General features: G+C 62.5%; 50 protein-coding genes and 1 pseudogene (1 of these 51 running past the window's edge). 20 read left to right on the top strand and 31 right to left on the bottom strand.

What is annotated here, in order from left to right; translation table 11 throughout:
- A protein-coding gene (locus FSO04_RS23335) for a peptide MFS transporter (RefSeq protein ID WP_154562940.1) crosses the window boundary here: on the bottom strand, nt 1–777 show its 5' portion. The gene continues 765 nt to the left of window position 1, outside the view; the window shows 777 of its 1,542 coding nt (coding positions 1–777); its start codon is at nt 775–777; its stop codon lies beyond the left edge, outside the window.
- A 947-nt stretch (nt 778–1,724) separates the two neighbouring features.
- Between FSO04_RS23335 and FSO04_RS23330 the strand changes: the two genes are divergently transcribed.
- The 7 genes from FSO04_RS23330 (at nt 1,725) to FSO04_RS23300 (ending at nt 9,756) form a co-directional block, all read left to right on the top strand.
- Nucleotides 1,725–2,297: a cupin domain-containing protein gene (locus tag FSO04_RS23330; RefSeq protein ID WP_154562906.1), complete on the top strand. Its 573-nt coding sequence runs from the start codon at nt 1,725–1,727 to the stop codon at nt 2,295–2,297.
- A gap of 181 nt (nt 2,298–2,478) precedes the next feature.
- On the top strand, nt 2,479–4,095 hold the full coding sequence (locus tag FSO04_RS23325; protein WP_154562904.1) for a peptide ABC transporter substrate-binding protein: 1,617 nt from the start codon (nt 2,479–2,481) through the stop codon (nt 4,093–4,095).
- Nucleotides 4,096–4,111: 16 nt separating this feature from the next.
- On the top strand, nt 4,112–5,050 hold the full coding sequence (locus FSO04_RS23320; protein ID WP_054040391.1) for an ABC transporter permease subunit: 939 nt from the start codon (nt 4,112–4,114) through the stop codon (nt 5,048–5,050).
- 3 nt (nt 5,051–5,053) lie between these two features.
- Nucleotides 5,054–5,968: an ABC transporter permease gene (locus tag FSO04_RS23315; protein ID WP_154562902.1), complete on the top strand. Its 915-nt coding sequence runs from the start codon at nt 5,054–5,056 to the stop codon at nt 5,966–5,968.
- Nucleotide 5,969: 1 nt separating this feature from the next.
- A complete protein-coding gene (locus FSO04_RS23310) occupies nt 5,970–6,965 on the top strand; it encodes an ABC transporter ATP-binding protein (protein ID WP_154562900.1) in 996 nt (331 codons plus the stop codon).
- The gene (locus FSO04_RS23305; protein ID WP_154562898.1) at nt 6,962–8,014 is read left to right on the top strand and encodes an ABC transporter ATP-binding protein; all 1,053 of its coding nucleotides are present in this window, start codon (nt 6,962–6,964) and stop codon (nt 8,012–8,014) included. The genes FSO04_RS23310 and FSO04_RS23305 overlap by 4 nt, the downstream gene beginning before the upstream one ends.
- A 152-nt stretch (nt 8,015–8,166) precedes the next feature.
- Nucleotides 8,167–9,756, top strand: a complete 1,590-nt coding sequence (locus FSO04_RS23300) for an OprD family outer membrane porin (RefSeq protein ID WP_154562896.1) — start codon at nt 8,167–8,169, stop codon at nt 9,754–9,756.
- Nucleotides 9,757–9,853: 97 nt separating this feature from the next.
- On the opposite strand, the gene FSO04_RS23295 is transcribed toward FSO04_RS23300, so the two are convergent.
- Nucleotides 9,854–10,732 (bottom strand): IclR family transcriptional regulator, encoded by an 879-nt coding sequence (locus tag FSO04_RS23295; RefSeq protein ID WP_154562894.1) that lies wholly within the window; start codon nt 10,730–10,732, stop codon nt 9,854–9,856.
- 303 nt (nt 10,733–11,035) lie between these two features.
- Here FSO04_RS23295 and FSO04_RS23290 point away from each other — a divergent pair, with 303 nt between their 5' ends.
- The 7 genes from FSO04_RS23290 to FSO04_RS23260 all read left to right on the top strand — a co-directional run bounded on the left by FSO04_RS23290 (nt 11,036) and on the right by FSO04_RS23260 (nt 17,960).
- Nucleotides 11,036–12,127, top strand: a complete 1,092-nt coding sequence (locus FSO04_RS23290) for an ABC transporter ATP-binding protein (protein WP_154562892.1) — start codon at nt 11,036–11,038, stop codon at nt 12,125–12,127.
- Nucleotides 12,120–13,034, top strand: a complete 915-nt coding sequence (locus tag FSO04_RS23285; RefSeq protein ID WP_154562890.1) for an ABC transporter permease — start codon at nt 12,120–12,122, stop codon at nt 13,032–13,034. Before FSO04_RS23290 ends, FSO04_RS23285 begins: the two co-directional genes overlap by 8 nt.
- Before the next feature lie 16 nt (nt 13,035–13,050).
- Nucleotides 13,051–13,845 carry an ABC transporter permease gene (locus FSO04_RS23280; protein WP_054040373.1) on the top strand — a complete coding sequence of 265 codons (795 nt, stop codon included), beginning with the start codon at nt 13,051–13,053 and terminating at the stop codon, nt 13,843–13,845.
- Nucleotides 13,845–14,288 (top strand): (2Fe-2S)-binding protein, encoded by a 444-nt coding sequence (locus FSO04_RS23275; protein WP_233464956.1) that lies wholly within the window; start codon nt 13,845–13,847, stop codon nt 14,286–14,288. Before FSO04_RS23280 ends, FSO04_RS23275 begins: the two co-directional genes overlap by 1 nt.
- Nucleotides 14,285–15,718, top strand: coding sequence for an FAD/NAD(P)-dependent oxidoreductase (locus FSO04_RS23270; RefSeq protein WP_154562888.1), 1,434 nt, complete (start codon nt 14,285–14,287; stop codon nt 15,716–15,718). The genes FSO04_RS23275 and FSO04_RS23270 overlap by 4 nt, the downstream gene beginning before the upstream one ends.
- Nucleotides 15,711–16,838, top strand: coding sequence for an NAD(P)/FAD-dependent oxidoreductase (locus FSO04_RS23265; RefSeq protein WP_154562885.1), 1,128 nt, complete (start codon nt 15,711–15,713; stop codon nt 16,836–16,838). The genes FSO04_RS23270 and FSO04_RS23265 overlap by 8 nt, the downstream gene beginning before the upstream one ends.
- A gap of 75 nt (nt 16,839–16,913) precedes the next feature.
- Nucleotides 16,914–17,960 (top strand): ABC transporter substrate-binding protein, encoded by a 1,047-nt coding sequence (locus tag FSO04_RS23260; protein ID WP_154562883.1) that lies wholly within the window; start codon nt 16,914–16,916, stop codon nt 17,958–17,960.
- Here FSO04_RS23260 and FSO04_RS23255 read toward each other — a convergent pair whose 3' ends face one another.
- From FSO04_RS23255 to FSO04_RS23235, 5 genes are all read right to left on the bottom strand, one after another.
- The gene (locus FSO04_RS23255) at nt 17,961–18,260 is read right to left on the bottom strand and encodes a hypothetical protein (protein WP_154562881.1); all 300 of its coding nucleotides are present in this window, start codon (nt 18,258–18,260) and stop codon (nt 17,961–17,963) included.
- A gap of 59 nt (nt 18,261–18,319) precedes the next feature.
- Nucleotides 18,320–19,255 carry a 2-dehydropantoate 2-reductase gene (panE, locus tag FSO04_RS23250; RefSeq protein ID WP_154562879.1) on the bottom strand — a complete coding sequence of 312 codons (936 nt, stop codon included), beginning with the start codon at nt 19,253–19,255 and terminating at the stop codon, nt 18,320–18,322.
- A gap of 329 nt (nt 19,256–19,584) precedes the next feature.
- On the bottom strand, nt 19,585–20,550 hold the full coding sequence (locus tag FSO04_RS23245; RefSeq protein WP_154562877.1) for a nucleoside hydrolase: 966 nt from the start codon (nt 20,548–20,550) through the stop codon (nt 19,585–19,587).
- Nucleotides 20,547–20,936, bottom strand: a complete 390-nt coding sequence (locus tag FSO04_RS23240; RefSeq protein WP_115776755.1) for a cytidine deaminase — start codon at nt 20,934–20,936, stop codon at nt 20,547–20,549. Before FSO04_RS23240 ends, FSO04_RS23245 begins: the two co-directional genes overlap by 4 nt.
- A 20-nt stretch (nt 20,937–20,956) precedes the next feature.
- A complete protein-coding gene (locus tag FSO04_RS23235; protein WP_154562875.1) occupies nt 20,957–22,234 on the bottom strand; it encodes a NupC/NupG family nucleoside CNT transporter in 1,278 nt (425 codons plus the stop codon).
- Nucleotides 22,235–22,489: 255 nt separating this feature from the next.
- Between FSO04_RS23235 and gltS the strand changes: the two genes are divergently transcribed.
- Nucleotides 22,490–23,716: a sodium/glutamate symporter gene (gene gltS / locus FSO04_RS23230; RefSeq protein WP_154562873.1), complete on the top strand. Its 1,227-nt coding sequence runs from the start codon at nt 22,490–22,492 to the stop codon at nt 23,714–23,716.
- A gap of 63 nt (nt 23,717–23,779) precedes the next feature.
- Here the strand turns inward: gltS and FSO04_RS23225 are convergent, their stop codons facing one another.
- The 14 genes from FSO04_RS23225 to FSO04_RS23160 form a co-directional block, all read right to left on the bottom strand.
- Nucleotides 23,780–24,964, bottom strand: a complete 1,185-nt coding sequence (locus tag FSO04_RS23225) for a thiolase family protein (protein ID WP_154562871.1) — start codon at nt 24,962–24,964, stop codon at nt 23,780–23,782.
- A gap of 48 nt (nt 24,965–25,012) precedes the next feature.
- Nucleotides 25,013–26,443 (bottom strand): efflux transporter outer membrane subunit, encoded by a 1,431-nt coding sequence (locus FSO04_RS23220; RefSeq protein WP_154562869.1) that lies wholly within the window; start codon nt 26,441–26,443, stop codon nt 25,013–25,015.
- A gap of 10 nt (nt 26,444–26,453) precedes the next feature.
- On the bottom strand, nt 26,454–28,025 hold the full coding sequence (locus tag FSO04_RS23215) for a DHA2 family efflux MFS transporter permease subunit (protein ID WP_154562867.1): 1,572 nt from the start codon (nt 28,023–28,025) through the stop codon (nt 26,454–26,456).
- 6 nt (nt 28,026–28,031) lie between these two features.
- Nucleotides 28,032–29,120, bottom strand: a complete 1,089-nt coding sequence (locus FSO04_RS23210) for an HlyD family secretion protein (RefSeq protein ID WP_171927860.1) — start codon at nt 29,118–29,120, stop codon at nt 28,032–28,034.
- An 88-nt stretch (nt 29,121–29,208) separates the two neighbouring features.
- Nucleotides 29,209–29,631 carry a MarR family winged helix-turn-helix transcriptional regulator gene (locus tag FSO04_RS23205; RefSeq protein WP_097395805.1) on the bottom strand — a complete coding sequence of 141 codons (423 nt, stop codon included), beginning with the start codon at nt 29,629–29,631 and terminating at the stop codon, nt 29,209–29,211.
- 80 nt (nt 29,632–29,711) lie between these two features.
- Nucleotides 29,712–30,134, bottom strand: coding sequence for a MarR family winged helix-turn-helix transcriptional regulator (locus tag FSO04_RS23200; RefSeq protein ID WP_154562865.1), 423 nt, complete (start codon nt 30,132–30,134; stop codon nt 29,712–29,714).
- 198 nt (nt 30,135–30,332) lie between these two features.
- A complete protein-coding gene (hutG, locus tag FSO04_RS23195) occupies nt 30,333–31,337 on the bottom strand; it encodes a formimidoylglutamase (RefSeq protein WP_154562863.1) in 1,005 nt (334 codons plus the stop codon).
- The gene (locus FSO04_RS23190) at nt 31,334–32,110 is read right to left on the bottom strand and encodes an amino acid ABC transporter ATP-binding protein (protein WP_154562861.1); all 777 of its coding nucleotides are present in this window, start codon (nt 32,108–32,110) and stop codon (nt 31,334–31,336) included. Before FSO04_RS23190 ends, hutG begins: the two co-directional genes overlap by 4 nt.
- A complete protein-coding gene (locus FSO04_RS23185; RefSeq protein ID WP_154562859.1) occupies nt 32,107–32,775 on the bottom strand; it encodes an amino acid ABC transporter permease in 669 nt (222 codons plus the stop codon). The genes FSO04_RS23190 and FSO04_RS23185 overlap by 4 nt, the downstream gene beginning before the upstream one ends.
- 17 nt (nt 32,776–32,792) lie before the next feature.
- A complete protein-coding gene (locus FSO04_RS23180) occupies nt 32,793–33,548 on the bottom strand; it encodes a transporter substrate-binding domain-containing protein (RefSeq protein WP_154562857.1) in 756 nt (251 codons plus the stop codon).
- Between the two features lie 100 nt (nt 33,549–33,648).
- Nucleotides 33,649–34,398 (bottom strand): IclR family transcriptional regulator, encoded by a 750-nt coding sequence (locus tag FSO04_RS23175; RefSeq protein ID WP_168435802.1) that lies wholly within the window; start codon nt 34,396–34,398, stop codon nt 33,649–33,651.
- 226 nt (nt 34,399–34,624) lie between these two features.
- Complete coding sequence (locus FSO04_RS23170; protein ID WP_154562853.1) at nt 34,625–35,515, bottom strand: transglutaminase family protein; 891 nt, start codon at nt 35,513–35,515, stop codon at nt 34,625–34,627.
- Nucleotides 35,512–38,196: a circularly permuted type 2 ATP-grasp protein gene (locus FSO04_RS23165; protein ID WP_154562851.1), complete on the bottom strand. Its 2,685-nt coding sequence runs from the start codon at nt 38,194–38,196 to the stop codon at nt 35,512–35,514. The genes FSO04_RS23170 and FSO04_RS23165 overlap by 4 nt, the downstream gene beginning before the upstream one ends.
- Before the next feature lie 46 nt (nt 38,197–38,242).
- A complete protein-coding gene (locus tag FSO04_RS23160) occupies nt 38,243–41,716 on the bottom strand; it encodes a transglutaminase family protein (RefSeq protein WP_168435801.1) in 3,474 nt (1,157 codons plus the stop codon).
- A gap of 312 nt (nt 41,717–42,028) precedes the next feature.
- On the opposite strand from FSO04_RS23160, the pseudogene FSO04_RS23155 reads away from it, so the two are divergent.
- Nucleotides 42,029–43,093: pseudogene (locus FSO04_RS23155) on the top strand (zinc-binding metallopeptidase family protein); the annotation flags it as partial.
- A gap of 385 nt (nt 43,094–43,478) precedes the next feature.
- Here FSO04_RS23155 and FSO04_RS23150 read toward each other — a convergent pair.
- The 3 genes from FSO04_RS23150 to phaP form a co-directional block, all read right to left on the bottom strand.
- Nucleotides 43,479–44,753 carry a DUF3443 domain-containing protein gene (locus tag FSO04_RS23150; RefSeq protein WP_154562847.1) on the bottom strand — a complete coding sequence of 425 codons (1,275 nt, stop codon included), beginning with the start codon at nt 44,751–44,753 and terminating at the stop codon, nt 43,479–43,481.
- 11 nt (nt 44,754–44,764) lie between these two features.
- A complete protein-coding gene (locus tag FSO04_RS23145; protein ID WP_154562932.1) occupies nt 44,765–45,214 on the bottom strand; it encodes a DUF2844 domain-containing protein in 450 nt (149 codons plus the stop codon).
- A gap of 616 nt (nt 45,215–45,830) precedes the next feature.
- Nucleotides 45,831–46,259, bottom strand: a complete 429-nt coding sequence (phaP, locus tag FSO04_RS23140) for a phasin family protein (RefSeq protein ID WP_154562845.1) — start codon at nt 46,257–46,259, stop codon at nt 45,831–45,833.
- Between the two features lie 355 nt (nt 46,260–46,614).
- Between phaP and FSO04_RS23135 the strand changes: the two genes are divergently transcribed.
- On the top strand, nt 46,615–47,061 hold the full coding sequence (locus tag FSO04_RS23135; RefSeq protein WP_154562843.1) for a hypothetical protein: 447 nt from the start codon (nt 46,615–46,617) through the stop codon (nt 47,059–47,061).
- 592 nt (nt 47,062–47,653) lie between these two features.
- Nucleotides 47,654–48,424: a DUF4410 domain-containing protein gene (locus FSO04_RS23130; protein ID WP_154562841.1), complete on the top strand. Its 771-nt coding sequence runs from the start codon at nt 47,654–47,656 to the stop codon at nt 48,422–48,424.
- A gap of 13 nt (nt 48,425–48,437) precedes the next feature.
- Here FSO04_RS23130 and FSO04_RS23125 read toward each other — a convergent pair whose 3' ends face one another.
- The 3 genes from FSO04_RS23125 to FSO04_RS23115 all read right to left on the bottom strand — a co-directional run bounded on the left by FSO04_RS23125 (nt 48,438) and on the right by FSO04_RS23115 (nt 51,351).
- On the bottom strand, nt 48,438–49,754 hold the full coding sequence (locus FSO04_RS23125) for a sensor histidine kinase (protein ID WP_325063534.1): 1,317 nt from the start codon (nt 49,752–49,754) through the stop codon (nt 48,438–48,440).
- 63 nt (nt 49,755–49,817) lie between these two features.
- Nucleotides 49,818–50,513: a response regulator transcription factor gene (locus FSO04_RS23120; RefSeq protein ID WP_154562837.1), complete on the bottom strand. Its 696-nt coding sequence runs from the start codon at nt 50,511–50,513 to the stop codon at nt 49,818–49,820.
- A gap of 10 nt (nt 50,514–50,523) precedes the next feature.
- Nucleotides 50,524–51,351: a MipA/OmpV family protein gene (locus tag FSO04_RS23115; protein ID WP_168435800.1), complete on the bottom strand. Its 828-nt coding sequence runs from the start codon at nt 51,349–51,351 to the stop codon at nt 50,524–50,526.
- A 222-nt stretch (nt 51,352–51,573) separates the two neighbouring features.
- On the opposite strand from FSO04_RS23115, the gene FSO04_RS23110 reads away from it, so the two are divergent.
- Nucleotides 51,574–51,915 (top strand): hypothetical protein, encoded by a 342-nt coding sequence (locus FSO04_RS23110; RefSeq protein WP_154562835.1) that lies wholly within the window; start codon nt 51,574–51,576, stop codon nt 51,913–51,915.
- A 63-nt stretch (nt 51,916–51,978) separates the two neighbouring features.
- Here the strand turns inward: FSO04_RS23110 and FSO04_RS23105 are convergent, their stop codons facing one another.
- Both FSO04_RS23105 and FSO04_RS23100 read right to left on the bottom strand, forming a co-directional pair.
- Nucleotides 51,979–52,956: a zinc-binding dehydrogenase gene (locus FSO04_RS23105; protein WP_168435799.1), complete on the bottom strand. Its 978-nt coding sequence runs from the start codon at nt 52,954–52,956 to the stop codon at nt 51,979–51,981.
- Nucleotides 52,957–53,108: 152 nt separating this feature from the next.
- Nucleotides 53,109–53,699 carry a TetR/AcrR family transcriptional regulator gene (locus FSO04_RS23100; RefSeq protein WP_154562833.1) on the bottom strand — a complete coding sequence of 197 codons (591 nt, stop codon included), beginning with the start codon at nt 53,697–53,699 and terminating at the stop codon, nt 53,109–53,111.
- 161 nt (nt 53,700–53,860) lie between these two features.
- On the opposite strand from FSO04_RS23100, the gene FSO04_RS23095 reads away from it, so the two are divergent.
- On the top strand, nt 53,861–56,341 hold the full coding sequence (locus FSO04_RS23095; RefSeq protein ID WP_154562831.1) for a phospholipase D-like domain-containing protein: 2,481 nt from the start codon (nt 53,861–53,863) through the stop codon (nt 56,339–56,341).
- Between the two features lie 265 nt (nt 56,342–56,606).
- On the opposite strand, the gene FSO04_RS23090 is transcribed toward FSO04_RS23095, so the two are convergent.
- Both FSO04_RS23090 and FSO04_RS47240 read right to left on the bottom strand, forming a co-directional pair.
- Nucleotides 56,607–57,317, bottom strand: a complete 711-nt coding sequence (locus FSO04_RS23090) for a hypothetical protein (RefSeq protein WP_154562829.1) — start codon at nt 57,315–57,317, stop codon at nt 56,607–56,609.
- A gap of 151 nt (nt 57,318–57,468) precedes the next feature.
- On the bottom strand, nt 57,469–57,671 hold a 203-nt coding region (locus FSO04_RS47240; RefSeq protein WP_206753080.1), incomplete at its 5' end, for a hypothetical protein.

The raw sequence follows: 57,671 nt of genomic DNA, 5'->3' as shown, positions 1-57,671 counted from the left end.
CACCAGCATGTAGCCGAAGATCGCCAGAATCGCGACGCCCGCCGTGTACACGCAAGCCACCGCAATCGCCTTGTGCTGCAGCACGAACATCGTGACCGTGCCGAGCACGATACCGCCCAATGCAACCGCGCCGACGCGTTTCCAGCGGATCGGTTCGGCGTCCGGCGTGGAGCCGATATGCGCGAGCGTGCGGAACATGATGAAGTAATTCAGCACCGACAGCAGCATGCCGGCGCAGCAGACCGCGAATGCCGTATGCCAGCCCCAATGATCCTTGATCCACGGCGTCGCGAGCATCGACACCGTCGAGCCGATATTGACCGCCATGTAATAGATCGTGAATGCGCTGTCGATGCGCGCGTCGTCGCCTTCGTAGATGCGACGCACGAGATTCGCGGCGTTCGCCTTGAACAGCCCGTTGCCCACCACGATCACGCCGAGCGACGCGTACATGTAGCTCAATTGCTCATTAGGTAACGCCAGCATCAGATAGCCGGCTGCCAGCACGCCGGCGCCGAAGATCATCGTGCGGCGCGCGCCGAGAATCTTGTCGCCGATCCAGCCGCCGATCGACGGCGAGGCATACACCAGTGCCGTAAACGCGCCCCACGTGAGGGTGGCGTGGCTGTCGGTGAAGTTCAGCTTGTCGATCATGAACAGGACCAGCAGCGCGGCCATCCCGTAGTAGCCAAAGCGCTCCCACATCTCGATCAGAAAGACCGTCGAGAACGAACGGGTCTGCGAGACCGGTGCGCTGGCGGGATTGGACGAATTCATCATGTACCTCTTGTTCTTACGGTTGCAGCGGCACGCGGACTGGCCACACGGCGCGAAAAACTGGATCTGGGAAAACGGTCGGCGGAGCCCGCGCGACCGCGGCACACGCATTTGCATAGCATGTGCGTAGCGAGCGGCACGCTCAGCTACGCGCTCATCTGCAAACCAGGTTGCAAAGCGAGGCGCCGGTACCAGCAGAAAAACCAGGGAATGGGATGGAGGCCCGCCACGCGGGACGTCCCGAAGGAACTGCCCTTGGGGGACGCTGCGCCACATCGGGCTCGGGTTCCGGCAAGCGGAACGGGCTCAATGATAAAGCATTGTGGGGAACGGCTATCCGGCGGGCGGCAGATGACGGCCGCGCCGGGCGGCGGGCACACAGCCCACGGCGGGAAAAATCGGCAGTGATAGTCATGTCCTCATGCCGGCGAGCGTTCTGATGGAACGTGCCGGACAATGCTCCGCCGCGCAGGATCGCTGCGCGCGGAATAAAAAACAGCGGTTGGCGTCGCGTCTGATACAAACACGTGCGCCCATCCGCCAAGCGGGCCTGATTCTGCAAACAGAAGCACGGTTCGTCACTCAGGGAATTCACTGATGCCACGCCAATTACCTGTTCTTACACGCCATATTCCTTCGTTCCCCAGTCGGGCGTGGCTGAAAATAGTCTTTGATGTCATGCCTTTAACGTCTCCTGATCCTCAATTTGCATCAATGCCGACACCCATTGCATACAGCAGTCTTTACCGCATCCGCTTTCAGTTTCTCGCCGATTGCCGGTCAAAACGGCTGGCGCGGATTTCGGTTCTGGCAACATAGAGCGTTGTCTCGAAATTGCGGCCCCTTGCACGACCGGGCGCTGAACGGCCCGCCACCCCGGCCTGGACCGCAATCAAACCATATTTACTTATATCAAACAAATTTTGACGGGCTAATTTCCTCCTGCTATGGTCACGACAATTCAAAAGAACAACCCGGCACTCGAACTTGGGAGCAAGATCCGCGCGCTGCGGCAACGGCTGAAGCGCACGCTGGATGAAACGGCAACAGCGGCGGGGATTTCCAAACCGTTTTTGTCGCAAGTCGAACGCGGTCTGGCGTCACCGTCCATCACTTCGCTGGCCGGGATTGCCCACGCACTCGGGGTGACGGTGCAGTATTTCGTCGACACGCCAAGCGAAGAACGCTCGATGTGCCGCGGCGATCAGTTGAAGTTTTTCGGTTTTGCAGACTCAGCCAATCTGTTTGCACGGTTGACTAATCTGACGGGCGGCCGTCAGCTCGAAGCGATCCTCGTGAGGATGCCGCCCGGGCAGAAACGCTCGGAAGTCACCACGCATGCCGGTGAAGAGTTTATGTATGTGATCAGCGGCGAAGTGTCGTTGACGCTGGAAGGTAAGACGTTCGTGCTGCACGCGGGAGACAGCGCGCATTACGAATCGACGGTGCCTCATAGCTGGGCGAATACCGCGCGTATCGAGACGGTGGTCGTCTGGGTGGGTACACCGAGACTGTTTTAAAAAGCAGGCACCTTTTCCGGTTGATCCGGCCAGGGTTTGCCTGCATTACGAAATGTAAGGAATCCTGCATGTCGCGCAACCAACACGGGCAACAAGGGCCGCCCTGCCCCGAGCACCGCAGATAACCGGGCGCCCTGGCGCCAGCGCGTTCTTCTCTCGACCTTTCCTGCGACCTCAACCGATGAAAACCCCGTTTGCTTACGCGACGGCGCTGACCGCGCTCGTCCTTACGTTTCAGCCCTCCGCCTTCGCCGTCAACGTACCCGCAGGTGTCACCCTCGCCGCAAGCCAGGAAATGACCCGCCAGGTACCGGCCGAAACCGAATCGCTCGACCCCGCGCATATCGAATCCTGGACCGGCGACACGATCGCGCTCGACATGTTCGAAGGTCTGACGCGCATCGACGCGGCCGGCGCGATCGTGCCGGGCGTCGCGCAATCGTGGACGCGCACCGGGCCGACTACGTGGGTTTTCAAGCTGCGCCACGATGCGCGCTGGAGCAATGGCCAGCCGGTCACGGCGGCTGACTTCATCTATGCATGGCAACGCGTGCTCGATCCGAAAACGGGTTCGAAATACACGGTGCTGGTCGAATTCGTGAAGAACGCCAAGGCGATCCTCGCCGGCAAGGCGCCGCTGACGAGCCTCGCCGCACGTGCCGTCGATCCGTACACGCTCGAAGTCACCACCGAAGTGCCGGCCGCCTTCTTCCCGCAACTGACCGCCATGCCGGCCATGGCCCCGGTCAATCGTGAGACCGTGACCAAATTCGGCGGCGACTGGACTCGTCCGGGCAACTTCGTCGGTAACGGCCCGTATGTGCTGACCGACTGGCAGCCGAGCAACCGGCTGGTGGCATCCAAAAGCAGCACGTACTGGAACGCCAGCAAGGTCGTGATCACGAAAGTGACCTATCTGCCGATCGAAAACGACGAAACGGCGATGCGCATGTATCAGGCCGGCCAGTTCGACTACACGTATTCGATTCCGTCGGGCATCTATGCGCAGGTCAGCAAACAGTTCGGCTCCGAACTGAAAACCGGCCTGCAGATCGCCACCTACTACTACAGCCTGAACAACGAAGACCCGGCATTCAAGGACAAGCGAGTGCGCCAGGCGCTGGCGATGGTGCTGGATCGCGACCTGCTGACCAAGCGTATAACGGCCGACGGCGAGGTGTCGATGTACGGCCTGATCGCCAAGGGCACGGAAGGCTCGAACGTCTTCACGCCTGACTGGGTAAGCTGGCCGATGGCCAAGCGCGTCGATTACGCGCGCAATCTGTTGAAGGCCGCAGGCTATTCGGACGCGAAGCCGCTGACGTTCACCCTCACCTACAACACCAACGACCTGCACAAGAAGGTCGCGCTGTTTGCCACCTCGGAATGGCGCACCAAGCTCGGCGTGACCGCCAAGCTCGAAAACGTCGAATACAAGGTCCTGCTCAAGCAACGCCACGACGGCAAGGTGCAGGCCTCGCGCGACGGCTGGTTCGTCGACTACAACGACGCCAACTCGTTTTTCGATCTGATACGCTGCAACAGCGTGCAGAACGATCAGCGCTACTGCAACCCGCAAGTCGACAAACTGGTCGATGAAGGCAACCTGCAACTCGACGACGCGAAGCGCACCGCCCTGCTCACGCAGGCGCACGATCTGGCCATGAACGACTACCCGCTGGTATCGCTCTTCCAGTACTCGGCGGACCGGCTGGTCAAGTCGTATGTCGGCGGCTACACGTCGACCAATTACGTCGACCAGCGCGCCACGCAAGACATGTATCTGATCAAGCACTAAGCGCGGGAGCACCGTCATGCTGGCTTACACGCTGCGCCGCACGCTCTGGGCGATCCCGACGATTCTCGCCGTGATCACCGCGTGCTATCTGCTGCTGCACCTCACCCCCGGCGGGCCGTTCGACACGGAGAAACACCTGTCGGCGGCCGTGCTCGCGAACCTCAACGCCAAGTATCACCTCGACGAACCGTTGTGGCTGCAGTACCTCCACTACCTGGGCTCGCTGCTGCACGGCGACCTCGGCCCGTCGTTCCGCTACGCCGACTGGAGCGTCAACGATCTGGTGTGGAAGGCGTTGCCGGTGAGTCTCGGCGTCGGCGGCGTATCGGTGCCGATCGCACTGGTGATCGGCGTCGCGCTCGGCACGCTGGCCGCGGTGCGGCGTGACCGCTTCGTCGATCACTTCGTGATGGTGCTCGGCAATATCGGCAACGTGGTGCCGCCGTTCGTGCTCGGGCCGGTGCTGGTGTGGATCTTCGCGATTCTGCTGAAGACTTCCGAAGGCCACGGCTGGCTGCCGGCCGGCGGCTGGGGCGAAGGCGAGTGGCGCTATCGCGTGCTGCCGATCGTGCTGCTCGTCATCATCAACGTTGCCGGGATCGCGCGCGTGATGCGCGGCAGCATGATCGAAGTGCTGTCGGGTAACTTCATCCGCACAGCGCGCGCCAAAGGTCTGCCGGGCCGCACGATCGTGTTGCGCCACGCGATGAAGCCCGCGCTGATGCCGGTCGTGTCGCTGCTCGGCTCGATCTGCATCTCGTCGATCACCGCGGCCGTGGTCACCGAATCGGTGTTCGCGCTGCCGGGTCTCGGCCAGCTGGTCGTCAACGGCGCGATCAATCGCGACTACACCCTCGTGCTCGGCCTCGTCGTGCTGACGACCGCCGTCGCCGTGCTGTTCAATCTGCTGGTCGACCTCGCGTATGCATGGCTCGATCCGCGCATCCGGTACTGATCCATGGCCCGCTCATTTCAAACGACTGCCGCGGCGCTCGATCCGCTCGCGGCCATTGCCAACGCGCCGCGTTCGCGCGGCCCGCTCGCCACCGCTGCCGCGCGCTTCGTGCGCAACCGCGCGGCGTTCGCCGGCTTTGTCGTCTTGCTGCTGATCGTGATTGCCTGCGTGGCCGGTCCGTGGTTCCTGCCGAATAATCCGATCGATAGCGACTGGAGCGCGATCAGCCTCGCGCCCACGCTGCAAAACATGCACTGGTTCGGCACTGACGAACTCGGCCGCGACCTGCTCGCGCGCACGCTGCAGGGCGGGCGCGTGTCGCTCGAAGTCGGCCTGCTCGGCACACTGGTGTCGGGACTGATCGGCGTGGCGTATGGCGCCACCGCCGGCTATCTGGGTGGCCGCGTCGACGCGGTGATGATGCGTATCGTCGACATGATGTACGCGATCCCCTACATGCTGATCGCCATCCTGATGATGACGCTGTTCGGCCGCGCGTTCTATCTGGTCGTCCTCACCATCAGCGCGTTTTCGTGGCTCGACATGGCGCGCGTGGTGCGCGGTCAGACGCTGTCGCTGCGCTCGCGCGAATTCATCGACGCCGCCCGTGCGATCGGCGTGAGTTCGCGTTCGATCATCGCTCGCCACATCGTGCCGAATCTGTTCGGCGTGGTGGTGGTGTACGCGAGCGTGACGGTACCGAATATCGTGCTGACCGAATCGGTACTGTCGTTCCTCGGCCTCGGGGTGCAGGAACCCATGACGAGCTGGGGCGTGCTGATCCAGGACGGCGCGCAGAAACTCGATTCGATGCCCTGGCTGCTGCTGTGCCCGGCCGTGATGTTGTGCATCACCCTGTATTCCGTGAATTTCGTCGGCGATGGTCTGCGCGACGCGTTCGACCCGAAGGACCGCTGACATGCCGCTACTCGAAGTCAAAGACCTGAGCGTGCGCTTCACGCGCCGCGAGGGCGCACCCGTCGACGCGGTGCAGCGCGTATCGTTTTCGCTCGAAGCGGGCCGCACGCTTGGCATCGTCGGCGAATCGGGTTCGGGCAAAAGCCAGACGGTGATGGCGCTGCTCGGCCTCCTGGCCGGCAACGGCAAGGTGTCGGGCGCCGCGACCTATCGCGGCGAAAACCTGCTGACGATGAACGAAGCCGCGTTGAACAGGATTCGCGGCGACCGCATCGGCATGATCTTCCAGGACCCGATGACCTCGCTCAATCCGTTCCTGACGATCGAACGGCAGATGACCGAGACGCTGCAACTGCATCGCAAGATGTCGCGCCGCGAAGCGCGCCGCCGCGCCATCGAAACGCTCGAAACGGTGCGTATTCCCGATGCCGCGCGGCGCATCAATATGTATCCGCACGAGTTCTCCGGCGGCATGCGGCAACGCGTGATGATCGCCATGGCCCTCCTCTCCGAGCCGGAAATCCTGATCGCCGACGAGCCGACCACCGCGCTCGACGTGACCGTGCAGGCGCAGATCATCGAACTGCTGCGCGAACTGAACCGCGAACGTGGCACCGCGATCATTCTGATCACGCATGACATGGGCGTCGTGGCCGGTTTGTGCGACGACGTGATGGTGATGTACGCCGGCCAAACCGTCGAGCAGGCGAACGCCGCCACGCTGTTCGCCGCACCAACCCATCCGTACACGATCGGTCTCCTGAACGCGCTGCCGCGCCTCACCGACGACGATGACCGTCCGCTGCAAACCATTCCCGGCAACCCGCCGTTACCCGGCGAAGTCGGCGAAGGCTGCGCATTCGCGCCGCGCTGCACGTATTGCTCCGACCGCTGCCGCGAGTCGCGGCCTGCGCTTATCGCGTCGCCTACGGCTGCCGATGCGTTGCGCGCGTGCCACCGGCCAGTGCAGGAAATCATGGAGGTACAACACGTATGAACGCCACTTCCATTGCAAGCCAGGGCCAAAGTCCGGCAACGCTGTTGTCAGTCGACGATCTCAAGGTGCAGTTCGGCGTGCCGCGCGGCGGCTTTCCATGGTCAGGCAAAGCGACGCTGCGCGCGGTGGACGGCGTGTCGTTCAGCGTGCGGCGCGGCGAAACCGTGGGCCTCGTCGGCGAATCGGGCTGCGGCAAGTCCACCTTGGCGCGCGCGATCATCGGGCTCGCGCCGGTGGCTAGCGGCAGCGTGCGCTGGCTCGACAAGGAAACCGTTCTGACGGGGGCGCATCGCGATACCTCGCGCTTGCGCCGCGACGTGCAGATGATTTTCCAGGACCCGCTCGCCTCGCTCGATCCGCGCATGACGATCGAACAGATCGTCGCCGAACCCTTGCGCACGCATGGCCAGGACATTGCCCGCGCCGACGTGCAACGGCGCGTTCTGACCATGCTCGAACGCGTCGGTCTCAACGCGCAGCATCTGCGCCGCTATCCGCATGAGTTTTCCGGCGGCCAGTGTCAGCGCGTCGGGATTGCGCGCGCGTTGATCGGCGAACCGCAACTGGTAATCTGCGACGAGCCGGTGTCGGCGCTCGACGTCTCGATCCAGGCGCAAATCGTCAACCTGTTGCGCGATCTGCAGCGCGAGTTGTCGCTGTCACTGCTGTTCGTCGCGCACGATCTCGCCGTCGTCAAGGCGATCAGCCACCGCGTGCTGGTGATGTATCTGGGTCGTGTGATGGAGTTCGGCGACAAGCGCGACGTATATGGCACGCCGCGTCATCCGTACACGCGTGCGTTGCTGTCGGCCGTGCCGGTGCCCGATCCGGTGGTTGAACGCGCCCGCCGTCATCTGCTGTTGCGCGGCGAGATTGCGTCGCCGCTCAGCCCACCCTCCGGCTGCGCGTTTCGCACGCGCTGCCCGGATGCGATCGAGGCCTGCGCCAGCGAGATTCCACAGGCTGTCACGCATGGTGCGAGCGCGACACGCGTCGCGTGCATTCGCGTGAACGACGCCCCCATAGCAGTCCCCTTGGGGCATCGCTAAAGAGATCAGTCTGAAAATTTAAACCGTATTCCCCGGCGCGGCGGGCCGCCGCGCCGTTGGATTCGTTCGTCCTGCCATCAGCGGGACAAACGATACGCGTGGAGTGGCTAAACGCCAGCCAAAGACTCACCAAAATAACAGAGACGTACTACATGAAAGATAGCCGAACAGAAAAGTGGTCAAAAAAAACTAATGCAGCCACCTTCTTTTACTGCGCATTCACGCTGCCCGCGCTGACCATCGGCGCGAGTGCCTACGCCGACGACGTCGTACTGGAGCCCACCTCCGATACGACGAAAACTCAAACACTCGCGCAAACGTTTTCCTCTCCTACGCAACGATCGCAAGCAACGCCCGCCTCGCAAAGTTCGCAAGCCAACACGCCCGGCAAGCGCAGAGCCGAACAGGGCGGCCAGGTGCGCAACGATCAACCCGACACCACCAATGCCGTCGTCAATGCGGAAGCCAGCCAGACGGTGACGCCACCCACCCCGCCGTCGAGCCAGGCAGCGAGCAAGGGCTTTATCGCCGATAGCCATCTGAACCTGCAGTTCCGCAACTATTCCGACTACTTCCAGGCGCCCACCTCGATCTATCGTCACGCGTGGGTTCAGGGTGCGCAAGTCAACTACGAATCCGGTTTCACGCAGGGCCTGGTTGGCTTCGGTGTCGACGCGTCACTGTTCGCCGCGCTCAAGCTCGACGGCGGCAACGGCGCCGGCAACATGGTACACGTCGGCAAGGACGGCGGCGGCTCGCAGCAGCTCGCGTGGGCTTACCCCGGCATGTACGACATCAAGGGACGTATTTCGGAAACGGTCGTGAAGTACGGTCTGCAGACCGTCACCAATCCGTTCCTCGAACCGCATGACAACCGCGCATTGCCGCCGACGTTCCTCGGTGTCTCGATGGTCAGCAACGATCTGGTTCACACGACGCTCGAGGCCGGCAGTTTCACCAAAGTCGATGCACGCGGCCACACGAACCTGACTAACCTGACCACCTCGTACGGCGGCACGCGCATCGACCGCCTGACTTACGTGGGCGGAACGTGGCACTACGCGAAGAACGGCGAAATGGCGCTGTACGTCGACCAGGCGGACGACGTCTGGCGTCAGTACTACGGCTCGGTCGCGCAGTCGTTCGGCGACCCGACCACGATCAAGTGGAGCGGTCTCGCGAATATCTACTCGACGCACGATACCGGCGCATCACGCCAGGGGCATATCAACAGCAACGCGTACAGCCTGTCGGTTTCCGCACAGCACGGCCCACATGCGCTGCTGCTCGGTTACCAGCAGGTGCTCGGCGATCAGTTCTTCGACTACGTCAACGAGACCAACGGTATCTACCTGACCAACTCGATGGACGTCGACTACAACGCGCCGCATGAGCAGTCGCTGCAATTGCGCTACACGTTCGACGGCAAATACGCCGGCGTGCCGGGGTTCAAGGCGATGTTCTGGGGCGAGTACGGCTGGGGTGCGGATGCGTCGGCGGGTGCCGCGGACAATGCTTCGGCGTCCGCGCCGCTGCACAACCTGTACTGGAAGAACGGTGAACCGGTGCACGGCCACCATCACGAGTTCGGCTTCATTCCGAGCTATACGCTGCAGAGCGGCCGCTTCAAGGACACGAAGGTCACGTTCATCGCGATGTGGCACAACGCCTCGCGCTATTACTCCGATGGCAACAATATGGAGTACCGGTTGGTGGTGAATGTGCCGGTGAAGGTGTTCTAAAGCGAGCGGGTTTCTCGCTGTTTTGAAAATCGAAGGGCGTCACATTTCGCCTCAACGTGACGCCCCTTTCGCTTTCAGTTTCAGTTTCAGTTTCAGCTTACCCCGCGATCCGCTCGGTAGTCATCGCCCGCGACAAACCATGCATCGGCCGGCGCAACGCGACATCGAAGGGATTGGTTTGCGGGCCGATCGCATCCGCCTGACGGCGCAGCAATTCGACCACCATCGGCAGGCGATCGTCGCCGAGACGCGCCGCCAGCGTGCCCACGCTCAGCGCCGCCACCGCGACACCCGTGCGATCCAGAATCGGCACCGCCACGCCCGCCATGCCGTCGAGTACCCCACTATTGCGGCCCGCGTACCCGAGTTGGCGCACACGCTCGATCTCGGTGCGCAAATACACTTCGTCGAGCACGCCATAGCCGCGAATGCGCGGCACATTAAAGCGGATGATCTCTTCACGCTCCGCTTCCGGCAGGAACGCGAGAATCGCCAGACTCCCCTGACCGACACCCAAGGCCACGCGCCCGCCAATATCGCCGGTGAACGAGCGAATCGGAAACGGCCCTTCGCAAATGTCGAGACACACCGCGTCGAAGCTGCTTTTGACCAGCAGAAAAATCGTGTCGCCAAGACTCGCGCACAGCCGCAGCAGCGCGGGACGGCACAGCGTGCGCATGCCGCTCGGATTGCCGGCCTGCGCGGCGAGCGCGAAGAAATCGACACTCAGCCGATAAAGCTTTGAGCTTTCGTCCTGCTCGACGATGCCTTCCGCGATCAGCGCGTGAAGAATGCGATGCACCGTGCCTTGCGTGAGACCCACCGCCTTCGCGAGACGCGTGACGCGGCCTCCGTCGGGTTGCGCTTCGGATAACGCACGGATCACCGCGAAGGCGCGCTCCAGCATCCCGGGGCCGGGCGGACTGCCGGTATCGGCCAGTGCGGGATCGGCATCTCGTTTGGTGGCAGCATTCATCTCTGTCGCTCCGATTTATTTCATTGACCGGAACACTATAGAGGGAATTATCCATGAATGGAATATTCCCGGCACGCCCGTTCCATTTGCACTTTATTCTGATTCATAGGGATTTTCCGGACGTCATGGAACGGAATGATCGATGCCAGTCTTGCCGAATCTATTCCGCTCATCGGAATTTTTTCTAAACTTATACCGTCAAACGGAATTTGAAATTGACGCCATGCAATTTGGCTGGATAGAGTCGGCTCCATCGAGGCAGTAGCCGATTGAACCGGTGTCGATCCATCCAAAGGCCAGATCATGTCGTTCCTCACACTCACGGACGTAGCGAAATCGTTCGGCGATCTGCAGGCAGTCGCCGACGTGAACCTGTCGGTTGAGAAAGGCGAGTTCGTTTCGCTGCTCGGACCGTCGGGTTGCGGCAAGACCACCACGTTGCAGATGATCGCGGGCTTCGTCGAAACGACGCGCGGCCGCATCACGCTCGACGGCCGCGACATCACTCACATGAAGCCGAACAAACGCGGTCTCGGCATCGTGTTCCAGAGCTACGCGCTATTTCCGCATATGAGCGTCGCAGAAAACGTCGGCTTCGGTCTGGAGATGCGCAACATCGACAAGGCCGAACGCAAGGAGCGAGTGCGCGAAGCACTGGCACTGGTGCGGCTCGATGCGCTCGCGCACCGCTTTCCGCGCGAGTTGTCCGGCGGCCAGCGGCAGCGTGTGGCGATTGCTCGCGCGATCGTGATCGCGCCGCCCGTGTTGCTGCTCGACGAACCGATGTCGAACCTCGACGCCAAGCTGCGCGAAGACATGCAGTTCGAACTGCGCGCCATTCAACGCAAGATCGGCACGACCACCATCATGGTCACGCACGACCAGTCAGAAGCGCTGTCGATCAGCGACCGAGTGGTGGTGATGGAAGCCGGCCGCATTACGCAGATCGACACGCCGTACGAAGCGTACGAACGGCCTGAAAACAGATTTGTCTCGCAGTTCATCGGCAAGGCGAACATGCTGCCGGGCACCGTGGTGGCGCGCGACGGCGACGCGATCCGCATCGACCTCGGACACGATCTCGCCGAGACGGGCCACACCGCGCAACTGCCGATGCGCGAACGCGTGATCGGCGTCGGCGATGCGGTCACGTTGTGCATTCGTCCGGAAAAACTGCGCCTGTGTGCGCCGAACGCGGGACGTCTGGCTGCCACCGTGACGAGCCGCTTCTTCCTCGGCAGCCAATGGTTGTACCGCGTGGACAGCCGGCTCGGCGAAGTGCTGGTGTGCTGCCAGAACGAAGGCACCGAACCGTTGCCGGAAGGCGCGGCGGTCGGCGTCGACTGGAACAGCGAGGCGATCCGCTTCATTCAACGGGATGCGCATCATGGCTAGTACGCTGCCCGCTTCGAACAACGACAGCATGAAGACCGGCAATGCGCGCCGCGCGCCGTGGCAGGCGTTCCTGCCGTTGTGGCTGATGTGCGCGCCGGCTTTCCTGCTGTTTGCGACGCTCGTGCTGGTGCCGCTCGTGATGACGCTGGTGCTGACCTTCTACCGCTTCGATCCGTCGAGCGGCCCGCTCGCCGCATTCCAGTTCGGCAACTATGCGGAAGTGCTGCAATCGTCGTATTTCCACACGATCTTCCTGCGCACCTTCGGCATTGCCTTTCTGACCACCCTGCTGTGCATCGTGATCGGCACGCCCGAAGCCTACGTGCTGTCGCGCATGCGCGATCCGTATCGCTCGATGTTCCTGTTGATCATCCTCGCACCGCTGCTGGTCTCGGTCGTGGTGCGCGCGTTCGGCTGGAGCATGCTGCTCAACAGCAACGGCCTCGTGAATCAGGCGTTCGGTCTTATCGGGCTCGGACCGTACAAGCTCGAATACACCACCTTTGCGATCGTGATTGCACTGGTGCACGTGATGTTGCCGTTTATGGTGATTCCCGTGTGGACCGCGTTGCAGAAGCTCGACCCGCAAACGGAAAATGCCGCGCTTTCGCTGATGGCCTCCCCCGCCACCACGCTGCGCCGCATCGTGTTACCGCAACTCACGCCGGGCATTTTGTCGGGCAGCCTGATGGTGTTCGGCCTGTCGGCGAGCGCGTTCGCGATTCCCGGACTGCTCGGCGGACGGCGCCTGAAAGTCGCCGCAACCGCCGTCTATGACGAATTCCTCGGCTCGCTGAACTGGCCGCTCGGCGCGACCATTGCCCTCCTGCTGCTGGTCGCGAATCTGATCGTGATGCTCACTTACTACCGGGTTCTGGAACGCAAGTACACCAGAAGCCTCGGCTAAACCTCCCGAGATCATCATGAGAAAAAACGGCCCCATTGCGCTGATTTTCCACACGCTCGTCATCGCGTTCGTGCTCGCGCCGCTCGTGATCGTGGTGCTGGTCGCCTTCACGCCTGACGAAACGCTCACGTTGCCCACGCACGGCGTATCGCTGCGCTGGTTCCGCGCGATCCTCAATTACCCGGACTTTATCTCGGCGTTCTTCAACAGCCTGAAGCTGGCGTTTGCCTCGGCAACGTTGTCCTTGATCGTCGCTTTGCCTGCCGCGCTGGCCATCGGTCGTGCGCGCTTTCCGGGACGCGGTTTCCTTAACGGCTTACTGCTGTCGCCATTGGTGATTCCCGGTCTCGTGCTCGGCATCGCACTGCTGCGCTTCTTCGCGCTGATCGGCGCGACCGGTTCGTTCGCGTGGCTTGTGCTCGCGCACATGATCATCATCACGCCGTTCGTGATGCGGCTCGTGCTGGCCTCGGTCAGCGGTCTCGACCGCAGTGTGGAACATGCCGCGCACTCGCTCGGTGCTGATGCATGGACCACGTTTCGCCGCATCACCTTCCCGATGATTCTGCCTGGCATTACGGGTGGCTGGTTGCTCGCGTTCATCAACAGCTTCGACGAACTGACGATGTCGATCTTCGTCACTTCGCCGCAAACCGTCACGCTGCCGGTGCGCATGTACATGTACGCGACCGAATCGATCGACCCGATGATGGCGTCCGTTTCCGCGCTGGTGATCTTCATCACCGCCGGCGCGATGCTGCTGCTCGATCGCGTATATGGGCTCAACCGGATTCTGATCGGCCAGCACTGATGTCTTCTACTGCTCTCTCTAACATGCCGTCGAATTTGCCGTCCTCCGAATCCGCCGCGCCGAAACGCGATGCGCAATTCGTTCGCGTTGCGGAGACGCAGCGTGAACCGCTTAGCTTTTTTATCGATGGTCATGAAGTCACCGCGTTGCAAGGCGATACGCTGCTCACCGCCGTGCTGATGCAACAACGTCGCGTGCGCGAAAGCGAATTCAGCGGCGCGCCACGCGCCGGCTTCTGCCTGATCGGCGCTTGCCAGGATTGTTGGATGCGTACCGAAGAGGGTCTGCGTTTGCGCGCGTGCTCGACACTGGTGACGCAGGGTATGCGGGTGGTCACGCGGCTCGCTGAAGTTGCTTCCGTTGCTGCCACTGCTGCTGTCTCTCCCGTCTCTGCTCCGACTGCTGCTACCTCTGCCGCGACGGCAAACGGAGACACGCAATGAGCAACGAACACCGCGTGGTGATCGTCGGCGCGGGACCGGCGGGCGTCCGCGCCGCCGAAACGCTGGTGGCGGCCGGCATCAAGCCCATCGTGCTGGACGAAAACGCTCGCTGGGGTGGACAGATCTATCGTCAACCGCCTGCGAACGGCGCGTTCCAGCGCTCGAAGAAAACGCTCTACGGTTTTGAAGCGCACAAGGCCGACGCATTACATACGACGATGGCCGCGCTGCTTCCGCATCTCGACTATCGCCCCGACACACTGGCCTGGGCTTGTGCACCGGGCCGTCTCGATACGCTGCACGCGGGACGGGAAATCAGTGTGCCGTTTTCGCATCTGATCATCGCGAGCGGCGCCACCGATCGTGTGCTGCCGGTGCCGGGCTGGACCCTGCCCGGCGTCTACACACTAGGCGCGGCGCAGGTCGCTTTGAAGGCGCAAGGCTGTGCGATCGGCCGGCGCGTGGTACTCGCTGGTACCGGGCCGCTGCTCTATCTCGTGGCCTATCAGTACGTGAAAGCCGGTGCACAGGTGGTAGCTGTACTCGACACGAGTCCGCTATCGCAGCAGATTGCGGCGGCGCCGAAACTCGCGCGGCAACCTGCAACGTTCGCGAAAGGGCTCTACTACGTCGGCTGGCTAAAGATCCACGGCGTGCGGATCGAACGCGATGTGAACCTGATCGGCATTCGTGGCGACCAAGGTGTGAGTGCAATTGAATGGTGTTCTTCGGCCGACGGTTCGAAAACCGAATCCATCGCATGCGACGCCGTCGGCATCAGCTTCGGCCTGAAGCCTGAAACCCAACTCGCCGATCTCGCCGGGTGCCGCTTCCGCTTCGATACGCACAATCGTTGCTGGCTACCCGAACTCGACCCGGCCGGCCGCAGCTCCGTGCGCGGCATCTATCTGGCGGGCGACGGTGCGGGCATCGCGGGCGCCGACGCTGCCGAACTCGCCGGCCGCCGCACCGCGCTCGCGCTACTCGACGACCTCGGCATCGCTCATCCACGTGGCCTCGGCATGCGCGACGCGGCTTCCCTCGAGCGCGGCCTGCAACGTATCGCGGTGTTTCGACAAGGTATCGAAGCGGCATTTGCACTGCCCGCAAAATGCGCAGCACAATGGCCCGACGACATGACCGTGTGCCGTTGCGAAGAAATCGATGCAGGCACCTTGCGGCGCTGCATCCGCGGTGGCGAAGCGAACGAGATCAATCGACTGAAAGCGCTCACTCGCGTCGGCATGGGCCGTTGCCAGGGACGCATGTGCGGCGAAGCGGCATTGACGCTGCTTGCGGCAGAAACCGGCAAACCCCTCGAAGCAGTAGGCCGTTTGCGTAGCCAGCCGCCTGTCAAACCGATTCCGCTATCGCCGGCGATGTATGCCGACGACGTCGTCGAGATTCCCGAGGAGGCGCGCGATGAGTGACACCCTGCACTACGACGTGGCGATTGCGGGCGGTGGCCTGGTCGGCTCATCGGCAGCGTTGGCGCTCGCGCGGCGCGGCTTGCGCGTGGGCCTGTTCGAGCGGCGCTATTGCGGCGCACAGGCAAGCGGCGTGAACTACGGCGGCGTGCGCGTCCAGGGACGGCCGGCCGAACAGATGCCGCTTGCGATGCGCGCACGGCGCATCTGGGACCGCTTGCCGGAGCTGATCGGCATCGACGGAGAATTCACTGTGTCGGGACATTTGCGGCTCGCGCGCAGCGAAGCCGATCTTGCCGCGCTCGAAGCATGGGCGGACATGGCGCGCGGCCACGGACTGCAAGCGCAAGTCATCAGCGGCGCCACGTTCCGGCAACGCTATCCATGGCTGGGCGCTGCAGCGGTCGGCGGCTCGCTTTGTGCGACCGATGGCCATGCGAATCCGCGTCTGGTCTCACCCGCGTTCGCCCGCGCCGCGCGCGCCGCAGGCGCGGATGTGCGCGAGCAAACCGAACTGACCGACATCCATCACGACGGCACGCGCTTCCAGCTACGAGCAGGCGACACGCGCATCAGCGCCGACTGGTTGATCAACTCCGCCGGCGCATGGGCGAATACGGTCGCCGGTTACTTCGGCGAAACCGCGCCGATGAAACCGATCTACCCAAACATGTGGGTCACCGAACCGCTGCCGCATTTCATCACGCACAACCTCGGCGTGTACGGCGGCGGCATCTACGCACGGCAAGTGGCGCGCGGCAATTGCGTGATCGGCGGCGGGCGCGGACATGGCGACGGCGAGTACGGTCAACCGTCGACGGAAACCACTCGCGCGGTAATGCGCGATGCGTGCGCCCTGCTGCCCCCGTTGCGCGAGGCGCTGCTGATCCGCACGTGGAGCGGCGTGGAAGGCGAAACACCCGACAGCAACCCGATCATCGGTGCAAGCCGCACGGTGCCGCGACTGTTGCATGCGTTCGGCTTTTCGGGCGGCGGGTTTCTGCTGGCGCCGGGCGTCGGCGAAATACTCGCGGATCTCGTGATCGACGGCGCCACAACCACACCGCTCGACGCTTTTTCGATCAATCGCTTCGCTGCTGTTGCTGCGCCGTCCGTCGCTTAGTTATCGCTTAGTTATCGCTTAGTTATCGCTCAGTCATCGCCTCGTTATCGTTTAATGAAACTCAGGAGCCTCTCAATGAAACTGTTCAAGACGATCGCGGCGCTGGCCGCATTGTGCGCATTCGGTGCGGCCGCGCCGGCATGGTCGGAGACCAAAACCATCTACATCGGCATGAACGGCGGTCCTATGGAAAAGGCCTATACGAGCCAGGTGCTGCCCGACTTCGAGAAAGCCAACAATGTCAAAGTAGTCGTGGTGCCCGGCACCTCGTCGGACATTCTCGCCAAGCTGCTCGCCAACAAGGCCAATCCGCAGATCCACGTGGTGTTTCTCGACGACGGCGTGATGGCGCGCGCGGTCAGCATGGGCGTGTGCAAGAAGCTCGACGACTCGCCGGTACTCAAGGAGCTCTATCCGTTCGCGCGCATGAAGGACGACATGGGCGCGGGCGTGCAACTCGGCATGACCGGCATCGCGTACAACAAGAAGCTGTTCGCTGAAAAAGGCTGGGCGCCGCCCACCTCATGGATGGACTTTGCCGATCCGAAGTACAAGGGCAAGGTGGTGTTCCAGTCAGCTTCGAGCAGCACCTTCGGCCTGCACGGCTTTCTGGCGATCAACCGTTTGATGGGCGGCAGCGAGCAGAACGTCGAACCGGGCTTCACGAAATGGGCCAGCACAGTCGGCCCGAACGTGGTGGAGTACGTGCCGAATTCGGCGAAGATTTCCGAAATGGTCCAGACCGGTGAAGCGGGTCTGTTCCCGTTGACGCCGACTGCCGTCAGCGATCTGCAGGACAAGGGCATTCCGGTCGGCTATGTGAGTCCGAAGGAAGGTCCGGTGTTGCTGCTGGTCGATCTGTGCGTGGTCAACAACAACCCGGATCCGCAATTGGCACAGAAACTCGCGCAGTTCCTGCTGTCCGCGCCGGCGCAGACAAAAGCGGCCGAGGCCGGCAAGCAGATTCCGACCAATCGTCTCGCGAAGATGACGCCGCCGATGCAGCAAAGCCTGGGTAACGTCGACGATCTGGTGAAGAAGGTGACCGTGGTGGATTGGGACACGATCAATGCGCATCGCGCGCAGTGGGATACGCGCTGGAACAGGCAGATCGAGCGTTAATCAGAAGATCACCGAAATCGCCACGCCCAGCCAGATTGACAGCACGCCGATAAGGAACATGTGCCGCGCAACCCGAATGCGGACGTCGCTGTTTTCCGGTTCAACCGGGCTCGTCGCCATCCACGGCACGAGCCCGAGGCAGCCGAAGCCGATCATCGCAAACACGAAGACGAAGACGTCGGAGGCTCGCCATTTGGTCGGCTCGTACAAGCCCCAGTAGCCGAGAAAAACGATGCCGATCGAGAAGATCGTCGCCGAAGCGGCACTGAGCGCGGGTACGGATCCGGTTGGACTCGGCATGCTTCACCTCCGAAACGTTAGGCTGCTGTGACCGTCTCCGTCGTCCGCGTTCCGGTCATTCAGGACGTACGGGTCTGCCTCGCTTCATACGTCTTCAAATGACTATAGGCGATACGCAGCAGCGATAAGCCGTGCTCGCCCTTCTGTGCATCGCCGCCGCGCGAGATCAGATCGCCGAGAATGTGATCCGCCTCGGTATGCGAGTGGTTTTCGACGTCGCGCAACATCGAAGCGGTTAGCGGCGAAGGCGTGAAGAGCGTTTGGGTAGCTCGGGCATCGAAGTCCGGACCCATCGTAAAGCCGTTGTGCTCCGCGACGCCACGGCACTCGCCGAGCAGGTTTTCGACGATGCGCTTGCCGTCAGGCGCAGCCAGAATATCGCCGACCGAACCGCGCATCAAGCACGTACTGGCCGCCAGTGTGGCCAGGAACACCCACTTTTCCCACATGCGTAGCAGGATGTTGTCGCTGACTACGGTATCGAAATTCGCGCCGGCCATCGCATCCGCGATCGCCTGGACACGCTCGGACGCGCCGCCGTCCAGTTCACCAAAGGTGATCGCGTGCGTTTCGTTCAGATGCATGACGTGCTGCTCGGGGCTGAGCGTCGCCGCGATCACGCATTGACCGCCCAGCACGCGTGACGCACCAAACTTTTCCTTGAGCACCTCGATATGGCGCATGCCGTTGAGCATCGGCAGAATCAGCGTCGATTCGCCGACCAGCGGTGCGAATGAATCGATCGCGTCGTCGAGACTGTAGGCTTTGCAACTGAGCAGCACCAGATCGAACGGCTCCGCGCCGACACCGGCGAGTATCGTCTTGACGTCGTGCAACGTGAGATTGCCGCGCGGGCTGTTGATGACGAGGCCGTCACGCGCGAGTTTTTCCGCGCGGCCGGGGCGCACGAGGAAGGTCACGTCCTGGCCCGCCGCTGCGAGACGTCCGCCGAAGTAGCCGCCCACGGCGCCCGCCCCTACTACTAGAATTCGCATCTTTTGCCTCTTGATAGATGTGGGTCACGCGCGCCGGATCGGTATGCAAAGGCTACGAAGACCGCCTGCGCAGCACGTCTGCAGAAATGTAGCAAAGATTGACGATACGCATCGGCCACAATGGCTGGCCGGTTTGCTGCATTGCACCGCGGCCGCGGTGTTTGCCACGCCGTTTCCGCGTTGTTTCCGCGTTGTTCTTTATGTCAGATCAATCGCGTCGGATCAATCGCCGCGCCGCCAGCCGTCTGCTACGCCCCAGGCTGCACGAAGAGAGAGGTGCTTAAGAGGTGGCATCCCTTAGCAAACGGCGGCAGCGTCACAAGATCGCCCTACAGCGTGCCGCAAATGGTGCGCTCGTAGAGTGCGAGCATCCCGGGCACATCCACGTCGAGGCAGACCGTGCTGTCGGGCCGGCTGTCCCAGTCCGGCGCGGGCACCGGCATCGTAGAAGGCTTCTGGATGGTTTGGCCCACCGCGATACCGTCCGTCAGCACTCGTACGGGACCACTGCGAGTCGTATAAAGATGCGGCGCCAGCACATAAGTGACTGCCGACGAGTCGTGTACGTAAATGCCCTTGAGTTGCGCGCTTTGCTCATGAAAGGCCTCATAGTGCCGCGACACGTCCCACACGAACCGCCCTGCTGCACCGCCGCGATCGCGCAGCGACGCCAGATAATCCTGGCTCATGATGGTGCGCTGCGTGACGTCGAGCCCCACGATCGCAACCGGCCACGGTGCGCCGAACACGATGTCGGCAGCATCGGGGTCGCCGAGGATGTTCGCTTCGGCGGCCGGCGTCACGTTGCCGAGCACGCCGTCCGTGCCGAACGCGCCGCCCATGATGACCACCTGTTTGACGAGCGGCGCGATCTGCGGATCGTCGGCCAGCGCCAATGCCAGGTTCGTAAGCGGGCCCACCGCGATCAACGTAACTTCGCCGGGATGGGCGCGCACCGTGTCGATGATGAAACGATGCGCGGGACGTGCATCGAGCGCGGCTTCAGGAGCGGCTTCAATCGCGATGTTGCCAAGCCCGTTGTCGCCGTGAATCCAGGCGAGCGGTTCAGGTGCCGCGCGCTTGAGCGGTGCCGCGGCGCCCTGCGCAACCGGCACGCCCGGCACGAACCGCCCGGCCAGAAAACGCGCATTGCGCGTGGTGGTCTCGATCGTGGCGTTGCCGAATACGCTCGTCAGACCCAGCAATTCGATGTCCGGATGCAGCGCCTGAAAAACGAGCGCCATCGCGTCGTCCACACCAGGATCGGTGTCGTAGATAACTTTCTGCTTGCTCATAGATAAAACGCGTCCGGCAATTGTTCACGCGCGGTGGTGTCGCGGGTGGCGCCATGCAGATTGCCGAGCCGGATCGGCAATTCGGGGCCGCCCAGTTCGATGATCACCTGGCGGCACGCGCCGCACGGTGCGATCGGTCCATCCGTATCGCCGATCACGGCAAGCGCGGCGAACTGGTCGCGCCGATAGCCCGCGGCAATCGCGCTGAAAAACGCCGTACGTTCAGCACAATTGCACAGTCCGTACGAGGCATTCTCGACGTTGCAGCCGTCGAATACAGTGCCGTCTTTAGTCAGCAGCGCGGCGCCGACCTTGAACTTCGAATAAGGCGCATAGGCCTTTTCTCGCGCGACGCCCGCGCGTTCCAGCAGTTGTTCCATATTCATGCAACGATCCTCGATTCGATTCAATTCAGCGTCAGGAACATGCCCGCAATCGTGGCGCTCATCAGGTTCGAGAGCGTCGCGGCGAGCACGACACGCAGGCCGTAGCGTGCGACTTCGGCGCGGCGTTCCGGCGCGACGGCGCTAAAGCCGCCGGTCAGCACCGCGATCGACGCAAAGTTCGCGAAGCCGCACAACGCAAACGACAGAATAGCAAGGGTACGCGGATCGAGCGCCCGCAGGCCGGCCGCGCTCACGCTGGCGGCATCTTTCAGATACGGCGACAGCGAAGCATAAGCGACGAACTCGTTGAGAATCATCTTCTGACCAAGGAAATTGCCGGCGATTGCGGCTTCGCTCCACGGCACACCGATCAGATACGCGAGCGGTGCGAACACCGTACCGAGCACCGATTGCATCGACAGTTGCGGATGGCCGAACCAGCCGCCTATGCCGCCCACAATGCCGTTGAGCAACGCGATCAGGCTGACGAACGCGATCAGCATCGCGCCGACCATCACGGCGATTTTCAAACCCACAGTCGCGCCGGAACTCGCGGCTTCAATCACATTCGCGGGACGCTTTTCGTCGAAGCTGAGGTCCTCGAGGTGCACGCGGCTCGGCTCGGTGGTCGGGTGAATGATCTTGGCGAACAGCAAGCCGCCGGGCACCGCCATGAACGACGCGGCCAGCAGATAGTCAATCCGCACACCGAGACCCGCATAGCCCGCGAGCACCGAACCGGCAACCGCCGCCATGCCGCTCGACATCACCGCGAACATTTCAGCGCCTGTCATGTCGCGCGTGAACGGTTTGACCACGGCAGGCATTTCGCTTTGACCCAGGAAGATCGTGGTCACGGCCGAGAAAGATTCAAGCTTCGATACACCGAGCAGCTTGTGGAATATCGTGCCGAGCACGATCACGATCCAGCGCATCACGCCGATGTAGTACAGCACGGAAATGAGCGCGGTCACGAAGATGATGGCCGGCAACACCCGCACGGCGAAAACGAAGCCGCCGTCGCCGAAGACCTGGAACATCTTTGATTGCACGAGGCCGCCGAACAGGAACTCGATGCCCGCGTTGCCATAGCCGAGTACGTGATTGACGCCGGATGCAGCAGCGGCGAGCACCGTCTTGCCGACCGGCACGAAGAGAATGAAAGCGCCGATCCCGATCTGCGCAAGCAGCGCCGCAATTACAGTCCGTAAGCGGATGGCGCGCCGGTTGGTCGAAAAGATGAAAGCGATAAGCAGCAGGACGGCAATACCGAGGATGTTTCGAGCGATCAGTGCCATGTCTCTTGGTGTTCTTGTGAAAGTGGCAATGATGCTAAACGAAACCGATGCTGGAGAAAACTTTAAATATGGTCTTACTCCGGTATCGACGGCCAGGCGGTCCGCGCCGGTGCGCCTCGCTGCCATCGTTGTTGGATCACTGCCGTTCAGGTACGCTCACGCCACAGGCGTTTCTCGCTCGCTCCTTTGCCGCTCCACACGCCGTCAGACGCCTCGTACCGCTATGACCATCAATCATGCTCAACGAGGTCGACCATGAACGTCGGTATCTACGGAACGCTCGTCACGGCTTCACTGGTTCTGCTGCTCGGCAACCGGCTGGTCGGATGGATCCCCCTGCTGCGCAGCTATACGATTCCCGAACCCGTTGCCGGCGGGCTCCTTGTGGCAATCGTCCTGTTGATCCTGCGCACGACGAGCCACATCGAAGTACGCTTCGATACAGCGTTGCAAACGCCGCTGATGCTCGCCTTCTTCGCGACCATCGGCCTCAACGCCAACCTCGCCAGCCTCAAGTCCGGCGGCCCGCTGCTGCTGCGTTTTCTCGGTCTCGTGATCAGCCTGTTGATACTGCAGAATGCAGTGGGCATCGCTCTCACTTATGTATTGGGCATCGATCCGCTGTACGGTTTGCTGGTCGGTTCGATCACATTGTCCGGCGGTCATGGCACCGGCGCGGCATGGAGCAAGGTATTCGCCGAACACCACGGGCTTCAGTCCGCCACGGAGGCCGCGATTGCCTGCGCGACTTTCGGCCTCGTGATGGGCGGCATTCTCGGCGGTCCGGTCGCGCGCGTGCTGATGCGGCAAGTCGCCAGGAAGGACGCCGCCCGCGCCGAAAACCATGCAGAGAGCCATGCCGACAGCGCCGCCGAAGCGCCGCTCGCCTTCGAAGAACCGAAGGCGGAACAAGCCACCACACCGGCCGCCTTCATCGAGACGCTGGCGCTGATCGCGATCAGCCTCGCGGCCGGCGACGCGCTCTCACAGGTATTGGCCGGCACGGCGATCGAACTGCCCACTTTTGTCTGCGTGCTGTTCGTGGGCGTGTTGCTAAGCAATATGCTCGGGCTCGCAGGCAAGCCTGTTATCGATCACGCCGTCGCCCTGCTGGGCAACGTGAGCCTCGCGCTATTTCTCGCCATGGCATTGATGACGCTCAAGCTCTGGGACCTCGCCTCGCTGGCGCTGCCGGTCGTTTCGATTCTCGTTGCGCAAACCGTGTTGATGGCGCTCTACGCGATCTTCGTCACATTCCGCGTGATGGGCCGCAACTACGACGCTGTCGTGCTCGCCGCCGGTCATTGCGGCTTCGGCCTCGGCGCCACGCCTACGGCCATTGCGAATATGCAGGCCGTTACGGCCCGCTTCGGCCATTCGCATCTCGCCTTTCTGGTGGTCCCGATGGTGGGCGCGTTCTTTATCGACATTGCTAACGCGATCGTCATCAAGGGCTTTATGGCTTTGCCGATCTTTCACTAGCCGATGCCGCCGCGGCGCGATCGCGGTTCGTGGCACCGCGATGCACCGCAGCAGCAGCCGATCTCAGATCACTTCCAACGCCAGCGCAATCCCCTGCCCGCCGCCGATGCACAACGTGACGATGCCGCGTTTCAGGCCGTCGCGGCGCATCGAATGCAACAGGCGGGTAGTCAATACCGCACCGGTCGCGCCGATTGGATGACCGTGCGCGATCGCGCCGCCTTGCACGTTGATCAGTTCATCCGCGATGCCGAGTCTGCGCGCCACGGCGATCGGCACGGCAGCGAAGGCTTCATTGATCTCGAAGCGTTCGACGTCATCGAGTTGCCAACCCGCGCGAGCCAGGGCCATTTGCACGGCCGGCACCGGACCGAGGCCGAACATGCCCGGCTCGACGGCCGCGACGCCAAACGCCACCAACCGCGCGAACGGTTCGATGCCGCGCGCCTCGGCGAACCCACGTTCAGCGACCAGCATGGCTGCCGCGCCGCTGTTCAAGCCCGGCGCATTGCCTGCGGTAATCGTGCCGTCCGGACGGAATGCCGGACGCAGTTTGGCCAGCGTTTCGACCGTGGTATCCGGGCGCGGCTGTTCATCGCTCGTAAAATGCTGCGGGCCTTTGCGCCCCGGAATTTCCACGGCGACCAGTTCGGCGTCGAAATCGCCGCGCGCCTGCGCTTCGGCAAAACGCTGTTGCGAACGCGCGGCCCAACGGTCCTGCGTTTCGCGCGTGAGGTCAAACTGCGTGACGAGGTCTTCGGTATGCCAGCCGGAATGCTCGCCGGAAAACGCGTCATTCAGGCCGTCGCGCAGCAGGCTGTCGTGGATTTGCGCGTTGCCCATCCGATAGCCCCAGCGGCCGCCGTCGAGCAGATACGGCGCGCGGTCCATGTTTTCCATGCCGCCGGCCACGGCTGCATCGCCGAGACCAAGCCAGATTTCCTGGGCCGCGGACGCAATCGCCTGCGCGCCCGACCCGCACACACGATTGACCGTCAACGCCGGCACCGCCACCGGCACGCCGCCGCCAATCGACGCCTGACGCGCCGGATTCATCCGGTTGCCGGCCTGAATCACGTTGCCCAGCACCACCGAGGCCAACGCGGCCGGATCGAGGCCGCTGCGCCGCAGCGTCTCACGTACCGCGACCGCGCCGAGTTCCGTCGCGGATACTTCTTTCAACGATCCGCCGAATGCGCCGATCGGCGTTCTCACCGGATTGCAGATCACTACTTCACGCGTACTCATCATTCATCTCCAGTTGGACTACTACTTTCAACGCCACATCCACGCGCATCAATTCGCCGATGCGGCCGTGACCGTTTCGGGGACATCCCAGCCGCCGCCGAGCGAGCGGTACAGCGCGACCGCTGCGAGCGCATGCTCGCGTTTGGCCTGATTCAACGATTCCGCATCGCGCAGATACGCCTCCTGCGCAGTGAGCACATCGAGGAAGTCCGTCGCGCCGCCCTTGTAGAGTTCACTCGACAGACGCAGCGCGTGGTTCGACGCATCGAGCGCGCCGCCCAGGCGTTGCACCTGCACTGCGCCGCTCACCAGGTCGCTGCGGTTGTCCTCGATTTCCTTGAGCGCTTGCAGCATGGTTTGCTGCAGGCCGAGTTGCGATTCGCGCATCCGGCTCTCGCTCGCATCAATATTCGCGGTAATGCGGCCGGCGTTGAAGATCGGACTCGTTGCGTTCAACGCGGCGCTGAAGAGGTTATCGGTCAGCGTCGGCAAGCCGAGATACGACGAGGCCAGCAGACCATCGGCAAGATTGAGCCTGAACTGCGGATAGCGCTGCGCTTTTGACACCCCCACTTCCGCGGCGCGCTGTTCGACCGTGGCGTAGGCATTGCGCACGTCCGGGCGCTGCAACAGCGCTTCCGAAGGCAGCATCTGCGGTACGCTTTGCGCGGGCACTGGAATGTCGCGAGCGTTAGCGAGCAGCAAGCCATCGACGCTCTCCGGCGTGCGCCCCGAATACACCGCGATCAGACTCAGTTGATGCTGCACGGCCGACTGGATACGCGGGATCTGTGCCTGCAAATCCTCCAACTGATTCTGAGCACGGGCGACGTCGAGTTGCGTCGACAGTCCGTAATGCAAACGCTCCTGCGTGAGTTTCAGGGCGCGGGCGCGGATCTGTTCGTTGTCGCTGAGAATCTGCAATTGCGATTGCGCCCAGCGCAGATCGATATACGCCGCGGCTGTGTTTGCCGCGAGTGCCAGGCGCAGTTGATTCAAGGCCGCCTGCCGACCCGACACTTGCGCCTCGGCTGCGAGAACAGCAAGACGTTCGCCGCCGAAAACGTCCGGCGTCCAGCTCGCCGTCACGCCGACGCCGGCCTGACGCACATAGCCGAGCGGTGGCGGCGTGTTCTGGCGAGAATCGGATGCGGTCGCGCTAGCGTTCAATTCAGGCAGCAAGGCCGCCCGATTTTGCTTCGCGAGATCCTGCGCCTGCTTGACGCGTTCCACCGCGGCCTGCACATCGAGATTGCCCGTGAGCACCGACTCCACCAGCTGATGCATGACAGGATCGCCGAATTGCGCCCACCACGTGTTGGCGTTGATGCTGTCTTGAGGGGCATCGACATTCCACGCGGTCGGTGCAACGGTCTGAACCGTGTGCTGCAGGTCCGCATGCTTTTCAGGCTGCACCGCGCATGCCGCCAGTGTCAGCAGTGCCGCGCTCGCGAGTACTTTCATAACGATTGGTTTCATGCTGAGTTCCTCAATGAGCATCGGGCGGCGGCGCGGTATTGCCAAACGGGCGCGAGAACAGCACGCTCAACAAACCGACGACGAAACAGAGCGACAGCGCAAAGAACGTGTCGGAGAACGTGAGCACGAGCGCTTCGCGCATCAGAACCGAATGCAACGCCCCGAGGCCCGCGTTGGCCGCATTCAGCGCATCGCCGCCGACTGCCGCGAAGTGCGCGCTTTGCTGCTGCAACACCGACTCGATCACCGGACGGCCCGCGCTCAAATGCTCGTCGAGCCGCTCGTAGTGGAGATTCAAACGATCGTTGAGCATCGTGCTGCTCACGGCAATGCCAATCGCGCCGCCGAGATTGCGCATCAGATTGAAGAGACCGCTGGCGGATCGAAGCCTCGACATCGGCAATGAACCGAGCGCCATCGTGACGATGGGCGGAATGCAGAACTGCTGGCCAATGCCGCGCAACGCCTGCGGGATCAGCAACTCCTGCCAGCCCCACTGATTGGTCAGCGGCACGTAGAGATAACAGCCAACACCGAACAGCACCAGGCCGAACACCATCAGCACCCGCATGTCGATAAAGCGCGCGACTATCGAATAGGCCACCATCGCGAGCAACTGAAAACACCCGACCGACAGCAACGCCACACCGATCTGCAGTGAATCGAAGCCACGCACACGTGACAGGAACACGGGCGTCAGGAACACCGCGCAGAAAATCCCGATCCCTGTGATGAAGGACAGCAGACTGCCAATGCCGAAGTTGCGGATCGCCAGTGCGCGCAAATCGACGATCGGCTCTTTTGCGGTGAACGCGTGCACGATGAACAGGAATCCGCAGATCGCCGCTATCCAGGTACACGTCAGGATCACGTCGTCGCCGAACCAGTTCTTGCGCGGCCCTTCTTCCAGGACGTATTCCAGGCACCCGAGAAAACCGGACATCAACAGGATGCCGAGATAGTCGCCCTTTTTCAGCAGTGAGAGATCGACGTTGTCGAAGTGCACGTACTTCGGCACCAACAGCGTGACGGCGAGACCCGGCACGAGGTTCAGATAGAACAGCCAGTGCCACGACCACTGCGATGTGATCCAGCCGCCGATCACCGGGCCGACCGTCGGTGCGAGCGTGGCGAGCGCGCTGATGGTGGTGGACGCAATCAGGCGCTGCTTGCCGGGGAACAGCACGAATGCCGTCGTGAACACGGTCGGAATCATCGCGGCGCCGAGCGCGCCCTGCAGACCGCGAAACAGGATCATCGAGTTGATGTCCCATGCAAGGCCGCACAGCATACTGGTGACCGTAAAGCCCAGCGCGGAAAATGCGAACACCCAGCGCGTCGAGAACACACGTGTGAGCCAACCGGACATCGGAATCACGAGAATCTCCGCGATCAGATACGCGGTCTGCACCCACGAGAGCTCGTCCTGACTCGCGGACAAGCCGCCGCCGATATCCTTGAGCGAGGACGCCACGATCTGGATATCGAGTGTCGCCATGAAAAAACCGAGGCACATCAGCACGAACGCGAACACTTTGGTGCGCGTCGGCAGGTCGGCGGGATTGGCAAGGACCTGAGTCATGATCGTTTAACCGTGAGCAGCGTCGAGATGCACTTTCACCGTCGCCGATAGGCCAGGGCGCAGCACGCCTTGCATATCCTTCGGCACCTCGAGGCGCACGCGCACCGGCACGCGCTGCACGATCTTCGTAAAGTTGCCCGTCGCGTTTTCCGCCGGCAGTACGCTGAAGGTCGCACCGGTCGCCGGCGCGAGACTTTCGACGACGCCGTGAATCCGTTTGCTCGACGCATCGAGATCGACATCGACACCGTCGCCAACGTGCATCTTCTTCAACTGGTCTTCCTTGAAGTTGGCGTCGATCCACAGTCCGCTTGATGGCACCACGGTCAGCAGCGACACGCCAATATTCGCCAGCAAGCCGACGCGCGCGGTGCGATTGCCGACATAACCGTCGATCGGCGAGCGGATCGTGGTGTACTCCACATTCAATGCCGCGACCCGTTGCGCCGCCTGTGCAGTGGCGATGCGCGCCTCTGCGTCGCCGATCTGCGCGTCGAGCACGGCGATCTGCCGTTGCGCCGCGATCAAGGCCGCGCTGCTGCGGTCGACCGCGGCATGCGCCTTGGTCAGATCGGCATCAGCGCGTTCCACGACCTGGTTCGATACCGCATCGTCCTTCACCAGTTGGCGATAGCGCGTCTGATCGGCGGTGCTGCGCGTCAACTCGGCGCCGGACGCGCGAACTTCGGCTGCCTGCTCGTTGATGGTGGCAAGCTGCAGGGACTTCTTCGCCTGCAACTCGGTGACAGCCGCCTGCGCGCTCTCAACTTCCGCACTCGCCTGCGCGAGACGAGCGTCGTAATCGCGTGCATCGAGCCGGATCAGCACCTGGTTCGCATGGACGAACTGATTGTCCCGCACCAGCACGTCCGTGACGAAGCCGTTCACTTTCGGCGACATCACGGTTACATCACCGCCGACGTAGGCATCGTCCGTCGTTTCGACAAAGCGGCCGACGAAGAACCAGTACGACGCCGCAAGTGCCAGCACCGCAAGCACTGTGATGACCGCGAGCAGCATCCACGGAATGCGCCGTGCCGGTTTGGCGGCGTTCGCCACGCTGGGCGGTGCAATAGTCGAGGGTGTAGTGGACATGATGGCTGTATGTGTGTATGCACTCGTTAAGCTTGAAAAAAAGCGCGTTGCGCTGCGCCGGACTTGACCCGCTTCACGCGGGGCAGATTCAAACGGGGTCTTTTGTGATGGCGAACAACTCCGTACGCAATGCCGCCGCGCGCTGCTCGCCGAAGCGATCCTCGAATTCGGCTTGCGCCGCATGCCAATGCTTGCGACCGGCTTGCAAACGCTCCTCGCCGGCGGCCGTCAGTGCAATCGACAACGCCCGCACATCCGCCCCAAGCGTCTCGCTCGACACCAGTCCGTTGCGCCGCAGCGGCTGGATCGTGCGGACCAGCGTGGTGCGCTGCATGCGCATAGCTTCCGCCAGTTGCTTCATGGTCATCGGACCCACGCGCTTCAAGCGCCCCATCAGCGAAAACTGCGTGATGGTTAGGCCGACATTTTCCAGGTGACGGTCGTAAATCTGCGACACATAGCGAGCGGCCTGGCGGATCGCAAAGCAGTCGTCGTCGAAAAGCCCGTCCATCGCTGCGCTTCCTTTTCGTGAGTGCGTATGCACATAATCAGGCGTAAAAAAGCTCGTCGGAACGAGCTCATACGCGTTGTTTATCCGGTGATGCTGAAAAGCTCGGAGCGCAGCGCCTTGGCACGTGCGTGGCCGAACTTTTCCTCGAACTCGTCCTGCGCGGCACGCCATGCGATTGCCGCCTGATCGAAGGTCGTTTCGCCCTTCTCCGTGAGACTGAACAGAAACGTGCGGCCGTCATGCTCCGCCGATTCAGCGACCACCAGCCCGTCACGCTGCAACGGTTTCATGGCGCGAACCAGCGTGGTGCGCTCCATGACCATGGCGTCCGCGAGGTCCACCATCGGCAGGTTCGGCGTGCGCGCGAGCTTGGCGAGAATCGTGAACTGCGCGGCCGTCAGCCCTACTTCGCCGAGATGGCGTTCGTAGATTTGCGTGACGTGCCGGGCCGCCTGGCGCAGCGCGAAACAGTTGCATTCGTCGTAAGAGAGAGGACGGGTCATGCTGCGCAGTGTATATGTGCATACGCACTATGTCAAGTTCACTTTCGCTCTGTAGGTACCTCGCAGGATTCGACAGGGAGGTTTACGGTCTGCTATTGAAAGGGACTAATCAGCCAAACATGACCGACGATTCGGCGAACTATGCCGGCAACGTGAATCCGTTCCTGTCGATTGGGGCGCTCGTGGAGTAAGGGTGCGTCAAAGCAACCGATACGCCAACCGCGCCGCCGCCCTCGCCGTGCGCTTATCCTGATCGAGCGACGGGTTGTACTCCGCGATATCCGCCGCACGCAGCTTGCCCGAAGCACGCACGCGCTGCACCATCGCTTCGACTACCGACAAGGGCGCGCCCAACGCGGCAGGCGCCGATACACCCGGCGCGGTAGCGGCCGGGAGCACGTCGAGATCGATGGTCAGATAGACGTCGTCCGCTGAATCCAGCAATTGCTGGAGGTCGTCCAGACGCTGCGGCAATTGCGGTTCCTGCATGTCGACGTCGAGCACGTAGCGCACGCCGAGTTCCTCCGCATGCGCGAACAGCGAAGCGGTGTTGCCCAGATCGCTGATGCCGAAGCAGGTGTAGTTGAACGGCACGCCCCGCTCGGCACAGTCGTTCGCGATCTGATCGAACGGCGTGCCTGAATTGGCCGGCCGCTTCTGACGCAGATCGAAGTGGGCGTCGAAGTTGATGATGAGTAGCTTGCGGGCTGCGGCTGCCACGGCGTCAGCTCGAGCCCCATCCACGCGGTCCTGATGCAAGCGAAAACCGCTATACGTACCCCACGCAACTTCATGCCCGCCGCCGAACACCAATGGCCGGCCGCCGCTCGCGAGCACGTCGCTCACTACGTTCGCGAGTTCCGCCTGTGCGCCTTCGAGGTCGCCGTCGTCGCACACCACATCACCCGCATCGGCGAGCGACGCCATCGACGTTTTCGCGGGCAATCCCGCCAGCACACGGCGCAATTCCTTCGGCGCATGTGCCGCGCCGATACGCCCTTGATTGCGCCGCACACCTTCGTCGGAACCAAAGCCGACGATCACCGACGCATCGCTTTCAATGCACGGCGCGCCACGAAAAATATCCCCACGCTGTGCCGCACCGCCGAACGGCACCACCTGATTGAAAATACGCCGGGTGTCGCCGGGCTCCCCATCATCGGAACGGCCGCTCCACACCTTGCCATCGAATGGAACTCTCATGCGCGCGACAACACCGCCTGCAGGAAAGCGCGTGTGCGCGGCTGCGACGGCGCCGAGAAAATCTCAGCAGGCGGCCCCGCCTCGACGATTACGCCGCCGTCCATCACCACCACGACGTCGGCGACTTCCTTCGCGAAACCCATTTCGTGCGTGACGACGACCATCGTCATGCCTTCGCTCGCGAGCAGCTTCATCACTTGCAGCACTTCGCCGACCAGCTCGGGATCGAGCGCGGAAGTAGGCTCGTCGAACAGCATCACGCGCGGCTGCATCGCCAACGCGCGAGCAATTGCAACTCGCTGCTTCTGACCGCCCGACAAACTCGCGGGCATCACATGCGCCTTGTGAGCGAGGCCAACCTTTTCCAGCAATGCAGTTGCAGCCGCTTCGGCCTCGGCCTTGCTGGCGCCACGCAACATCCGCGGACCGACCGTGATGTTATGCAGCACGGACAGATGCGGAAACAGATTGAACGACTGAAACACCATGCCCACTTCGGTACGGAGCGCATTCAGCGAGCGCTCCTTGAGCATCGCCCCATGATCGACCAGCCGATGCCCGCAGATATCGATCGTGCCGCCTTCGGCCTGTTCAAGCCCGTTGCAGCATCGCAGGAAAGTACTCTTGCCCGAGCCGCTTGGCCCGATCACGACCACCACCTGCTGCGGCTGAATGTCGAAGTCGATGCCGTTGAGCACGGTATGCGAACCGAACGATTTGGTCAGCCCACGAATGCTGACGATAGGTCCATCCACTTTGGCCACGGTATTCATTGCACCATCCCTCCTGCACGCAAGCGGCGCTCCACACGATGCAGCGCGTAATTCGTCACCTGTGTCAACACCAGATACACCAGCGCGATGGCCAGATACACTTCGAGCGAACGGTACGACACGCTGATGATCTTCTGGCCTTCATGCATCAGATCGTCGATCGTCAGCAGCGACACCAGCGCCGAGTTCTTGATCAACGCGATGAACTCGTTGCCGAGCGGCGGAATCATCCGCACGATCGCCTGCGGCAGAATGATTGCGCGCATGGCCTGCCCCGACGACATGCCGATCGAACGCGCCGCTTCCATTTGCCCGCGATCCACCGACTGAATCGCACCGCGCACGATCTCCGACACATAAGCCGCCGAATACAGGCCAAGCCCCAGCATCCCGCACACAAAAGCCGGCAACAGAATGCCGAATTGCGGCAAGCCGAAGAACAGCAGGAAAAGTTGCACGAGCAACGGCGTGCCGCGGAAGAACGTGAGGTACGCCGTACAGAAGCCGTACACGATGCGCCGCTTCGGCGTGAGCCGGCCGATACCGATCAGCAGGCCCAGCACGCAGCTCAGCGCGAGCGCGGCGGCGGTCACTTCGACCGTCACCAGCGCGCCATGCATGATGTCCGGCCAGCCGGTAATCACCGGCGAAAAGTCGAGTTCCATTGTGTCCGCTCAGCCGGTTATTGCGCGGTGGCGCCGAACCACTTCTTGACGATCGCCGCGTACGTGCCGTCGGCCTTGATCTTCGCCAGTGCCGAGTTGAATGCCGCCTTCAGTTGCGGTTCGTCCTTGCGCACGGCGATACCGTAGGCTTCGGTCGTCAGCGGCTTATCGAGCACGCGGAAACCGCCGCGCGTCTTCACTAGCTGATAGGCGGCCGGCTTGCCGGTCACGGCTGCGTCAGCACGGCCGATGCCCACCAGGTCGAACATCTCCTGATTCTTCTCGACTTCGACACGGTTGATTTGCGGATAGTTGTCGCGCAGGAAGTTGACCGACTTCGTGCCCACCTGGACCGAGACTTTCTTGCCGTTCAGGTCGGCGACTGACTTGATCGGCGAATCGCTTTTCACCAGCGCGACAAGGCCACCGGCGTAGTACGAATCGGTGAAGTCGACCACTTTCGCGCGCTCATCGGTGATGTAGATGCCGGAAATTGCCACGTCGAAACGATGCGCGATCAAGCCCGGAATCAAGCCTTTGAAGTCGATATCGGTCCATTGCACGCGTTTGCCCATCGCTTTCGCGAGCGCATTCATCATGTCGACGTCGAAGCCGGTGCGCGCGCCGTTTTCGGTGTACTCCATCGGCGGGAAGGTTGCGTCGGTGGCGACGTTCAGCACGTCCGGCGTTTGTGCGGAAGCCGCGCCGGAAAAGCCGGCAAACGTCACCGCAAACGTGACGCATGCGAGGGACAACAGTCGATTCAGTTTCATGGGAGGGCTCCTTGTGGTTTGTTCGGTTCGTTCAGTTTGTTCAGTTTGTTCAGTTCGTTCGGTATCCAGATCGAATACGGCCGCGAGCGGCCCTGCCCGATCAATCGGTTTGCATATGCTCGGAAATAGCGCGGGCCGTACGTAGCGTCCCGTCGATGAATTGGCTTTCGCGGCCGATGGCGCGCGTGGACGGCGCCATCAGCGTGATCGACGCGCTGCTTCCGGCACCGCGTCCGCTGCGATGAAATATCGGGGCGCTCACGCCCCACACGCCCGGATCGACTTCGCTGTCGCTGACGGCATAGCCCTGAGCGCGAATCTGTTCGAGTTCGGCTTCGATCGCGGCACGGCCGGCGGGGTCGTCGTCGAACAGGTTATCGAGCACTTCGGTACGCGCCTTGTCGGCCATGAATGCCAGCAGCGATTTCGCAGAGGCGCCGGCTTTCAGCGGTACGGCGCGGCCTTTTTCGAACGAGCAGCGCAATGAGTGCTGGCTGTCGACCATTTCCAGGCACATCACCTGATGCTTGACCGCGACCACCAGCCCGATGCTTTCCTGCGACGCGCGTGCCAGTTGCTGCATCTCCGCACGGCTCGCTTCGACGAGCAGCGAATTCACGTCGAAGCCGAGCGCGAGTTGCAGGCTGATCGGACCCGGCGCGTAATGGCCCGCGTTTTCAGCGACGAAACCCCAGCGCTTGAGCAGCGCGATTTGCCGGTACAGCGTGCTTTGCGCGAGACCGGTGACAGCGAGCAGATCCTTGACCGACATGGCCTTGCCATGACTGGCGAGCGCCGCCAGCACCAGCAGCACCCGTTCAGCCCCTGTCACACCCTGTTCCGCGTTCACGATGAAAACTACCCACAATGAATAACGGAATCAGAATGCCAGAACATTCTCGGATTTCAAAAATTGGATTCCCGACGAGTGGGAATGAGAAGAGAGGGTTTTCCCCGAAAGCGAGATAAAAGAGCGTGCCGCAGCGAACGCGCGGCACGTCGAGCGGATTCGCCCAACTAGAAAGTGGCTTGCTGAAGGGGTAAAGCGAGTAGAAGCGGCCGGTAAAAGCCGCAGCCTAGAGCGCGAGCACCGTCACGCCGACCTCAACCCGATGCGCCCCGCCCCCCAGGATCATCCCGCGCAGCAAGGACACGTCGCTGTAATCGCGCCCAATTGCGAGCGTCACGTGGTCCATGTCGGCGAGTACGTCGTTGGTGGGATCGAGATCGATCCAGCCACTCTCCGGGCAATACACGGACACCCATGCATGCGAGGCATCCGCACCGATCAACCGCGGCTGCCCAGGCGGCGGATCGTTGCGCAGATAACCGCTCACGTAGCGCGCCGGCAAACCCAGCGAGCGCAAACAGCCGATCATCACCTGCGCAAAGTCCTGGCATACCCCGCTCTTCAATTCGAAGGCGCGTTCGGCGGGCGTGTCGAACATCGTCGCCGAAGGTTTGTACGCGAAGTCTTCGTGAATCCGGTGCATCAGATCGATCGCTCCCGCCACGATCGGCATGCCGGGCGGAAAGCTCGGCAGCGCATAAGCGCGCAACGACGGGCGCGGCACGATGTTCGGCGATGCAAAGCAGAACTCCACCTCGGGCCGGAACTCGCCGCCGACCCAAAACCGCAACTCGTCCGCCACGCACTCCCATTCCGGCGTTTCATCGGGGTCGAGGTCGGTCCACCGAGGCATGAGCGCCACGGTGGTTTCGCTGACGAGTTGCAGGCGCTCGTGCCGGGCGTCCAGCGCGAAGTACAGGACGTCGTTGCCGAATGCGTCGAGACGGCTGGTCTGATACGACGGTTCCGGTTCGATCTTTTCGCTGTGCGAGACCACGCGCTGCCACGCACAGGCGATCGGACGGATCGTCGCGAGATGCTGGGCGGTCTCCACATACGTGGAGTAGTGGTAGGTCGTGCGATGCGAGACGGATAAGACGGTCGGCGCGTGCTTCATGACCACACCTGCGAGGCCACCGTACTGGCATGGCTGAAATAGCGCGCGCTGATCTCATGCGCCGCCGCGCCGACATAGCCGCCAATCTGATCGCACACCGCAATCAGGTCGGCGTATGAATCGTCTTCGTCGATGGCGCACAGCGATTCGAGTGCCGGCAAGGAAGCGGCTGGCGGCATCAATTCCGCAAACGGACGATGCCGCATGCTGCCCGCCGCCACGGCGATCTCGTCGAGCTTCTTGCGCAGACGCTCATAGACGCCATAGACGCCGCGCGGATTAGTGGGCTCGATCACCAGCAGATCGAGCAAGGCGGGTACTTCGAAACGGCCCGGATACAGCGAGCGATAGGTCAGCGTGCTGTCGAACAATTGCAGCAGCAGATCGAACCCGGCGGGTGTCGAGAGCTGGCCGTTATCGGCGACCACCCGCAGGAAAGACGTCATCGCCGACACGCGTTCGATGTGCCGCCCGACGAATAGCAGACGCCACGCTTCGTCGCGCGTCATGCGGTCGCCTTGCGCACCGCTGATCGCCGATAGCTGCACCGACAAACGTTCAAGCGCGTTCATCAGTGTCACACGGTCATAACGATCGTAGCGTTCGCTGCGCTCAGCGCGACCGTTACCATTCGCGCCGCCCTGCGATGAACCACTACCACTGCCGTTACCGTTACCACCACCATTGCCATTGCCGTTGCCCCCCGCAGCCGGCATCAACGTCTGCAATGCATCGCGGAAGTCGTTGCGCGCCGCGAGAATCGTGCGCCAGTGATCGTTCGACAAACGCCCACGCACTTCGCCGTTCGAACGTGCTTGCCACGCGAGGTTCTGGCCAATGCTCGTGGGGCCAGTGCTCTCGCTCAGATTCGCGACCAACGCGCGCTCGAACACTTGCGGCGAGTTCGGCGCAAACATGTCGCCGGACTGCACGAGACCGCAATGCATGGCGAGCTCGACCAGCGTGGGGAACATCGCGTCGGCGTCGTTGCCTTCCAGCGAGCCGAGAATCAGGCGCAACAGCCGCACATTGTTTTCGGCGCGTTCGCCATAACGTCCGGCCCAGAACAGGTTTTCCGCCGCGCGGCTCGACACGGTGCGATGCTTGCGCGCGAGGTCGGCGGGTTGCATCGGCGAGGGCAGCAGCGTGAAGGTCGACGTCGGCTGACTCGACAGCACCCACGTGTCGACGCTACTGCCGCCGTACTGCATCGACACCGTCGCCTGGCGCTCGGCGGCCATCCGCGTGAAACCGCCTGGCATCACGTGCCAGCCACCGTTGACGTCGGCAATCGCATAGACACGCAGCACCGACGGACGGCGGCCAATGGTACCGTCCTCATAACGCGGCGTGCAGGAAAAGCGCTGCGGCTGCTGGATCGTATAGGCATCGGGCATCGCTTCGATGCGTTCACGCCATGTCGACAGCCGTTGCCTGCCCTGCTCGATCCCGGGTGGCGCATCGCGTGCCGCGACCGGCCAGGTCGGTACGATGAACGCTTCGTCCAGACGCCCGAATGCGTGAACGCGCGCCGCCTTTTCGCCGCACCACCAGGTGGCCACGCTCGGCAGCACGAGGTCTTCGTCGAGTAAAACTTCGGCGATGCCCGGCAAAAAGCCATGCAAAGCAGGCGATTCGACAAAGCCCGAACCCGGCACGTTCGACACGATCACATTGCCCGCACGCATCACCTGCAACAGGCCCGGCACGCCGATGCTCGAATCCGCGCGCAGTTCGACCGGATCGCAGAACGCATCGTCCAGACGCCGCAACACGACATGCACGCGTTCGAGACCGGCGAGCGTCTTCAGATACAGCATGTCGTCACGCACGGTCAGGTCTTTGCCTTCGACCAGCGTGACGCCGAGATAGCGCGCGAGAAACACGTGCTCGAAGTAGGTTTCGCTAAACGGTCCAGGTGTGAGCAACGCGATATGCGGCAAACCATCGGCGCCCGAACTGTCGTGCGCCATGGTGGCCTGAGCAGCCTGCGCAAGCGTCGCGATCAGTTGCGAATAGGTCGGGGCGAGGCGGCTTACGCGCATCGCGCGGAACGGTTCGGCGAACAGCGTCGACACGATCAGCCGGTTTTCCAGTGCATAACCCAGGCCGGATGGCGCCTCGGTGCGATGCGCCATGACCGTCCAGTTGCCGCCAGGCGTACGCGCCAGATCGACGGCAACCACCTGCAGATATTGCCCGCCAGGCGGTGTGAAGCCCTTCACGGAGCGCAGGTAACCCGGATGCCCGAACACCAGCGCGGGCGGCAACTGCCCCCGATCGAGCAAGGTCTGCGGCCCATAAATATCGGCGACGATGGCATTGAGCAGATGCGCGCGCTGCGTCACGCCACGCTCGATATGCGCCCACTCCGCCTCGCTGATCAGGAACGGCAGCAGGTCGAGCGCCCACGGCCGCGGCTCGCCGTTATCCGCGTAGACGTTGTAGCTGATGTCGTTGTCGCGGATCTGCTGCGCGATCGACGCGCGGTGATCCTCCAATCGCGCGATGCCGTCTTCGCCGAGCCGCTCGAAGAACTGCCGCCACGGCTCGCGCAACACGCCCGAGGCGTCGCGTAACTCGTCCCAATGTCCTTCGTAGGCCGGCAACAGCCGCAATAAGGACGAAGCGTCCGCGCGCGCCGCGGACGTTTCGAAAGGAAAAGTCGATTGAAAGGCCAAGGTCGTGTCGTTCTTAAAAGTGTGCTGCCGCTTTCAGTCTACCAGGTTACCAGTAGCGCAGGTCCAACGTAAACGGAAACTCGAGGCTGCGCTGCGGTACACCGACCGTGAGCGGCCCCGGCGTATGACCGGATGCGAAGAAGCGTGCGCGCCGCCGGCTTTCGGCCTCGTAGGCGTTGACCGGGAAGGTCTGATAGTTGCGCCCGCCCGGATGTGCGACATGATACTGGCATCCGCCGATCGAGCGGCCAGTCCATGTATCGAACAGGTCGAAGGTGAGCGGCGCATCCACGCCGATGGTCGGATGCAGCGCCGACGGTTGCGCCCAGGCGCGAAAGCGCACGCCGGCCACATATTCGCTGACGCGGCCCGTCGGCTGAAGCGGCACCGGCACACCGTTGACCGTCACCACATGGCGGTTGTCGTTCAAACCGAGCGCGCGCACTTCGAGCCTTTCCACCGACGAATCCACGTAACGCACCGTGCCGCCCGGCGAGCCCTCTTCGCCCATCACGTGCCACGGTTCGAGCGCGTTGCGGATCGTCAGCGAGACGCCGTTCACCGTGGTCTCGCCGACCAGCGGGAAGCGGAATTCGAAGTGCGGCGCGAACCAGCTGCTCTCGAAGGCGAAGCCCGCCTGGTTGAGTTCGCCGAGCACGTCGTCGAAATCCATCTTCGCGAAGGTACCGAGCAGAAAGCGGTCATGCAGTTCCGTGCCCCAGCGCGTGAGCCGCTGCGTGTACGGCGTGTGCCAGAAGCGCGCCACCAGCGCGCGCAGCAGCAACTGCTGCACGAGACTCATGCGCGCATGCGGCGGCATTTCGAAGCCGCGCAATTCGAGCAGGCCGAGGCGGCCAGTCGGACCATCGGGCGAATAGAGTTTGTCGATGCAGAACTCGGCGCGGTGCGTATTGCCCGTCACATCGATCAGGATGTTGCGCAACGAGCGGTCGATCATCCACGCCGGCAGGTTCGCGCTGTCGCGGCCGCCGAGCAGATCGATCTGCCGCTGCAGTTCGCGGAACGCCACCTCCAACTCATACACCTGGTCGTTGCGCGCCTCGTCGACGCGCGGCGCCTGGCTCGTCGGTCCGATAAAGAGCCCGGAAAACAGATACGACAGCGACGGATGGTTGTGCCAATACGCGATCAGGCTGGCCAGCAGATCAGGACGGCGCAGGAACGGACTATCGGCAGGCGTCGCGCCGCCGAGCACGAAGTGATTGCCGCCGCCGGTCCCCGTATGCCGGCCGTCGGTCATGAACTTCTCGCTGCTCAGATAGCTCTCGGCCGCGGACTGATACAGGTACTCCGTGTTGTCGACCAGTTGCTCCCAGCTCGAAGCCGGATGAATATTCACCTCGATCACACCCGGGTCCGGCGTCACCTGCAGGACCTTCAGGCGCGCATCGCGCGGCGGCGGATAGCCTTCGAGCACCACCTGCATCTGCAATTCGGCGGCCGTCGCTTCGATCGCCGCGAGGAGGTCGAGATAGTCGTCGAGCTCGGTGAGCGGCGGCATGAACACATGCAGCAGCGAGCGGCCGCTGCCGAACGCTTCGGTTTCCGCCTTCGGACCGGCGGCCCGTTTCGGGTCGCGCGCTTCGACGCAGATCGCCGTACGCAGCGTTTCCTTCGACGACTGCCCACGCTCCGGCGGCTGCTGGTCGCCTGACTGAGGCGCAAAGGCCAGCACGCCGCTGCCCGCCATGCCGCTCAACAAATCCGCCGCTGACGACGACAACGCCGCCGCACGCCGCGCATCGGCGGCGCTCAAGGTGCGCTGCTCGCCGTCGTATTGCATGCGCAATTGCGCAGCCGGGCGCAATGGCACCGGTGGCGCAAACGGATCGTGTGCGTGCTGATACGGATAGTCGGTCTTCGACACCCACGGCAACGAATCGAGCGGCAAGCGATAACCCATTGGCGAATCGCCGGGAATCAGGAACATGCGTTCGTCGCGGAAGAACCAACGGCCGCTGACCCACTTCGGCGGCTCGTTCGGCACGTCGCGTTCGCGCGCGAGCGGCAGGACAAAACCGGTCGCGCCGCCCAGGCCCGCGTCGAACACGCGCCGCAGACGCACGCGCTCCAGCTCGTCGTCGAGGCGCGCGTCGAGCGGATCGACGTTGACCGGCAGACGGCGCTCGCGCCACAGGTAGTACCAGACGTCTTCGAAGCCGGGCTGGATGCAGTCGGTGTCGAGCGATAGCTTGGTCGCCAGATGAGCGAGGAAACGCTGGGCGTCGGCGGCCGTGTAGGTGCCCGGCTCGCGTTCGTCGGCGAAGAGCGTGGGGTCTTGCCAGCACGGCTCGCCGTCGGCGCGCCAGTAGAGCGACATTGCCCAGCGCGGCAACTGTTCGCCCGGATACCACTTGCCCTGGCCGATATGCAGAAAGCCGTTAGCGCCGTAGCGCGAGCGCAGCTTGTCCATCAGTGCGACCGCGTAGCCGCGTTTGGTGGGGCCGAGGGCGTCGGTGTTCCATTCGGCGGCGTCGCGATCGCGCACCGACACGAAGGTCGGCTCGCCGCCCATCGTTAGGCGCACGTCCATCTCGGTCAGGCGCTGGTCGACCTGCTCGCCCATTTTGACGACGTCGCTCCACACTTCTTCGGTGAAGGGCTTGGTGACGCGCGGCGTCTCCAGTACCCGTTCGATCGACATGGTGTGCTCGAACTCGACTTCGGATTCGTCGACCGCGCCGGAGATCGGCGCCGCGCTGCCGGGTTCGGGCGTGCAGGCGACCGGAATATGGCCTTCCCCGGCGAGCAGGCCGGAGGTCGGGTCGAGGCCGATCCAGCCCGCGCCCGGCAGATAGACCTCGCACCATGCGTGCAGGTCGGTGAAGTCGACTTCGGTGCCGCTCGGGCCGTCGATGGATTTGACGTCGGGCGCGAGTTGCAGCAGGTAGCCGGAGACAAAGCGCGCCGCCAGCCCCAGTTGCCGGAGCGTCTCGACCAGCAGCCAGCCCGAATCACGGCAAGAACCCGCGGCGCTCACCAGCGTTTCCTCAGGCGTCTGCACGCCGGGCTCCATGCGGATCAGGTAGCGGATCTCGCGTTGCAGCCGCTGATTCAGTGCGACGAGGAAGTCGGCGGTGACCATCGGCTTGCGGTCGATACTCGCGACGAACTCGGCGAAGCGCGGCGTCATGGCCCGCTTGACGAGGTACGGGGCAAGCTCCAGCGCGAGGCCGGGTTCATACTCGAACGGAAACCGTTCCGCCGACGGTTCGAGAAAGAAGTCGAACGGGTTGTAGACCGCCATCTCGGCGACCAGATCCACGGTCACCTTGAATTCGCGGGTCTTCTCGGGGAAGACGAGGCGCGCCTGATAGTTGGCAAACGCGTCCTGCTGCCAGTTGATGAAGTGTTCAGCCGGTTCGACCCGCATCGAATAAGACAGAATGGGGGTCCGGCAATGCGGCGCAGGCCTGAGACGCACGACCTGGGGCGACAGCGCAACCAGCCTGTCGTAGCGGTAATGTGTGACATGATTCAACGCGACGCGTATGGACACACCGGACTCCTGGACAAGGGATGGCAGCCCGCCAAAAAGCAAGCTTCATGCCGTGGATCGAAAAACCGCGTGAACTGCCTGTACCACCCGGATTACCGCCTGCTACGAAGTTTGCCGCGTCTGCCGACCGTCCGGTCGATCGATCAGCGCGCCTTTCCACTGCCTTTTCGGCGGCCGCGCACCAAAGCGGCGCAGCGCCAATGCACGATCATGCACGTAATGTGCGTTAAACCAGTGACGTCTGGCAAATGCGGCATGAAGATTGCGCGTCGGCTTCGCTCCACGACTGCCCCCACCACCCAGGCCCGATCGATGAAAACCTTCCACTGCAATCGCTGCTCGCACCTTGTGTTCTATGAAAACGTTCGTTGCGAACGGTGCGAGGCATTGCTCGGATATGTGCCTGAACTGGCCGAAATCAGCGCCTTCGAAGACGCCGGCGAAGGCCGCTGGCGCAGTCTGCATCCGCGTGGCGAGGGTGCGCTGTTCCGGCAGTGCCACAACTACGCGGTCGAAAATGTCTGCAACTGGATGATCCCCGCCGACTCGCCCGACACGCTGTGCCGCGCCTGTCAGCTTACGCGCACGATCCCGAATCTGAGCGCGCCGGACAACCGGCTCTACTGGTACCGGCTGGAGATGGCGAAGCGGCGTCTGCTGTACACGCTGGCCGCGCTCGGCCTCGACGTGCTCTCGCGCAAGGACGATCCCGAATACGGGCTGGCATTCGAATTCCTCGAGGACGGCGACGACGGTGAGCGCGTCATGACCGGCCACGACAACGGCCTGATCACGCTGAACATTGCCGAAGCCGAAGACGCTTACCGCGAAAAGGTGCGCAGCGCGATGGGCGAGCCCTACCGCACGCTCCTCGGGCACTTCCGCCATGAGACGGGCCACTACTATTTCAGCCAACTGGTCGAGAACGACCCGCGCTGGCTCAAGCCCTACCGCAAGCTATTCGGCGACGAGCGCGCCGACTACGGCGAAGCGCTGACGGCTTACTACCGCGACGGTGCACCGAAGGACTGGCAGGCCTCGTATATCAGCGCCTACGCGACGATGCATCCCTGGGAAGACTGGGCCGAGACGTGGGCGCACTACATGCTGATCGTCGACGTGCTGGATACGTCGACGTCGTACGGCCTCGCCTTGTTGCCCGACGACCCGAGCGAGCCGACGCTGACCGACCGCACGCCCGTCGAAGACGCGAGCTTCGAGAATCTGATGAAACGCTGGTTTCCACTCACGTATGCGTTGAACAGCCTGAACCGCAGTCTCGGCATGCCCGACGGGTATCCGTTCACGCTGGCCTCGCCGGTGGTGGATAAGCTGCGGTTCGTGCATCGGGTGATTGCGGCAGCCGGCGATAGAACGCAACCGCGCGAAGCGGCGAAGCCGGTGCGTAAAGCCGGAACGGGGCAGGCGCCTTTAAAGACGGCGCAGGCTGGCGCGTTGCAACCGGTGGCGGCACAACCGGTCGCGCAGCCGGTGCCACTGGCTGCGCCACAACCGGTCGCACAACCCGTCATGTCACAAGAACCCGTGCAGGCACCTGTCATGGAGACAGCCGCGTCGTCAGCGCCGCGGTTGCAATCCGGACCCGCCGCCGCCAAAGCAGCACCCGCCAAGCGGGCCGCACGCCGGCGTTAGTCCAATTGCAATAACCGCACATGGAACGCTTCGAGAACCCATAAAAAAGCCCGCTGCCGAATCAACCGGCAGCGGGATTTTTTTCATCGGAGCCAAACCTGGCGATCGCTCAATACGCGACGTAAGGCCCCGTACCGCCAGGCGTCGTCTGCTGCTCGACGGCGGCGTACACGTTACGCCCGTAGAAGAACGGCAGGCCCCAGTCGAAAATCGACGACGTCACAAAGGCCGGACCAGCCAGCAGCGGCAACGCTGAATCGCCGCTGTAGGTATGCGAGATCGTCGTGGCATTGCCGACGCTGAAGTTCACCGCGCTCGTCGTGCCGTTCACGCCCTGGATCATTGCACTCAACGATTGGGTCGACACCGGGCAGTAGTACGCGCTATTGGGGCTCGCGCATGTCGGCAACGCACTGGTCTGGAAGAACAGACCCGTCGAGCCGCTGTCCAGAATACTGCTCGAATACGTCGTGCCGTTCTGCACCGTCGTAAAGGTGCCGTTCGACGCACTCACGCCGATCACCTGCGCGCTGCCCAGCGCATTATTGGTCTGCGTGCCGATGCCGAACACCAGTTGCCCGCTGACCGACTGCGCGCCGCCCGACACCGTCGGCAGACTCAACATCGAACCGTTGTTGTCGGTCGCGAAGTACGGAATCGGGTTGGCGACCTGCAGCGCTTCAGCAAGCGGAATCGACGTGCAGGTCGTGCCGCTGCAGCCGTAATACGTGCCGGCCACCGCCTGTTGCACACAGTTCGCGCCACAGTCGTGCTTGAACACGCCGATGCCCAGGATGCCGTTAGCCTGCAACGTGCCCGGCGTGTTGCGCGACGCGCCGACGCTCGCGCAATCGGACGGCACCGAAGCGTAGTTCGGGTCGATCACCTGGATCGGCAGCGAGGCCGCTTTTTCACCGGCGATCTGCAGGTCCGCGAGCTTCACCGAACCCCACGTGTAGCCGTCGAAGAACTGCATGCATTCGGCAACCAGATGGCCCGAGGCGTCCTTCTGTTGCGGCAGCGCCATCGAGGCCGGCAATTGCGAAGCGAACACGCGCACGCCCCACGAACCGGTATCCACCAGGATGTGATCGATGGTTTGACACTGGCTGGTGCCGGGCGCGCAAATCGTGATGCTGACGAACGGCATGTTCGGCACGTTGCTCACGCCGGAGTCGACCGTCACGCGCACCGCGTTGGCGGCCACCACTTGCGGCGAAGGCGAGGTATTCGTGACGGTGGGACCGGCCGAAAGGCTCGTCGTGCCGGAGCTCGATGAGGAGCTGGAACCGCCGGAGCCACCGCCCCCGCCGCCGCAGGCACTGACGAGCAACGCGAGCAGCGTCGCGCACAACAAGGTAACGAACGAAGACGTATGACGCATGATTCGCTCCGTTATTGAATGACGCCGACATCGACGCCCGCAGGCACCACTTGCGGCAGATAGGCGTAGCCGGCAAACGCGCGCAGGTGCCCGCCGGAGAACACAACCAGATCGCTGCCGGACACCGCGAGCGGCGTGCCACGCCGGGTTGCGGTGGCGGCGACGTATTGGTCGAACGACGCGCCCAGCATGGTTTTCAGATCGGGCAGCGTCGGGCCCTGCCACGCGACACCGAAGACGATGCCGTTGGGCGCAACGTATTCGCGCACCAGCGTGCCGGACGGCATCGTCACCAGGTGCACCGAATACGCGCTTTGCGTGGTGACCGTATGAGCCACTGCGTGAAGGCTCGTCTGATCGCTGTCGACAGAACTGGCGTTCTGGCCGAGCGTGGCGTGCGCGGCAAACGACAGCGCGCAGCCTGCCCCGAGCATTGCGCGAGCAATGCTTGTAGAAAGCATCGGTTTCAAGAGATTTCCTTCGAGGTGAAACGTCGTGGCCGGCGGGTGAGCCGATCACGAACGGGGAATCCAGGGACGCACTCCTGACCGGCGGTGCCGGTTCTGCATTCACACCGGTTGGGTTGCGTGAATGCGTCTACGGAGTGGCAGCGCGAAACTTTAGCGATCGCGCAAGGGCACAGCAATCGTTTGCGGGACGATTTAAACCTTCTGCATGCTCGACGTCGTTTGAACCTGTTTGATATTTGAGGACAGGATCACCAAGGGGCGTCGCTTGAGCGCAGATTTTGCCGACACGCCCTGTTTAAAGCGAACACACGTATTAAATAACGGGGCCACAGCAGAAAAAAATCAATGCGTGTCGCATGTTGCGAGTAATGTAAGCGTTCGCTGAAAAATTCGCGTTGATCGGCCTATTTCATCTGATTATTGCGGCACGTGCGGACTGCTTTTGTGTGAAGAGAAAACCGCGTATGAGCGCGCTCCGAGGCGGCAAAAAAAATGCCGCGGACAACCTGGTGGTCATTCGCGGCATCGGGTCTTCATTGCTAATTCATTGCGAGTTCTGCAAGCCGCGCCGGGTTCGAATCGAGCGATTCGAACCCGGCAGCGTCCGTTACTTTTTCTGCTGTTGTTGCAAGAGCGATTTAAGCTCCTGCACATTTTCTTCTACGCGTTTTGCGATCACCGCATACGACTCAGCCTGCGTCTGATACGCGGCTTGCGCCAACTGCTGCATGTCGGCGAGCGACTTATGCAGGCTTTGCTGGATCAGTTCGGCGGCTTTCGCCGGAGGCGCGGCGCCGCCGGCCGACAATTGCCCGGTGAGCGACTGCAATTCGCCCAACGTGGTACGCAGCATCTCGGTCTGTTTCTGCGCAAGTGACTGCATGCCCTGGAATGCCGTCTGATTCGCCTGAACCAGTGCTTCCACGTCCTTGCGTCGCGCTTCCATGATGGCGGGTACGTCGAAGCCGGGAAGCTTGAACTGCTCCAGCATTTTGGTGAAATCGCCAAACGGATTGGCGGCGTCAGGTTGGCTCATGCGAAATCCTCCTTAACGATTGAATACTCGCCCGCAGTGCATCGCCGCGATGGGTTTCTCCGGCATAGGCACCAGTGGCGTCGCGTGCGCCGAGCCTCCCGCAAAAGGCGTGCTGCTTCTGGGGTCGGACGGCACAGTGCGTCAATCATGCGCCATCCGGTTGCATTGCGCCAGCGGGCACACCCTGGCGTCGAGCGTCTCTTTGCCGGAACGTTTTGCGGCTTCGGCCACGAAGCATGCAAGGTCCGGTAAGTTACAGGATAGCTTCAGTAACCCGACGAAACGGCATGTCGACTATCGTTTCCGATGTGCTGGCGCACCGTTGCGCCGGTGCTGTCTCAATGGGAGCGACATTATGAAAAAAGGATTGCTGTGCGCGGCACTGGCCGCCGTTCTGACCGTGGCCGCCACCGGCGCGCTGGCACAGGAAGCGGCAGCGTCGCCGCCCGCTTCGGCCCCCGCGCACGGCGAGCCGCATCACGGCGACGGGCCACCTTCGCCGCACGGGCCGATGGGTCCGGGTTTCGCGGTGGTCAACGACCTGGAACAGTTGCGCCGCCTGTACGCAATGAGCGGGCGTGAAGGCGAGATCGTCGCCGTGTATCACGAGGTGTTGAACAAGACGCAAGATCCGATGCTGCGCCACTACGTGTACGACTCGCTGGCCCGCGAGCAGTTGAAGCCGGCCAATACCGACCAGGCCATCGCTACGCTGCGCACCAGTCTGTCGGAAGATCTCGTGGCGACGAACAGGCCGCAGCGTGGCATGCCGGCAGAGGTGCAACCGCCTGCTCCGCAATAAAGCGCGGACTCGATCATCACGCAGTCGAACGGCCGGTAATTCCAACCCGAAGCGAGGGACACGGCAATTCGTCCCGATACAAAATCGGCTGGAAGCGCTCCCGTCGAAAAGCAACGCAGCCGTTCGGCGCGCTGCGTTAGCTTTCGCACATAGCCGCCTCACTGACCACTTTTCATCTTCCCTCAGGTGATTAGGATGAGAGCACCGCAACGCTAGTGCCTGGTGAACAATGCGCTATCCGCTCAATATGGCAGTCGCCGCCGCCCTGCTCGTCTTCGTTCTGTGCTGCATCGTCAAACTTGCCTTGAGTTGACACCCTGCCGTCGCTTTCACCCCATGCCAAACCCGCCCCGCGGCTGCATGTTTCGCCGTGACATTGCGCGAAATAATTGTTGAATGGAGTTCGGGAAGTGACTCGCCCATACTTCGTTTCGCTGCCGGTGCGTACGAAAAAAGACGCATGAGATCAAGGGTGCTTTGCGTGAAAACGCGTGTGCGAATGCGACCCCGATGATCAACGATCCCACGGTTGCCCGATCATCGGAAGATGCGTTCGAAGCTAACGGCACCGCGTGCCGACGACAGGATAAACATGTTGAATTCAGTGAGTTTCCTCAAAAAGAATGCCGCCCGTTTTGCATGCGTTGCAATGGTCTGCGGCAGCGCGCTCCTGACCGGTTGCGCCGGCGGCAGCATCAACAACGCGACCCAGACCAGCGCACAGCCGCAAGTGCGCCCGGACAATATTTATGTCTACACCTTCGACAGCAATCCGGATCAGGTCAAACTGGACAACGGCGGCATGCTGAAGAAATTGAAGTCGCAACTCGACGGCTCGTCCGCCGAGGAAAAGCAATCGGCCGATGCGATTGCCGTGCGTGAGCAGGTGGCCAACGAAATCGTGCATCAATTGCAATCGATGGGGCTGCGCGCGATTCGCTCGGACATCCCCGCCCCCGCCGACCAGAACGTCCTGCTCGTGCAAGGCAGCTTCGACAAGATCGACGCGGGTAATCGCCGCCGCCGCGTGCTGATTGGACTCGGCGCCGGCAAGAGCCAGGTGAGCAGCTCCGTGCAGATTCTCTACAAACCGGCGGGCGGCACCGCGCGGCTGGTGCAAAGTTTCAATGCCACCGGCGACAGCGGCAAAGCACCCGGCATGGTCGAAACGGCCGGCGTGGGCGCCGCAGCCGGAAGCATCGCGACCTCGGCAGCCGTGGGCGGCGGTTTGCACGCCATGTCCGAAACCAAGAAGGCCGGTGTTTCGGCGGATGCAAAGCGCCTCGCCGACGCGGTGGCAAAACAGGTGGCGCAGATCGGTGTAAGCGGCGGCTGGCTCTCGACGGAGCACGTCAAGGGATAAGTAATCCGCAGCGCTACGAAAACCACACCGCGAAGCGCGTGCCCGATACCAGACTGCTCACGGTCAAGCGCCATTCGTGAGCCGTGGCGATCTCCTTGCAGATCGCGAGGCCGAGCCCGGCGCCCTCATGCCGGGCATCCGGCGCGCGCCAGAACCGCTTGAAGAGAAACGGCAGATACTCCTGCCTGATGCCCGGCCCTTCGTCCTGAACCTGCACTGAGACGGCATCGACGATCAGCACGACCGTGCCATGCGCCGGCGAGGCGTTGATCGCGTTTTCAACGATGTTCTTGAGCAGAATGAACAACGCGCTTCGGTCGGCCCAGATCGACGACGGCGCGACCGTGGTTTCGAGCCGGAGCGTCACCTCCCTGCGGTCGGCTTTGCGCGCAAGATAAGCCACCACGTCCTGCACCACGTCGACGATATTCACCTCACCGAAGCTGAAGTTCTGCGACTCGCTGACTTCGGCGAGATGCAACAGTTGTCGAACCTGACGCGCCATCAGATCGATTTCGCGAAACAGCAGGTCCTTGTCGTCGATCCCGGGTTGCAGTTCGATCTGGCCGCGGATCAAGGTGAGCGGTGTCTGCAACTCGTGCGCGGCTGACGCGAGAAACTGCTGCTGCACGGCGAAGCCTTTTTCGAGTCTATCGAGTGTTTCGTTGAAGGCATGGATCAACGGTTTGATTTCACTCGGAATGCCCGTGGTGGAAAGCCGCGTGGTGAGGTTGCGCGGCGTGATGCGCGCAGCCGCGCGCGATGCCTCTCTAAGCGGCTTGAGCACCCGATGCACGGTGAAGGGCAAAGACAGGCCAAAAATGATCGTGGCAACGAGAACGATCGTCTTGATGATCGCCGGCATCGGCTTGATCTTGGCGTCGATAATCGCGTTGACGAAGCGCTCCGACGTCGCGGTCTGGGTATAGAAAACCGCCGAACCATGCGGAACCCGTAGCGTCAGGATTTCGAACGGCTTCGCCCCAATCTCCACGCGCTGAACATTCCCGACAGCCCCGGATAGATCGCCGGCAATCCATGCTTCACGCCCCTCGGCGCCGTTCGAAGCCAGCAACACGTTGCCGCGTTCGTCGAGTACCCGGTACTTCAGTTCCGTCGGCGCCACCTCGAAAAGCCAGGCCTTCTCCGAAGGAAGCGCCACGGAAACCAGACGGCCGGTACCGTCGAACCGGAGTCCACTCGCAATCGCCGTGGCGCTTTCCATTTCCTCATGCAACCCGAGCATCTGCTGAGGGAAGTGACTGAACGCATAGGTAGCGGCCGTCGCCAGCACGGTCAGGCTGATCGCGAGTGCAACAATGCTGGTCACCCAAAGCCGCGCGGATAAACTGCGAATCCAGTGATTGAACATGGTGAGCAATGGGCCGTTGATTTAGTGCTGTCCGGCGGACCCGGCGGCAACCTGGAGCGCGAAGCCCGCACCGCGAATATTGGCGAGCCGCGTCGTCGCGCCGAGCGCGCTCAGCTTTTTACGCAGACGATGCAGCGTAACTTCGAGCGCATTGGGCGTGACGGCTTCGCCGAGTCCCCACGCGGCATGTTCGAGCGCCGCGTGCCGGACGGTGGCGCCCGCCGCCTTCACGAGGCACAGCACGATCTGCAACTCGGCAGGCGCCAGCAGAACAGACTGCGCGCCGCAGCGCATGGCGCGTTGCTGCGGATCGACCGTGAGGTCGCCGAACGAAATCACCAGATCCGTCAGCGCCACCGGCCGGCGCATCAGCGTACGCACCCGCGCGACCAGTTCACTCATCGCGAAGGGCTTGGTCACGTAGTCGTCCGCGCCGTTTTCCAGTCCGTCGACGCGGTCATGCAGCGCGTCGCGCGCCGTCAGCATGAGCGACGGCGTCATCTGCCCTGCCGCGCGCAATGTCCGCAGAAAAGTCAGGCCGTCGCCATCCGGCAAACCGCGATCGATGATGAGCATCGCGTAGTCGGCCCGGCTCACGCCATACTGCGCCTCCGAAATGGTGCCGAACACATCGGTCTCGATGCCCGCAGCGGAAAGCGCCTGACGGATCATGCCGGCGAGGCGCTCGTGGTCTTCGATCAGTGCGACACGCGACATGCGCTGGTGCTCAGTTGAATTCGTAAAGGTAGCCGATCCTGGCTTGCGGAATATAGCGCTTGCCCACCAGCGGACTGTCGGTAATACCGCTGCCAAGGTGCTCGACGCCGACGTCGAGGATCAGGATCTGATGGCGCGTGAACTTGTAGTCGATACGCGTCCCGACCGAGATGTCGTAGGTCGCCTTGCCGGTATATTCCGGGCGCCCGGCGCGCACTTCGGATGAGCGCACACCGTAATAGTAATCGACATATTTGTGGCTCAACCAATCCACGCCGGCGTGCGGTTCGAAGTCGAATTTCCCGTACTCGAAGGACTTGCTGAAATCGATCGTGGCTTTCTGGCCCTTGTTGCCGCCTTCCAGAAAATCGCCCGAGAGCGTGCCGTATGCGGTGTGCCATGCAAGCGCCGGGCCGTACCAGAACGCACCGTTGCGGTTCTGCATACCGTTCAGAATCGGCGCATCTGACGCCTTGTAGCCGTCGCCGAGGGCGTACTGTCCACGCAAGGCGAGGCTCACGTTGCTCCACTTGCCGATCTTCAGATCGACAGCCGTACCGAAGACATGCACCCATTTGTTGTCGAACGAGATTAGCGGAATCGGCGTGAATTTCGTGCCATAGCCTTTGTAGGGCGCCTGCTCGATGCCCGCGCCCACGCCCAGGCCCCAATGTGTCACGTTCGTGGAATTGTTCAGCACGGTGAAGCCTGTGTCGTCCGCTGTGGGCGGTTCAGGGCTCAGGCCGTCGGCCAAAGCCGCGCCCGAATACGCGCAGAACGATGCGAACGATGCGATAGCCAGTAACAACCTGCGCTCACGGCGAAGAGTTTTTTTCACGTCGAGTCCTGAGTGGATGGATGAGGCAGCATCGACTCTAGAACCACTGGACTTACTCGTTACTTACTCGAAACGGCGGGAACAGGCGTATTGGGGCACAGCGCACGGGATAGGGAACGATCGCGGCAGCAGATGCCTCGGCAAGGCCCGCCGGCCGTAAGTATCAGGTAAGTCACGCGAGTTCAGCATCGAGACCGCTATCCGATCGCGGGATCTCACTCGATGAAACTCACCAATGCAACCGCACTGCGCGCAAACGCCGTGCTCTTTTGCCTCTCGACGTGCGTCGCCATCATTCCGAGCCTGATCCTTTCAGTGCTGTTCGGCCTGTTCGACGACAACGCGCCCTTGCTGCCCTACCACGTGGCCACGATCGGACTGACTCTGGTCGTCATGCTTTCGTTGAGATGGGCCGCACGCCGCGCGTTCGACGCAGCTTTAGCGGCACACCAGGTCAGATTGCTCGACGAGCCCGCCGACCAGGCATCGATCGACGCATATTGCGCGCGTGCGTGGCTCGTCCAGTTGCATGTGGAACTGCAGGGACGTCACTGCATCGATTGATGGCATCAGCGTGACACTGCACGGCGCACACTTGTGCGCGATGCAGCGACACGCCTTCGCTCGTTAGAACCGCAACAGCACCTTGCCCTTGCGCGCGCTCTTCCCGCTCACCGCTGCCGCTTGCGCCACGTCCTCGACATCGAAGACGGCTTCGACCGGCAGCTTCAACTCGCCCGACGCGGCGAGCCTTAGCAATTCGCCGATCATTCGCGCTTTATCCGCGCCCGAAGTGACCTCGAAAATCTTGCTCGCCCAGAAACCCTTGACGGTCGCCTGCTTGAAGATCGCATCGCCGGAGCTGAGGCGCATCGGCTCATTGGACATCGCGCCGAACGACACCAGGGTGCCGTTTTCGCCAAGCAGACCGAAGATGTCACCGCTGGCGTCGCCTCCCACGGAATCGACACCCGCCATAATCGGTGCATCGCCGACGATGTCGCGAACCCGCTTCTTCCAGCCGTCGCTTTCGGTCGACACTGCATTGCCGATGCCGACCTCGGCCAATTCCGCAATGCCCGCCTCGCGCCGGACCAGATTGACCCCATTGATGCCGCGCGCGTTGGCCAGCATCGCCAGAGTCTTGCCGACCGCACCGTTCGCCGTGTTCTGGATGAACCACTGACCGGGTTCGAGGTGCAGATATTCGAGCAACATGACCGCGCTCAACGGCATGGCGATCAGTTGGCAACCTGTTTCGTCGCTGATCGCGTCGGGCAGCGGGACCACCACTGCCGCCGGCGCCAGAACGCAATCGGCCCAGCCCTCGTAGATGCCGGCCACCACTACGCGTTGACCGGGCTTCAGGTGTTCGACACCTTCGCCGATCGCGTCGATCACGCCGGCAACTTCAGTGCCACCCACGGCCGGCAGTTTCGGCTTGTAGCCGTATTGACCGCGAATCGTCCAGAGGTCGTGATTGTGAATCGGCGACAAGGTCGATTTGATGCGCACCTGCCCCGCGCCGGGATTCGGCGTAGGACGTTCCGCGACCTGCAGCACGTCGGCGGGATTGCCGAAAGAGGAATAGATAACGCTACGCACAGTCTGTCTCCTGAAATGTGCAACGATGAGGACTCCGTTCTGCGCGGAGTGAGGGGTTCTGCGAGTGCTTCTCTGGGTGCTTCAGCAAATGGTTTTCTGAGTGCTTCTGTTCGACGAGTCTCATCAGTACCAAGACCTCAGCCGCAGCCATGTCATGCCGCGCGCAGGACGCTCTGTGTGACCGCCATGGCTTGCGCCATCGCGCTTCCATCCTGTCGCAGCTTGGTGATGAGCGCCGCGCCGAGCCACATGTGGTACAGGAGTTCGGCCGCCTCCCGAGCCCGGATCTCCGGCGAAAGCGAGCCGTCTGCCTGGCCTTCTTCGATCACAGAAGCAAGACGCACCATCAACCGGTCGACGCCGTCGCGCAGCACCACGCGCATCTCGTCGGACAGGTCGCCGACTTCCGCGCTCAGCTTCACCACCAGACATTTTTCGTCGCCGTCCTGATCGAGTTGCTCCTGCTGCCAGGCAGCCCAATAGCTCAGCAGCTTGTCCCGGCCGTTGACACCGGGCCGACCGAACAGCTCGTCGAGACGCGCCGCGTAGTCGGCAACGTATTGCTGCAGCAACTCGCTGCCGAACGATTCCTTCGAGCCGAAGTAGTGATAGAACGAGCCCTTCGGGATCTCGGCGGTCGTCAGAATCTCGTTCAGCCCGACCGCGACAAAGCCCTTGCGTGCGATCAGCGCGCGCCCGGCGTCGAGGATGTGCCGGCGAATGTGGGGATGGCTAGCTCTCATAGGAAGCGGATTATGGCCTCAATTAGACCAGTCGTCTAGAGCGCATTCTGGCGACTCGATCGTGGCCGCTTTGCGGGACGGACACACTGCTGTCATGCCCACGCCATAACAACGCGTCACCCTGAGCATGAGCTGTTCCGTCCTCACCCAGGAGACATGCCATGTTGACCGCCCGCGTTGGAATCGTGTCGCAATCCGCCGCCGTACCTTACACCGATGTCGTCCGTGTCGCGCAGGCACTCAACCTGCAGCTCAGCCGCGATCTCGCCCCGATCTGGAACGTGTCGGGCACCGTCGTCGCGCTCGAGTCCATCGACCATCTCGACCCAGGCGTCTGGCCGGTTTACGTGGTGGACGAAGTTCAAGCGGGGGCCGCCGGTTTTCACCTGACCGAGCACAACCAGCCGTTCGCGGTTGTCCTGGCCGGCAATACATGGTCGCTGTCGGCGAGTCACGAGATACTCGAAATGCTGGTCGATCCGGGCGGCAACCGCCTCACCGCGGCCAATGCGGTGACGATCGTCGACAACGAAGTGCAGGACGGTGACGGCAAAGTCGAATATCTGGTCGAGATATGCGATCCGCCCGAAGACGCAACCTGCGCCTATCTGATCGACGACGTGCTGGTCTCGGACTTCTACACGCCTAACTATTTCGACCCTGCCGGCACGTCTGGCGCACGCTACAGTTTCAGTGGCAAGATCACTCGGCCCCGTCAGGTGCTGCCTAATGGCTACCTCACCTGGTTCAACCCGCAGAACAACAAGTTGCAGCAGGTCAGGCATTTCGGCGCACCCGAAATTATCGATCTCGCATCCGGGCAACCCGGTGGCGGATCGCTGACGGGCGGACGGTCGCTGCGCAGCTTCGTCGACAGCCTCACGCAGTTGCCTCAGCCGCTCTCGCAATTGAAGGCCAGCGCGCCGGCGGTGGAACGGCGAGACGCGCGCCGCATGATATTCGCCAGTGCGTTGCCAACCGGCGCTGCCCTTTTCTCGGCGGCGCTCGCCCGCCTCAAGACGGACTCTGCCGACACCACCGGTTCAGCACGGGAAACCCCGGCGATCGATATCCGGACCATGCTCGACACGCACGCCGAGTCGTTCCGGCAAGAGGGCGTGCTCTCCGTGCGTAGCGGCTTGCAATGGCCGGCGCCTGGACGCGCTGTCATGCGTGCCATTGTCGTCACCGTGGTGGCGGACAGGCTCACAGCACTGCAAGCGGCGCTGCCGAAGCAGATCGACGGCGTACCCGTCGATGTACGCGCTGCCGACGCCATGGAATCGATGCAGGCGCTAGACCCCTCGCGATATTGCGCACTGGCTGAAGCTCGCCATGAACTGCGGCAGCCCGATTTCGCGGACCAGGTGTTTTTCGATAGACAAGGCAACGTACTCGCGAGTCCGCCTGCGCCGCTCCAGATGTTCCTCGCTGCCCGTGCGCGCAAAGAGGAGATTCCGTACACACCGGCGCCCGGCGCGAGTCTCGATGCGGTGACGGAACAGGTCTCTCTGGTACTGCACGTGAGTCCCGATGCCGGATGGGCGGAGCTATCGAATTTCATCGCCGGCGTTCGCGAAGAACTGGTGGTGGGAATGTACGACTTCACCTCCGAGCACATTCTCACCGCAGTCGAGTCCGCGTTTTCCGGAGGCCAGAAGCTGACGCTTACGCTCGACCATCCCGCGAAGAATCCCACGGCCGACCAGACCGACGAGCAAACCCAAGCCGATCTCTCGACCGCGCTCGGCGAGCGCTTCGCCGGCACCTGGGCGCTCACCAATGCCGACCCGAAAGCCCCTGTCCGGATCTATCCGAACGCGTATCACATCAAGGTCGCCGTGCGCGAAGACGATACCTTCTGGCTCTCTTCGGGCAACTGGAACAACAGCAACCAGCCGGAGATCGATCTCTCGGACGTGGCTGCCGCGCGCAAGCTTGCCGAGAAGAGCGATCGGGACTGGCATGTGATTGTCACGAGCAAGGCGTTGGCGAGCACGTTTCGCTCGTTCCTGCAGAACGACTATGCGGTCTCTCGCGACGCGATAACTCAAGCCAAGGCAATGGGGATGGATATTCCGGGAGCCGGGACCGCCGCTCTCGACGTTCCGATCGAAGCGTTTGCAGCCGGCAAAGCCCCGCGCCAGTTCTTCGCGCCCAGGACTTTGAGCGATACCGTACAAATCCAGCCGCTACTGACGCCCGATAACTATCAGCCGCATGTCCAGGCGCTCATCGAGTCCACCCAGCAGCGCTTCTACATGCAGACGCAATATATCCATCCGAGCGGACGCCCGGACGATGCACAACATGACGCGTTGATTACGGCGGTGAAGGCGCTCATCGACCGCAAACTCGACGTGCGTCTCATCACCAGTCAGTTCCAGAACGACGCATGGGTCGAAAAGCTGGTCGCGGCGGGCGTGCCGTCGTCGGTACTGCGCCGGCAGGCGAACGTTCACAACAAAGGAATCGTGGTCGACGGAAATGTCGTCATGGTCAGCAGTCAGAACTGGTCGGCGGACGGCACGCTGCGCAATCGCGATGCGGGGCTGATCATTCATAGCGCCGATGCCGCCGCCTATTTCGAGCAGATTTTCCTGCACGACTGGAATTATCTGGCTTCGCCGGTGGGGAGCTGAGGAGGCTGGCGAAGCTCGCCTGTCAGGTTCTGGAAACCTGCTCTGCAAAAACGGAAGCGGCACAACGTGCCAGGCGGATTCGTTGGGAAGCGGCTGGCGGTTCGACGTAATTTGTCCGTCACCTGCCAGCAATATGGCGATGTCATGATGATGCTTCGTACCCGCCCCGGCGGCTCGAGAACTTGCAGCCGGATGCGCTGCAGTCCGACACCGCCCGGGCGGGCACGCCTTCCTCCAAACCTTGCATCGCACCACGATGCCGGGTTTAGCCCTTCGCGGGACGCCCCGTCTTCACCGTCTCGAGCGACGACACCGCGGCCAGCAGGCGCTGCGGCGCAGCCGATTCCAGCATCATCAGGCCTGCTCGCAACAGCTCGCTCTTCTTCACCGGCACGCCGGCGTCGAGACACTTTTGCTTGAGAGACGCGATCATGTCGTAGTCCGATTTCGGCATCGTGAAGCTGTCGCGCACGACTTTCTCTTTCTTCGGCTGCTTGGCTTTCCTGGCTTCCGGAGCGCTGGCAGGCGCGGCTTCCGCAGTTGCGGAACGCTTCGGCTTGGCTGCTTTCTTGGTGGTTTGCGCCGCTTCGGTAGTGGCCGCGGGCTTGGCTTTGGCTGCTTTCTCGACGACAGGCTTTGCTTCCGCCGCTGCCGAGGGCTTCGCTTTAGCTGCCTTTTTGACGACAGGGGCCGCTTCCGCTGTTGCCGAGCGCTTCGCTTTGGCTGGTTTCTTGACGGCGGCCTTCGCTTCCGCAGTCGCCGCGCGCTTCACTTTTTTAGCGGCTTTCTTGACGACCGGCGTTGCTTCCGCGGCGGCCGCGCGCTTCGCTTTGGACGCCTTTTCGACGGCAGGTGCCGCTTCCGCCGGCTGGTCCGCCGCGACTACCGGCTCGGCGCCATCTACTGCGTGCTTGGACGAACTCTTGGGGAAGTGGAACGCCTTCTTGGTGTGCTCTTTCGTAACGGGTGTTGTCATGTGGTCTCTCCGTGTTGATAACCGTATAAACAGTATATACCGTTTATTTTGCTATCGGACACGGAGCGGCATAGGCTGCCGTTTCAGTAATCGACTTACATAACAAGGGAAATAAAACTGTTCCGTGCCGGAACACGGACAACGCCTTGCATCAACGTAAAGTCGAACGCTCCGGTAACCGCGGCACGATGCTGTTACGCAATTGCGCCGCGGCCAGGGTTTTACGGCCAGCCCTTTCAAGGTCTTTGCGCGGCAAACCTGGTAACCTGGCGACCTGTTCAAGGACGACGGGTACGAAGGGATGTTTGACGAGGTGATGAAGCGTTTCGAGCAGCAGGCACCGGTATGCGTGAT

Origin of the sequence: Paraburkholderia madseniana, from assembly GCF_009690905.1 — a bacterium.
Classification (GTDB): Bacteria; Pseudomonadota; Gammaproteobacteria; order Burkholderiales; family Burkholderiaceae; genus Paraburkholderia; species Paraburkholderia madseniana.
Note: the sequence above shows the minus strand (reverse complement) of the source record. Positions and strands in the feature narration are given on the sequence as shown.

What these genes read in the sequence shown, in the direction of transcription:
- FSO04_RS23330 (WP_154562906.1), top strand. Translation starts at nt 1,725, where the DNA reads ATGGTCACGACAATTCAAAAGAACAACCCGGCACTCGAACTTGGGAGC.
- phaP (WP_154562845.1), bottom strand. Translation starts at nt 46,259, where the DNA reads ATGAGCCAACCTGACGCCGCCAATCCGTTTGGCGATTTCACCAAAATG.
- FSO04_RS23120 (WP_154562837.1), bottom strand. Translation starts at nt 50,513, where the DNA reads ATGTCGCGTGTCGCACTGATCGAAGACCACGAGCGCCTCGCCGGCATG.
- FSO04_RS23205 (WP_097395805.1), bottom strand. Translation starts at nt 29,631, where the DNA reads ATGGACGGGCTTTTCGACGACGACTGCTTTGCGATCCGCCAGGCCGCT.
- gltS (WP_154562873.1), top strand. Translation starts at nt 22,490, where the DNA reads ATGAACGTCGGTATCTACGGAACGCTCGTCACGGCTTCACTGGTTCTG.
- FSO04_RS23090 (WP_154562829.1), bottom strand. Translation starts at nt 57,317, where the DNA reads ATGACAACACCCGTTACGAAAGAGCACACCAAGAAGGCGTTCCACTTC.
- FSO04_RS23225 (WP_154562871.1), bottom strand. Translation starts at nt 24,964, where the DNA reads ATGAGTACGCGTGAAGTAGTGATCTGCAATCCGGTGAGAACGCCGATC.
- FSO04_RS23185 (WP_154562859.1), bottom strand. Translation starts at nt 32,775, where the DNA reads ATGGAACTCGACTTTTCGCCGGTGATTACCGGCTGGCCGGACATCATG.
- FSO04_RS23320 (WP_054040391.1), top strand. Translation starts at nt 4,112, where the DNA reads ATGCTGGCTTACACGCTGCGCCGCACGCTCTGGGCGATCCCGACGATT.
- FSO04_RS23285 (WP_154562890.1), top strand. Translation starts at nt 12,120, where the DNA reads ATGGCTAGTACGCTGCCCGCTTCGAACAACGACAGCATGAAGACCGGC.
- FSO04_RS23260 (WP_154562883.1), top strand. Translation starts at nt 16,914, where the DNA reads ATGAAACTGTTCAAGACGATCGCGGCGCTGGCCGCATTGTGCGCATTC.
- FSO04_RS23095 (WP_154562831.1), top strand. Translation starts at nt 53,861, where the DNA reads ATGTTGACCGCCCGCGTTGGAATCGTGTCGCAATCCGCCGCCGTACCT.
- FSO04_RS23235 (WP_154562875.1), bottom strand. Translation starts at nt 22,234, where the DNA reads ATGGCACTGATCGCTCGAAACATCCTCGGTATTGCCGTCCTGCTGCTT.
- FSO04_RS23190 (WP_154562861.1), bottom strand. Translation starts at nt 32,110, where the DNA reads ATGAATACCGTGGCCAAAGTGGATGGACCTATCGTCAGCATTCGTGGG.
- panE (WP_154562879.1), bottom strand. Translation starts at nt 19,255, where the DNA reads ATGCGAATTCTAGTAGTAGGGGCGGGCGCCGTGGGCGGCTACTTCGGC.
- FSO04_RS23325 (WP_154562904.1), top strand. Translation starts at nt 2,479, where the DNA reads ATGAAAACCCCGTTTGCTTACGCGACGGCGCTGACCGCGCTCGTCCTT.
- FSO04_RS23240 (WP_115776755.1), bottom strand. Translation starts at nt 20,936, where the DNA reads ATGAATATGGAACAACTGCTGGAACGCGCGGGCGTCGCGCGAGAAAAG.
- FSO04_RS23280 (WP_054040373.1), top strand. Translation starts at nt 13,051, where the DNA reads ATGAGAAAAAACGGCCCCATTGCGCTGATTTTCCACACGCTCGTCATC.
- FSO04_RS23255 (WP_154562881.1), bottom strand. Translation starts at nt 18,260, where the DNA reads ATGCCGAGTCCAACCGGATCCGTACCCGCGCTCAGTGCCGCTTCGGCG.
- FSO04_RS23150 (WP_154562847.1), bottom strand. Translation starts at nt 44,753, where the DNA reads ATGCGTCATACGTCTTCGTTCGTTACCTTGTTGTGCGCGACGCTGCTC.
- FSO04_RS23135 (WP_154562843.1), top strand. Translation starts at nt 46,615, where the DNA reads ATGAAAAAAGGATTGCTGTGCGCGGCACTGGCCGCCGTTCTGACCGTG.
- FSO04_RS23265 (WP_154562885.1), top strand. Translation starts at nt 15,711, where the DNA reads ATGAGTGACACCCTGCACTACGACGTGGCGATTGCGGGCGGTGGCCTG.
- hutG (WP_154562863.1), bottom strand. Translation starts at nt 31,337, where the DNA reads ATGAGAGTTCCATTCGATGGCAAGGTGTGGAGCGGCCGTTCCGATGAT.
- FSO04_RS23295 (WP_154562894.1), bottom strand. Translation starts at nt 10,732, where the DNA reads ATGAATGCTGCCACCAAACGAGATGCCGATCCCGCACTGGCCGATACC.
- FSO04_RS23180 (WP_154562857.1), bottom strand. Translation starts at nt 33,548, where the DNA reads ATGAAACTGAATCGACTGTTGTCCCTCGCATGCGTCACGTTTGCGGTG.
- FSO04_RS23275 (WP_233464956.1), top strand. Translation starts at nt 13,845, where the DNA reads ATGTCTTCTACTGCTCTCTCTAACATGCCGTCGAATTTGCCGTCCTCC.
- FSO04_RS23245 (WP_154562877.1), bottom strand. Translation starts at nt 20,550, where the DNA reads ATGAGCAAGCAGAAAGTTATCTACGACACCGATCCTGGTGTGGACGAC.
- FSO04_RS23110 (WP_154562835.1), top strand. Translation starts at nt 51,574, where the DNA reads ATGAAACTCACCAATGCAACCGCACTGCGCGCAAACGCCGTGCTCTTT.
- FSO04_RS23315 (WP_154562902.1), top strand. Translation starts at nt 5,054, where the DNA reads ATGGCCCGCTCATTTCAAACGACTGCCGCGGCGCTCGATCCGCTCGCG.
- FSO04_RS23310 (WP_154562900.1), top strand. Translation starts at nt 5,970, where the DNA reads ATGCCGCTACTCGAAGTCAAAGACCTGAGCGTGCGCTTCACGCGCCGC.
- FSO04_RS23200 (WP_154562865.1), bottom strand. Translation starts at nt 30,134, where the DNA reads ATGACCCGTCCTCTCTCTTACGACGAATGCAACTGTTTCGCGCTGCGC.
- FSO04_RS23220 (WP_154562869.1), bottom strand. Translation starts at nt 26,443, where the DNA reads ATGAAACCAATCGTTATGAAAGTACTCGCGAGCGCGGCACTGCTGACA.
- FSO04_RS23170 (WP_154562853.1), bottom strand. Translation starts at nt 35,515, where the DNA reads ATGAAGCACGCGCCGACCGTCTTATCCGTCTCGCATCGCACGACCTAC.
- FSO04_RS23130 (WP_154562841.1), top strand. Translation starts at nt 47,654, where the DNA reads ATGTTGAATTCAGTGAGTTTCCTCAAAAAGAATGCCGCCCGTTTTGCA.
- FSO04_RS23270 (WP_154562888.1), top strand. Translation starts at nt 14,285, where the DNA reads ATGAGCAACGAACACCGCGTGGTGATCGTCGGCGCGGGACCGGCGGGC.
- FSO04_RS23100 (WP_154562833.1), bottom strand. Translation starts at nt 53,699, where the DNA reads ATGAGAGCTAGCCATCCCCACATTCGCCGGCACATCCTCGACGCCGGG.
- FSO04_RS23300 (WP_154562896.1), top strand. Translation starts at nt 8,167, where the DNA reads ATGAAAGATAGCCGAACAGAAAAGTGGTCAAAAAAAACTAATGCAGCC.
- FSO04_RS23305 (WP_154562898.1), top strand. Translation starts at nt 6,962, where the DNA reads ATGAACGCCACTTCCATTGCAAGCCAGGGCCAAAGTCCGGCAACGCTG.
- FSO04_RS23290 (WP_154562892.1), top strand. Translation starts at nt 11,036, where the DNA reads ATGTCGTTCCTCACACTCACGGACGTAGCGAAATCGTTCGGCGATCTG.
- FSO04_RS23145 (WP_154562932.1), bottom strand. Translation starts at nt 45,214, where the DNA reads ATGCTTTCTACAAGCATTGCTCGCGCAATGCTCGGGGCAGGCTGCGCG.
- FSO04_RS23215 (WP_154562867.1), bottom strand. Translation starts at nt 28,025, where the DNA reads ATGACTCAGGTCCTTGCCAATCCCGCCGACCTGCCGACGCGCACCAAA.
- FSO04_RS23210 (WP_171927860.1), bottom strand. Translation starts at nt 29,120, where the DNA reads ATGTCCACTACACCCTCGACTATTGCACCGCCCAGCGTGGCGAACGCC.